General features: G+C 69.5%; 52 protein-coding genes, 1 other RNA gene and 7 pseudogenes (1 of these 60 cut by a window edge). 28 read left to right on the plus strand and 32 right to left on the minus strand.

The annotated features are described in order from the left end of the window. Positions 1-621 precede the first annotated feature (621 nt). Positions 622-891 (plus strand): transposase domain-containing protein, encoded by a 270-nt coding sequence (locus AC5P09_RS31805; protein ID WP_493877192.1) that lies wholly within the window; start codon positions 622-624, stop codon positions 889-891. Between the two features lie 151 nt (positions 892-1042). Here the strand turns inward: AC5P09_RS31805 and kdgD are convergent, their stop codons facing one another. Next, complete coding sequence (gene kdgD / locus AC5P09_RS31810) at positions 1043-1966, minus strand: 5-dehydro-4-deoxyglucarate dehydratase (RefSeq protein ID WP_493877193.1); 924 nt, start codon at positions 1964-1966, stop codon at positions 1043-1045. A 42-nt stretch (positions 1967-2008) separates the two neighbouring features. Then, complete coding sequence (locus tag AC5P09_RS31815; RefSeq protein ID WP_493877194.1) at positions 2009-2974, minus strand: LysR family transcriptional regulator; 966 nt, start codon at positions 2972-2974, stop codon at positions 2009-2011. Between the two features lie 125 nt (positions 2975-3099). Here AC5P09_RS31815 and AC5P09_RS31820 point away from each other — a divergent pair, with 125 nt between their 5' ends. From AC5P09_RS31820 to AC5P09_RS31840, 5 genes and pseudogenes are all read left to right on the plus strand, one after another. Then, positions 3100-4125, plus strand: coding sequence for a tripartite tricarboxylate transporter substrate binding protein (locus AC5P09_RS31820; RefSeq protein ID WP_493877195.1), 1026 nt, complete (start codon positions 3100-3102; stop codon positions 4123-4125). Between the two features lie 5 nt (positions 4126-4130). Further along, complete coding sequence (locus AC5P09_RS31825; protein ID WP_493877196.1) at positions 4131-4625, plus strand: tripartite tricarboxylate transporter TctB family protein; 495 nt, start codon at positions 4131-4133, stop codon at positions 4623-4625. A 45-nt stretch (positions 4626-4670) separates the two neighbouring features. After that, on the plus strand, positions 4671-6167 hold the full coding sequence (locus AC5P09_RS31830) for a tripartite tricarboxylate transporter permease (protein WP_493877253.1): 1497 nt from the start codon (positions 4671-4673) through the stop codon (positions 6165-6167). Then, positions 6161-6756 (plus strand): annotated as a pseudogene (locus tag AC5P09_RS31835) (HARBI1 family protein); the annotation flags it as partial. The gene AC5P09_RS31830 and the pseudogene AC5P09_RS31835, both read left to right, overlap by 7 nt. Next, a complete protein-coding gene (locus AC5P09_RS31840; RefSeq protein ID WP_493877197.1) occupies positions 6753-6959 on the plus strand; it encodes a winged helix-turn-helix transcriptional regulator in 207 nt (68 codons plus the stop codon). The pseudogene AC5P09_RS31835 and the gene AC5P09_RS31840, both read left to right, overlap by 4 nt. Positions 6960-6983: 24 nt before the next feature. On the opposite strand, the gene AC5P09_RS31845 is transcribed toward AC5P09_RS31840, so the two are convergent. The 9 genes and pseudogenes from AC5P09_RS31845 to AC5P09_RS31885 form a co-directional block, all read right to left on the minus strand. Then, complete coding sequence (locus tag AC5P09_RS31845; RefSeq protein ID WP_493877198.1) at positions 6984-8120, minus strand: NmrA family NAD(P)-binding protein; 1137 nt, start codon at positions 8118-8120, stop codon at positions 6984-6986. Between the two features lie 569 nt (positions 8121-8689). Next, positions 8690-8850: RNase P RNA component class A (rnpB, locus tag AC5P09_RS31850), an RNA gene on the minus strand. A 29-nt stretch (positions 8851-8879) separates the two neighbouring features. Then, positions 8880-9095 carry a hypothetical protein gene (locus AC5P09_RS31855; protein WP_493877199.1) on the minus strand — a complete coding sequence of 72 codons (216 nt, stop codon included), beginning with the start codon at positions 9093-9095 and terminating at the stop codon, positions 8880-8882. Between the two features lie 119 nt (positions 9096-9214). Continuing rightward, positions 9215-10055: pseudogene (locus tag AC5P09_RS31860) on the minus strand (DUF4118 domain-containing protein); the annotation flags it as partial. A gap of 137 nt (positions 10056-10192) precedes the next feature. Beyond that, a complete protein-coding gene (locus AC5P09_RS31865) occupies positions 10193-10861 on the minus strand; it encodes a potassium-transporting ATPase subunit C (protein WP_493877200.1) in 669 nt (222 codons plus the stop codon). Positions 10862-10866: 5 nt separating this feature from the next. Further along, a complete protein-coding gene (kdpB, locus tag AC5P09_RS31870; RefSeq protein WP_493877201.1) occupies positions 10867-12993 on the minus strand; it encodes a potassium-transporting ATPase subunit KdpB in 2127 nt (708 codons plus the stop codon). Then, the gene (gene kdpA / locus AC5P09_RS31875) at positions 12990-14654 is read right to left on the minus strand and encodes a potassium-transporting ATPase subunit KdpA (protein WP_493877202.1); all 1665 of its coding nucleotides are present in this window, start codon (positions 14652-14654) and stop codon (positions 12990-12992) included. The genes kdpB and kdpA overlap by 4 nt, the downstream gene beginning before the upstream one ends. A gap of 8 nt (positions 14655-14662) precedes the next feature. Further along, positions 14663-14740: a K(+)-transporting ATPase subunit F gene (gene kdpF, locus AC5P09_RS31880; RefSeq protein WP_493877254.1), complete on the minus strand. Its 78-nt coding sequence runs from the start codon at positions 14738-14740 to the stop codon at positions 14663-14665. Positions 14741-15064: 324 nt separating this feature from the next. After that, positions 15065-15571: pseudogene (locus tag AC5P09_RS31885) on the minus strand (amino acid permease); the annotation flags it as partial. Positions 15572-15874: 303 nt separating this feature from the next. Here AC5P09_RS31885 and AC5P09_RS31890 point away from each other — a divergent pair. After that, positions 15875-16780, plus strand: coding sequence for an FG-GAP and VCBS repeat-containing protein (locus AC5P09_RS31890; protein WP_493877203.1), 906 nt, complete (start codon positions 15875-15877; stop codon positions 16778-16780). Positions 16781-17027: 247 nt separating this feature from the next. Here AC5P09_RS31890 and AC5P09_RS31895 read toward each other — a convergent pair whose 3' ends face one another. Further along, on the minus strand, positions 17028-17843 hold the full coding sequence (locus AC5P09_RS31895; RefSeq protein WP_493877204.1) for a sulfite exporter TauE/SafE family protein: 816 nt from the start codon (positions 17841-17843) through the stop codon (positions 17028-17030). A 338-nt stretch (positions 17844-18181) separates the two neighbouring features. Between AC5P09_RS31895 and AC5P09_RS31900 the strand changes: the two genes are divergently transcribed. After that, positions 18182-18655: a hypothetical protein gene (locus AC5P09_RS31900; protein WP_493877205.1), complete on the plus strand. Its 474-nt coding sequence runs from the start codon at positions 18182-18184 to the stop codon at positions 18653-18655. Between the two features lie 378 nt (positions 18656-19033). Here the strand turns inward: AC5P09_RS31900 and AC5P09_RS31905 are convergent, their stop codons facing one another. Then, positions 19034-19396, minus strand: coding sequence for a hypothetical protein (locus AC5P09_RS31905; protein ID WP_493877206.1), 363 nt, complete (start codon positions 19394-19396; stop codon positions 19034-19036). Between the two features lie 529 nt (positions 19397-19925). Here AC5P09_RS31905 and AC5P09_RS31910 point away from each other — a divergent pair. After that, positions 19926-20660: a dienelactone hydrolase family protein gene (locus AC5P09_RS31910; RefSeq protein WP_493877207.1), complete on the plus strand. Its 735-nt coding sequence runs from the start codon at positions 19926-19928 to the stop codon at positions 20658-20660. Between the two features lie 45 nt (positions 20661-20705). On the opposite strand, the gene AC5P09_RS31915 is transcribed toward AC5P09_RS31910, so the two are convergent. Continuing rightward, entirely contained in the window at positions 20706-21143 is a 438-nt protein-coding gene (locus AC5P09_RS31915; RefSeq protein WP_493877208.1) for a hypothetical protein, read from the minus strand. A gap of 4 nt (positions 21144-21147) precedes the next feature. On the opposite strand from AC5P09_RS31915, the gene AC5P09_RS31920 reads away from it, so the two are divergent. From AC5P09_RS31920 to AC5P09_RS31930, 3 genes are all read left to right on the plus strand, one after another. After that, a complete protein-coding gene (locus AC5P09_RS31920; RefSeq protein WP_493877209.1) occupies positions 21148-21384 on the plus strand; it encodes a hypothetical protein in 237 nt (78 codons plus the stop codon). Positions 21385-21421: 37 nt separating this feature from the next. After that, on the plus strand, positions 21422-21823 hold the full coding sequence (locus AC5P09_RS31925; protein WP_493877210.1) for an AMP-binding protein: 402 nt from the start codon (positions 21422-21424) through the stop codon (positions 21821-21823). Positions 21824-22070: 247 nt separating this feature from the next. Next, entirely contained in the window at positions 22071-23324 is a 1254-nt protein-coding gene (locus AC5P09_RS31930) for an MFS transporter (RefSeq protein WP_493877211.1), read from the plus strand. A gap of 63 nt (positions 23325-23387) precedes the next feature. On the opposite strand, the pseudogene AC5P09_RS31935 reads toward AC5P09_RS31930, so the two are convergent. Beyond that, a pseudogene (locus AC5P09_RS31935) lies at positions 23388-23564 on the minus strand (hypothetical protein); the annotation flags it as partial. Positions 23565-23608: 44 nt separating this feature from the next. Here AC5P09_RS31935 and AC5P09_RS31940 point away from each other — a divergent pair. Further along, entirely contained in the window at positions 23609-23773 is a 165-nt protein-coding gene (locus AC5P09_RS31940; protein WP_493877212.1) for a hypothetical protein, read from the plus strand. A 37-nt stretch (positions 23774-23810) separates the two neighbouring features. Here AC5P09_RS31940 and AC5P09_RS31945 read toward each other — a convergent pair whose 3' ends face one another. From AC5P09_RS31945 to AC5P09_RS31975, 7 genes and pseudogenes are all read right to left on the minus strand, one after another. Beyond that, positions 23811-24056: a hypothetical protein gene (locus AC5P09_RS31945; protein ID WP_493877213.1), complete on the minus strand. Its 246-nt coding sequence runs from the start codon at positions 24054-24056 to the stop codon at positions 23811-23813. Between the two features lie 333 nt (positions 24057-24389). Continuing rightward, positions 24390-25241, minus strand: a complete 852-nt coding sequence (locus tag AC5P09_RS31950; protein WP_493877214.1) for an arylamine N-acetyltransferase family protein — start codon at positions 25239-25241, stop codon at positions 24390-24392. 32 nt (positions 25242-25273) lie between these two features. After that, positions 25274-25645, minus strand: coding sequence for a nuclear transport factor 2 family protein (locus tag AC5P09_RS31955; protein ID WP_493877215.1), 372 nt, complete (start codon positions 25643-25645; stop codon positions 25274-25276). A gap of 22 nt (positions 25646-25667) precedes the next feature. Further along, positions 25668-26249: pseudogene (locus AC5P09_RS31960) on the minus strand (SDR family NAD(P)-dependent oxidoreductase); the annotation flags it as partial. Next, the gene (locus AC5P09_RS31965; RefSeq protein ID WP_493877216.1) at positions 26153-26896 is read right to left on the minus strand and encodes an IS5 family transposase; all 744 of its coding nucleotides are present in this window, start codon (positions 26894-26896) and stop codon (positions 26153-26155) included. The pseudogene AC5P09_RS31960 and the gene AC5P09_RS31965, both read right to left, overlap by 97 nt. 174 nt (positions 26897-27070) lie before the next feature. After that, positions 27071-27922 carry an MBL fold metallo-hydrolase gene (locus AC5P09_RS31970; protein WP_493877217.1) on the minus strand — a complete coding sequence of 284 codons (852 nt, stop codon included), beginning with the start codon at positions 27920-27922 and terminating at the stop codon, positions 27071-27073. A 438-nt stretch (positions 27923-28360) separates the two neighbouring features. Next, complete coding sequence (locus AC5P09_RS31975; RefSeq protein ID WP_493877218.1) at positions 28361-28711, minus strand: hypothetical protein; 351 nt, start codon at positions 28709-28711, stop codon at positions 28361-28363. Positions 28712-28977: 266 nt separating this feature from the next. On the opposite strand from AC5P09_RS31975, the pseudogene AC5P09_RS31980 reads away from it, so the two are divergent. Further along, positions 28978-29062 (plus strand): annotated as a pseudogene (locus AC5P09_RS31980) (MarR family transcriptional regulator); the annotation flags it as partial. Positions 29063-29172: 110 nt separating this feature from the next. Further along, the gene (locus tag AC5P09_RS31985) at positions 29173-29820 is read left to right on the plus strand and encodes a hypothetical protein (RefSeq protein WP_493877256.1); all 648 of its coding nucleotides are present in this window, start codon (positions 29173-29175) and stop codon (positions 29818-29820) included. A gap of 500 nt (positions 29821-30320) precedes the next feature. Here the strand turns inward: AC5P09_RS31985 and AC5P09_RS31990 are convergent, their stop codons facing one another. Continuing rightward, positions 30321-30719 carry a maleylpyruvate isomerase N-terminal domain-containing protein gene (locus AC5P09_RS31990; RefSeq protein WP_493877219.1) on the minus strand — a complete coding sequence of 133 codons (399 nt, stop codon included), beginning with the start codon at positions 30717-30719 and terminating at the stop codon, positions 30321-30323. A 247-nt stretch (positions 30720-30966) separates the two neighbouring features. Between AC5P09_RS31990 and AC5P09_RS31995 the strand changes: the two genes are divergently transcribed. Then, positions 30967-32424 carry a DUF1996 domain-containing protein gene (locus AC5P09_RS31995; protein ID WP_493877220.1) on the plus strand — a complete coding sequence of 486 codons (1458 nt, stop codon included), beginning with the start codon at positions 30967-30969 and terminating at the stop codon, positions 32422-32424. Positions 32425-32782: 358 nt separating this feature from the next. Here the strand turns inward: AC5P09_RS31995 and AC5P09_RS32000 are convergent, their stop codons facing one another. Then, entirely contained in the window at positions 32783-33388 is a 606-nt protein-coding gene (locus AC5P09_RS32000; RefSeq protein WP_493877221.1) for a polysaccharide lyase family 7 protein, read from the minus strand. Positions 33389-33612: 224 nt separating this feature from the next. On the opposite strand from AC5P09_RS32000, the gene AC5P09_RS32005 reads away from it, so the two are divergent. Next, positions 33613-35547 (plus strand): serine/threonine-protein kinase, encoded by a 1935-nt coding sequence (locus AC5P09_RS32005; RefSeq protein WP_493877222.1) that lies wholly within the window; start codon positions 33613-33615, stop codon positions 35545-35547. 22 nt (positions 35548-35569) lie between these two features. On the opposite strand, the gene AC5P09_RS32010 is transcribed toward AC5P09_RS32005, so the two are convergent. The 3 genes from AC5P09_RS32010 to AC5P09_RS32020 all read right to left on the minus strand — a co-directional run bounded on the left by AC5P09_RS32010 (position 35570) and on the right by AC5P09_RS32020 (position 40026). Further along, the gene (locus AC5P09_RS32010; protein WP_493877223.1) at positions 35570-36358 is read right to left on the minus strand and encodes an FHA domain-containing protein; all 789 of its coding nucleotides are present in this window, start codon (positions 36356-36358) and stop codon (positions 35570-35572) included. Positions 36359-36517: 159 nt separating this feature from the next. Then, the gene (locus AC5P09_RS32015) at positions 36518-38470 is read right to left on the minus strand and encodes a serine/threonine-protein kinase (RefSeq protein WP_493877224.1); all 1953 of its coding nucleotides are present in this window, start codon (positions 38468-38470) and stop codon (positions 36518-36520) included. A gap of 134 nt (positions 38471-38604) precedes the next feature. Beyond that, positions 38605-40026: a tetratricopeptide repeat protein gene (locus AC5P09_RS32020; RefSeq protein ID WP_493877225.1), complete on the minus strand. Its 1422-nt coding sequence runs from the start codon at positions 40024-40026 to the stop codon at positions 38605-38607. A gap of 161 nt (positions 40027-40187) precedes the next feature. Between AC5P09_RS32020 and AC5P09_RS32025 the strand changes: the two genes are divergently transcribed. From AC5P09_RS32025 to AC5P09_RS32075, 11 genes are all read left to right on the plus strand, one after another. Beyond that, complete coding sequence (locus AC5P09_RS32025; RefSeq protein WP_493877226.1) at positions 40188-40391, plus strand: DUF2997 domain-containing protein; 204 nt, start codon at positions 40188-40190, stop codon at positions 40389-40391. After that, complete coding sequence (locus AC5P09_RS32030; protein WP_493877227.1) at positions 40379-40993, plus strand: 4Fe-4S cluster-binding domain-containing protein; 615 nt, start codon at positions 40379-40381, stop codon at positions 40991-40993. The genes AC5P09_RS32025 and AC5P09_RS32030 overlap by 13 nt, the downstream gene beginning before the upstream one ends. Then, on the plus strand, positions 40971-42524 hold the full coding sequence (locus AC5P09_RS32035) for an AAA family ATPase (protein ID WP_493877228.1): 1554 nt from the start codon (positions 40971-40973) through the stop codon (positions 42522-42524). Before AC5P09_RS32030 ends, AC5P09_RS32035 begins: the two co-directional genes overlap by 23 nt. Before the next feature lie 4 nt (positions 42525-42528). Further along, complete coding sequence (locus AC5P09_RS32040) at positions 42529-44391, plus strand: hypothetical protein (protein WP_493877229.1); 1863 nt, start codon at positions 42529-42531, stop codon at positions 44389-44391. 5 nt (positions 44392-44396) lie between these two features. Then, the gene (locus tag AC5P09_RS32045; protein ID WP_493877230.1) at positions 44397-46724 is read left to right on the plus strand and encodes a hypothetical protein; all 2328 of its coding nucleotides are present in this window, start codon (positions 44397-44399) and stop codon (positions 46722-46724) included. A gap of 25 nt (positions 46725-46749) precedes the next feature. Next, positions 46750-48576, plus strand: coding sequence for a hypothetical protein (locus AC5P09_RS32050; protein WP_493877231.1), 1827 nt, complete (start codon positions 46750-46752; stop codon positions 48574-48576). Between the two features lie 5 nt (positions 48577-48581). Next, positions 48582-48785: a hypothetical protein gene (locus tag AC5P09_RS32055; protein WP_493877232.1), complete on the plus strand. Its 204-nt coding sequence runs from the start codon at positions 48582-48584 to the stop codon at positions 48783-48785. A gap of 3 nt (positions 48786-48788) precedes the next feature. Next, positions 48789-50651 (plus strand): hypothetical protein, encoded by a 1863-nt coding sequence (locus AC5P09_RS32060; RefSeq protein ID WP_493877233.1) that lies wholly within the window; start codon positions 48789-48791, stop codon positions 50649-50651. 5 nt (positions 50652-50656) lie between these two features. After that, the gene (locus tag AC5P09_RS32065) at positions 50657-51151 is read left to right on the plus strand and encodes a hypothetical protein (RefSeq protein WP_493877234.1); all 495 of its coding nucleotides are present in this window, start codon (positions 50657-50659) and stop codon (positions 51149-51151) included. Continuing rightward, entirely contained in the window at positions 51148-52758 is a 1611-nt protein-coding gene (locus tag AC5P09_RS32070; RefSeq protein ID WP_493877235.1) for an Hsp70 family protein, read from the plus strand. Before AC5P09_RS32065 ends, AC5P09_RS32070 begins: the two co-directional genes overlap by 4 nt. A 62-nt stretch (positions 52759-52820) precedes the next feature. Continuing rightward, on the plus strand, positions 52821-53228 hold the full coding sequence (locus AC5P09_RS32075; protein WP_493877236.1) for a DUF1257 domain-containing protein: 408 nt from the start codon (positions 52821-52823) through the stop codon (positions 53226-53228). 10 nt (positions 53229-53238) lie between these two features. Here the strand turns inward: AC5P09_RS32075 and AC5P09_RS32080 are convergent. The 5 genes and pseudogenes from AC5P09_RS32080 to AC5P09_RS32100 form a co-directional block, all read right to left on the minus strand. Next, positions 53239-53372, minus strand: a pseudogene (locus tag AC5P09_RS32080) (IS5/IS1182 family transposase); the annotation flags it as partial. A gap of 408 nt (positions 53373-53780) precedes the next feature. Further along, positions 53781-54008: a hypothetical protein gene (locus tag AC5P09_RS32085; RefSeq protein WP_493877237.1), complete on the minus strand. Its 228-nt coding sequence runs from the start codon at positions 54006-54008 to the stop codon at positions 53781-53783. Between the two features lie 140 nt (positions 54009-54148). Continuing rightward, positions 54149-55294, minus strand: coding sequence for an L-dopachrome tautomerase-related protein (locus AC5P09_RS32090; RefSeq protein ID WP_493877238.1), 1146 nt, complete (start codon positions 55292-55294; stop codon positions 54149-54151). A gap of 205 nt (positions 55295-55499) precedes the next feature. Then, positions 55500-56018: a nuclear transport factor 2 family protein gene (locus AC5P09_RS32095; protein ID WP_493877239.1), complete on the minus strand. Its 519-nt coding sequence runs from the start codon at positions 56016-56018 to the stop codon at positions 55500-55502. Positions 56019-56076: 58 nt separating this feature from the next. After that, a protein-coding gene (locus AC5P09_RS32100) for an oxidoreductase (RefSeq protein ID WP_493877255.1) crosses the window boundary here: on the minus strand, positions 56077-56497 show its 3' portion. It continues 392 nt past the right edge of the window; only the last 421 of its 813 coding nucleotides appear in the window; its start codon lies beyond the right edge, outside the window; the stop codon is at positions 56077-56079.

A 56497-nucleotide genomic window follows, 5' to 3' on the forward strand; every position in this document is an offset into this window, starting at 1 on the left:
ACTCGTCCAGACCAGCGTGAAGAAACTCGTCAATAACAACTCGAAGTAACACAATCAGGGTCACGAGACACTAGACGGATCGGTCGAGAGGCCGGGTTGACTCACGATGAACCTCCGCGCATCTCGAGAGGTTCCTCATCTGATCTGAGAACCTCCGGCTAAGGGTGTCGTCACGGTGGCCACGGCGGTCGTCTACGCCCGATTCATGGGCCGGTGAGATGGCTAAAACCGAGAAGCCATGAGAAGACATGGTCTTTGACTCCGAGTTGAGTACGCACGCGATCAGCGCGCGCTGGGCACGGCGCGTTCAGGGCTGATCTCTGCATCAGCTTGGCGATCAACGGCGCCGATCGACTGACGCCGCACCGCCGCCCGTGGGTCATGGGACTTTAGAAACGATCGGCTTCCACCACGGTACACCGATCGGTTTCCGAGCGGCAAGTGTCCGAGTATCCGGATCTTGACAGTTGACCGATGCGGAGGTGTTTGCGGGCGCGGAGTGCGGTCACGCGCCGTGGGCGTCGGTGGTCGGCGTTGCGGAAAACCGAAGGCGGACGCGGTCGACTTGAGGGCCTGTCAGCCCACGCTGAGGGGTCGTCACCGGGTGCACAGAGCGCGGCGGTGTCCTCTCGGGCGGGCGGTCTCACCGTGGGCCCGGGCGCGGTCGACGCGCCGCGGCCGGGCGCCTCCTCGCTCTCGCAGGCCCGCCGCCGCTTGGGCAGCGCCCCGCTGCGCCGCCTGTTCGAGGTCCTGGTCGACCCGGTGACCACCCCGGCACAGCGCGGATCCTTCTACCGGGGACTGCGGGTGGTCGCGGTGGACGGAACCACCCTGAGCGTTCCCGACGAGAAGGCGCTGACCTGGCGTATCCCAAGCACTGCGGGGAGGTGAAGGAGTTCGGTCAACCCCTCCTGCGCCTGGTCGCGCTCGTCGAGTGCAGCACCCGCGCCCTCCTCGGCGCGGTCTTCGGCCCTGACGCCGTCGGCGAACTCGGCTACGCGCGCCGCCGCTTCGACGCGCGCGACGGTGGGTGTCTTCGCGTTCATGACGGCCGATTGATCTTGTCGATCAGTGCGGCGAGTTCCTCGCGCTCCTCGATGGTCAGGTCGGTCAGCGGCGGTCTGACCCGCCCGCCGTCGCGCCCGACGGCGGTGAGGCCGGCTTTGACGATGGAGACCGCGTAGCCTCGGGCGTGGTTGCGGATGTCGATGTAGGGGATGATGAAGTCGTTGATCATCCCGTAGACGGAGTCCTTGTTCTGAGCGCGGACCGCCTCGAAGAACCGCAGGGCGAAATGCGGGACGAAGTTGTAGATCGCCGAGGAGTAAGTGTTCACGCCCAGCTGCAGCAGGGGCAATGCGAAGGTCTCGGCCGTCGGCAGGCCGCCGATGTAGATGAGGCGGTCGCCGACCTTGGCGTACGTGCGGGTCATGCGCTCGATGTCGCCGACGCCGTCCTTCAGGCCGATGAGGTTGGGGTGGCGCTCCGCGAGTTCGGCGACTGTGTCGTCCTCCAGCACCGCGTTGGCCCGGCTGTAGACGATGACGCCGAGGTCGGTCACCTGGCAGACAGCGCTGATGTGCGCGATGAGCCCGGCCTGGCTGGCCTCGGTGAGGTAGGGCGGCATCAGCAGGATGCCGGCCGCGCCGGCGTGCTGCGCGGCGACGGCTTGAGCGGTCGCCTGGGCGGTGCCGCCGGTGGCCGGGGCGATGACCGGCACACGGGATCCGACCTCGTCGACGGCGCTGCGCACGACGTCGTCGATCTCCTGCGAGGTGAGCGAGAAGCCCTCGCCGGTGCCGCCGGCGGCGAACAGCCCGGCGACGTCGAAGTCGGCTTGCCATGCGAGATGGTCGCGATACCTGATCTCGTCGAAGGCGCCCTGGTCATCGAAGTGCGTCACAGGGAAGGAGAGCAGGCCGGCGGTCAATTGGCGGGCGAGTTCAGCAGGGTGAGTCAGCGTCACGCCGCCACGGTAAGAGCGGCCATGATGCTTGTCCAAGAGAGTTTACGCATTGTGTGATGCCGCTTCGGTATCAGTCTTCTCGCCGGCGGGGGGCGAAACCACCGGCCCGCTCGGGTGCTCCCACGGGTCCAGGTCCTCAAGCGCGGCCAGCACCCGCGCGAGGGCGGGATTGCGCGAATGCCGCGGCCACAGCAGATGCAGCTCCACCGGCCGGGGCACATGCGTGGCCAGCGGGATGAACGCGACATGGGGAATGCGGAGCAAGGTGGCGGAGGCGGGCACGAAGGCGACACCCCGCCCGGCGGAGACCAGCCACAGCATGGTGAGGATCTGGCTCACGCTGTGCACCACCCGTTCCTGGGCCAGCGGGACCATGCTGACCATCAGGTCGTAGAAGTACCGCGCCTTGCGCTGCGAGTGGAAGATCAGCGGTTCGCCGGTCAGGTCGTCGGCGCGAGCGGGCCGGGCCAGGCCGGCCAGCCGGTGCCCGGCGGACACCGCCAGCAACAGCGCCTCCTGCTGGATCAGGCGCGAGTCGAAGAGTTCGGAGTCGAACGGCGGGCGGGCGAGCCCGAGGTCGATGTCCTCGCCGGCGAGGGCGTCGATCTGCTCGCGCGTCACCATCTCGAACAGCTCGATGCGGACCTCTGGCAGGCTCTGCTCCAGCCGGTTGAGGATGCGGCCGAGCGTGCCGAAGGTCGACGCGGCGGTGAAGCCGAGCCGCACCACGCCACGGGAACCTGAGTGGATGCGGCGGGCCAGGTCCGGGGCGGCCTCGGCGATCGCCAGGATGCGCCTGGCCTCCACCAAGAACGCCTCACCGGCCGGCGTGAGAGCCACATGCTGCTTGTCCCGCTCGAGGAGTTGCACGTCAACGGCCGCTTCGAGCTTCTGGATCTGACGGCTCAGCGGCGGCTGGGTCATGCGCAGTCGTGCCGCCGCCCGGCCGAAGTGAAGTTCCTCGGCAACAGCGACTAATCCACGCAATTGGTCCAAGGTATACGTCATGCAAGAAAGGTATCACCCCATGCGCTAACGGAGTTGGACAGGCATGACGGGCGGTCATAGGCTGCGCGACACCGTGGAACGAGACGCATATCACATCTCCGCCCAACTTGCTTGAGGAGACGCTCATGCACACCAGGCTTCGGCTTCACCCCAGGCTCCGGCTTCACCGCCGCATAGCCGCGGTCGCTGTGTTCGCCGCCATGATCGCGCTGCCGGGCTGCGGTGGCAACGTCGGGGATGAGGGATCCAAGGACGAAGCCTCGTTCCCAGACAGCGCCATCACCCTGCTCGTCGGGCAGGACCCCGGCGGCAGCACCGACCTCATCGCCCGCGCGGCCGCCGAACCTGCCGGCGCCGACCTCAAAGAGACCATCACGGTTGTCAACAAGCCCGGCGCCAACGGCGCCGTCGCCGCCAAGGAACTGGCCGGCGCCAAGGCCGACGGCCACACCATCATGCTCTTCGTGGGCTCGCTGGCCTACATCACGCCCTTGGCCGTATCCGCCGACGAAGCCGTCGACATCAACAACTACGAAGTCATCACCGGCCTGTCCCAGGACGACTACGTCCTGGTCGCCAGCCCCAAGTCCGGTTTCAAGACGGTCAAGGACATCGTCGACGCCGGCCGCTCGCTCAAGTACGGTACGACCGGCGTCGGCACGGGCAGCCACCTCAGCCAGGCGCTGCTGTTCTCCCAGGCGAAGGTGAAGGCGACCGCCGTGCCCTTCGACGGCGGAGCCCCCACACTCACCGCCGTCTTGGGCGGTCAGGTCGACGTCGCCTCGATCCAGCTCGGTGAGGCCCAGCCCCAGATCAAGGCCGGGAAGATCACCCCGCTCGTCACCTTCGCGGAGAAGCGGCCCACGTACATGGCCGACATCCCCACCGCGGTCGAGGCCGGCTATGACGTCCCGGTGCAGCAGTCGCGTGCCATCGTCGCCCCGAAGGGCACTCCCAAGGAGGTTCTCGACCGGCTGCGGACGGCGTTCCGCAAGGCTTTCGAGGACAAGAAGTACCAGGACTTCAACACTCAGCGGCTGCTCACACCCAACGAGGTCGAGGGCGCCGAGCTGCTCGAGCAGTGGACCGGTTCGCTGGACAAGTACCGTGCCCTCGCCGACGAGTACCAGATCGACATGAGCGGAAGCTGAGGACCATGTCCACCGAGAACCCGTCGACCGCCGACGAACCCTCAGACGACACCCGGCCGCCGGCAGCGGGCACGGTGACCAACCTCGTCACGGCCACAGTCGTCGTGGTTCTCGGTGGCGCGGCGCTCGCCGGGGCATTGAGCCTGGGCATAGGCAGCCCCTCGAAACCCGGACCCGGCACCTGGCCGGCCCTGGTGAGCGCAGCACTGATCATTCTCGGCGTGCTCCTGGCCGCCGCTGCCCGGCGCATGGACGACGCCGAGCAGTTCACCCGCACCAGCATCCTGGTGATCGTGGCGGTCGGGACCATGGTGGCTTACGTAGCGGTCATCGGCGTGATCGGCTTCGAGATCCCCACAGCCCTCCTGGCCTTCTTCTGGCTACGGATCCTGGGCCGGGAGAGCTGGCGGACCTCCATCGTCGTCAGCCTCGCCGCCACCTGCGCGTTCTACGCCCTGTTCGTCGGCGCGCTGAAGGTCACCATCCCGCACCTGTTCTGACCGCACACCACCACACGTTTGGGAGGATCGTTGGACGTGTCCCCCGTGCTCGACGGCTTCGCCGTCGTCCTCGAGCCGACCAACCTCTTGTACTGCCTTGTCGGTGTCGTCATCGGCATGCTGGTTGGTGTCCTGCCCGGTCTGGGACCAGCCGCCACCATCGCCATTCTGCTTCCGATCACCCTGGGCTTCGAACCCGTCACCGCGATCATCATGGTGGCGGGCATCTTCTACGGAGCCCAATACGGCGGCACCATCACCTCCGTACTGCTGCGCCTACCCGGTGAAGCATCCTCCGTCGTCACCGTCTTCGACGGCCACGCCCTCGCCCGCCAAGGCAAAGCCGGCACCGCCCTGGGCATCGCCGCCATCGGCTCCTTCGTCGGCGGCACCCTCGCCATCATCGTACTCAGCCTGGTCGCCCCCCTGGTCGCCGAATTCGCCCTGGACTTCGGCCCACCCGAATACACGATGCTGGCGCTGCTCGGCATCCTGCTGGTAGCCACCGTCTCCAACGGCGGCATGCTCAAAGCCCTCATCGCCGCCTCCCTCGGCCTGCTGCTCGCCACCGTCGGCCGAGACGGCTTCACCAGCGCCGAACGGTTCACCTTCGACAGCCTGTCACTCGCAGACGGCCTGGACTTCGTCCCCATCGCCATGGGCCTCTTCGGCCTGGGCGAGATCCTCTACACCCTGGAAGAACGCCACCGCGCGGTCCACGCCCCCACCAAGGTCGCCAACGTCTGGCCCAGCCGCTCCGACCTGCGCCAGTCCTCCGGCGCGATCGGCAGAGGCGGCGTCATCGGCTTCATCCTCGGCATCCTCCCCGGCGGCGGCGCGGTCCTCGCCTCGCTCGCCGCCTACGCCCTGGAAAAACGCCGATCACGCACCCCGGAGCGCTTCGGCCGCGGCGCCGTCGAAGGTGTCGCCGCACCCGAGACCGCCAACAACGCAGCCGCCACATCCTCGTTCATCCCGCTGCTGTCCCTCGGCATACCCGCCAACGCCACCATGGCGGTCATCTTCGGCGCCCTCCTGATCCAGGGCATCACCCCCGGCCCCCAGCTCGTCACCGAGCACCCCGAGCTCTTCTGGGGCGTGGTGAACTCGATGTACATCGGGAACATCCTTCTGCTCATCATGAGCATCCCGCTCGTAGGACTGTTCGTACGCATCCTGCGCATACGCCCGACCATCCTCGCCCCCGTCACCGTCCTCATCACCCTCATCGGCGCCTACACCGTCAACAACAGCGTCTTCGACATCGGACTCGTGGTCTTCTTCGGCGTCCTCGGATACCTCATGAAGAAACTCGGATTTGACCCCGGCCCACTCGTCCTCGCCTTCGTCCTCGGATCACTCCTGGAAAGCTCACTCCGCCGCTCCCTGCTGCTCTTCGAAGGCAACCCCGGCGGCTTCCTCACCCGCCCGATCTCGGGAACGCTGTTCGCGCTCTTCCTCGCCGTCGCGCTGGTGCCGACCGCCCGGGCGATCTGGCGCAACCGCACAACCGACCCCCAACACAGCAAGGAACCGGTATGACCGTCCTCGTCGGCTACCTGCCCACCCCCGAAGGGAACGCCGCGTTCTCGGCCGCCCTGGAGCGCGCGGCGGCAGCCGGATACACCCACCTCAACCTCGACGGCACTGTGATCCGTACCGACCGCGTGGCCGCCGCCGGCCCCAAGGGCGCTGACCTTTGGCGGTCCGGAAACACAAGCACCACGGAGGGAACGTGCAGGTGATCGCCGCCCCGGACGGCTGGCCACTGTGGGTCTCCCCGGTCTGCCCGGGCCGCGAGCACGACACCACCTGCGCCCGCGCCCACGGCTTGGTCGGTGCCCTGAACCGGCTCGCCGCCACCCTGGGCATCCCAACCCTGACCGACCTGGGCCACGAGAACGCCGGGCCCGGCTTCCGCCACCCGGTCAAGAAGCCCAAAGGAGGCGAACTCACCGAAGAACAAAGGACGTTGAACGCCATCATCCGCGGTGTCCATGGTGTGGCCGAACGCGCCAACGCGCTGCTCAAGGTCAACTTCAAGGCCCTGCGCAGAGTCAGCCTCGACCCGGCAAGCATCGCCCGAGCCGCCCTCGCCCTGCTCCAACTCGAACACGGCCGCACCACTTGAACGAAGATCACAAACCGTCACGAGACGTTACCGAGAAGGGGTTCACTGGGCTGGTCATCCGCACTGCTCACCCGGAGAGCCCACCCCGCGTGGAGTATCAGCTCACCCCGGCCGGCTCACCACTTGAGGTCGTGCTGGCCACGATGGCTGCCCGGGCCGGACAAGACCTCCCCCCGCACCGGCTCGTTCCGCGTCGGAGATAGTGTCCGGCCGTGCGATGGGGCCGTCTACAACTTGCCCGTCCTGAAGTCCGCGCTGCTCTTGAGGACCGCGGAGTCCATGCTCCAGTTCTCCGGCTGGACCCTCTCCCAGAGACTTCCCTTGCCGAGTTCCCTCCCCAACTGGTCCTCGCGACGGAACCACTCCTCAGCACTTCTGATCCTGTTGGGGTGAATTTCGTCGAGCAGAGCGTAGTCCCTGGTGATGATCCCGTGCTTCCACACATTCCAGAAGCCCGTGAAATTGTCACGGAAGCTCATGGTGCTCTTGTCGTTGGGATCTGCGTTGTATCCGGCAGGGTGATCGGCAATCCCCTTCAGGTCCGGGCTGTTCCAATATGTTTCCAGATCGGTGTCGATGTACTGTGCCGGGTGCCCGGTGACCTTCTCGAATGCTGCGGCCATGTCGGCGTAGGTCATGTGCTCGATGGCGACTTCGAGGTCCATGCCATTGGCCCGTTCCGGATGGTCGAAGAGCCAGCGGACATAGAATCCGCAGTCTTCGAGGGCCACCTGCGGAACGGCTCCCTCACCGAGCGGGACGCGCCAAGTGACGACACCGTCCTCGATGCTGGGCGTCATGGGTGTGAGCGGTGAGATCACCATCTCGATGTAGGGACCTGACGTGAAGACCGCCGCTCCCATCCGGTCCCTGTTCTTTTCGTTCTGGAACAGTACCCATTCGGCCATGCGACCCTTGCCGTCATAGTGGCCGGTGCGGAACCTGGAGTCGTAGCCTGACTTCTTGAGGGCGTAGTCGAGGTTTCCGTAGACGAAGAATTTGATACCTTCTTCGATCGCTATCTCATAAGTGCGGATGGCCCAGTAGGTCTCCGTTTTCTCGCCGGTGTTGAACCCGTCGATGTTGATGAAGGCCCCGTCGCAGCCGCGAAATCCTTCGCGCAGTACATCCTCGTCGGCGAATGACCCTTCGAGAATGGAGACGTTGCCGAGCGCGAGGAGAGCCTGGGCCCGGGGGGAGGCGGCATCCCGCGTGAGGACCTTGACGGAGTACTTCTTGTCGGCGACAAGAGCGCGGACAACAGGTATCCCTTGGGCCCCTGTGCCGCCGATGACGAAGATGGTGGAGGTAACGCAGCAGCCGGACGCCGCGGCCACCGGACGCGCGGCCTCGTCACGCGTCACGTAGGGCGCGAGAACGCGCTCGATCGCGTCCTCGATGGCGGCGAGTTCGTCAGCGGAGACGACGACGCGGGTGTTGGCCAGACCCGCAAGCCGCCGTCACACAGAATCGAGCCTGGGTTCGACCTCGGCAGTCCACCGGTTCGGCGGGTCTCCCAAGCGCAGGAACATCTCCCAGGACAGGACCCGCGCGGCCGACCCGCCCTCCTCATCCGTCCGGATCCTTCGGCGCCTCGAACCGGAAGCCCCGCGCCACCGCCTCCCACCGCCGCTGGCGACGATCCGGGCCGGGCTCGGTATCGCGGACCAGCCCGAAGCCCGCCAGATGCCGCATTTTCCTCGCGTTCGGTCAGCACCTGGAACAACCCTCAATGCAGGGCGCTGACCGTATTGGGCGCCACAGGAGACGTGGACCGGCGTGTGGACCAGGACGGCTTTGGAGAACCTGGCGGCCCCAGGCGGGCACGGAGCTTTGGCCGCGGTGCGAGGAGCCGTTGTCGACGATCCACGGATTCGGGCGGACAGCCTTCGAGCGTCCGCGCAGGAGCACCGGGGAACCCCTTTTGCCCTTGCTCCAGGTGGGGTTTACCCCAGCTGCCCAGGTCACCCTGGGCACTGGTGGTCTCATACACCACCGTTTCACCTTTACCGAGGACGAGGTCCCCGGCGGTCCGTTTTCTGTGGCACTGTCCCGCAGGTCACCCCGGGTGGCCGTCATCGACCACTCGGAGCCGTGCCGTCAGGGTTGGTGAGGTCGGTGGCTCACCCCGACGTCGTGGCCGAGGCGGGCAGGTCCGCGGCGCCGCCCGCTATGGCTTCGGTGGCTGAACGCTGGGCCGCACCGGCCCGCCCGATCGCCAGCCCGATGAGGAGCACCACGGGCACGGACAGGATCAGTGAGAGGGCCGTCGCCCCCGACCCGCCCGTCAGCAGGTCGAAGTTCGCCAGCACCAGCACGGCCAGCACGGCGATGAGCACTGCCGCCAGCGTCGGCGCGATCAGCGTGTTCCAGGGCCGGGTGTCGACGCCGGTCCGGCGGAAGGGGCGTCGATCATGAACACCCTGCTGCTCCTGCTGAAGCATCCGGACCAGCTGGCCGAGAGGATCTCCGACTCGGCCCGCAGCCGGGCCGCCCGATGCGTACGACGGTCGGCCAGATCCACCACGGAGGCCACCGACACCGCCACGCCGAAGAAGACCACGAGGGCGACGATGCTCATGGGATCGGCGATGGTGAGGCGGTGCAGGGGCGGGGCGAAGCAGTAGTTCAGCAGCAACGACCCGAAGGCCGCCGAGGCCAGCGCCGGGAGCAGGCCGCCGAGCAGGGCCGCCGCCACGGTCAACGTCAGGAACAGCAGCATGTCGTTGGCGAGACCGAGCTCGGCGTCGACGTTGGTCAGCAGCAGCATGAGCAGCGTCGGGCCGACCACCCCGGCCAGCCAGCCCCAGATGATCCGCGGACGGCCGAGCCGCGCACCTCGCGCCACCAGCAACCCGCGGCCCTTGCCGGCCTCGTCGTGGGTGATGAGGTGGCCGTCGAGGTCGGGGCCCGACTCCCGGGCGACCGTGGCGCCGACACCGGGCCCGAAGACGTACTGCCATCCCCTGCGCCGCGAGACGCCGAGGACTATCTGGGTGGCGTTGACCCCCCGCGCGAAGTCCAGCAGAGCCGACGAGACGTCGTCGCCGATGACATGGTGGAAGGTGCCGCCCAGGTCCTCCACCAGGGTGCGCTCGACGGCCAGTTCCTTGGGCGAGGCGTTGGTCAGTCCGTCGCTGCGGGCGATGTAGACGGCCAGCACCTCGCCCTCGGCGCCCTTCTCGGCGAGCCGGGCGGCGCGGCGGATCAGCGTGCGGCCCTCGGGACCGCCGGTCAGACCGACGACGATCCGCTCACGCGAGCCCCAGATCTTCGACACCCCGGTGTTCGCTGCGGTGCCGCGTGCCATGGTCTCGTTGCGCCTTCCTGTTGCACGGAGAGCCAGAGGATGCGGAAACCATGTCATGGCCGCGGGAGTTGGCGGATCTGGAATGCCTCCGGGCCCGCCAACTCCCGCCCGGGTCGCGTAAGGCCATCAGCTCCTGGCCACGAGTTCCTTGAGCGCGATGTTGAGTTCGAGGACGTTGACAGTGGGCTCGCCCATGAAGCCGAGGATGCGGCCGTCGGTGTGCTCGTCCACGAGTTTCTGGACCCGGGCGACGGACAGGCCGTTCTTATCGGCGATCCGGTGGACCTGGAGGTCGGCGTACTCCGGGGAGATGTCCGGGTCCAGGCCGGAGCCCGAGGAGGTGACCGCGTCGGCGGGCACGTCGGACGGCTTGACCGTGTAGCCGTTCACCGAGTTGTCCTTGATGACCGCCGCCTTGGCGTCCTTGACCCACTTGATCAGCTCGGCGTTGTCACCGGAACGGTTGGTGGCGCCGGACAGGATCAGCTTGTACTGGGTGTTGACGCTGTTGATGCCCAGGCCGTTCTGCGGGCGCCCCTGGAACCACTTCAGGTCGGGCTCGGGTGTCTCCTGGCCCTTCTTGAGCGGCAGGTTGTACGCCTGGCCGATGAGCGAGGAGCCGACGACCTTGCCGTCCGCCTTGATCTCGGAGCCGTTCGCCTTGCCGGGGAAGATCCCCTGGGCGACGCCGGTGATGGCCAGCGGGTAGAGGATGCCCGTCACCACGGTCAGTACGAGGAGGGCGCGTAGCCCTGCCCAGAGCAACCGGGCAGTGTTCGTAACCGAGTTGTTCATGGCGGTCAGCCGATCCCGGGGATGAGAGAGATGAGCAGGTCGATGATCTTGATGCCGATGAAGGGTGCGATCAGCCCGCCCAGGCCGTAGATCCCGAGGTTGCGGCGGAGCATCTTGTCCGCGCTGACCGGCCGGTACTGCACCCCCCGCAGGGCGAGCGGGACCAGCGCGATGATGATCAGCGCGTTGAAGATGACCGCGGACAGGATCGCGGAGTCGGGCGAGGACAGGCTCATGATGTTGAGCTTGTTCAGGCCCGGGTAGACCGCGGCGAACAGCGCCGGGATGATCGCGAAGTACTTGGCGACGTCGTTGGCGATCGAGAACGTCGTCAACGCGCCCCGGGTGATGAGGAGTTGCTTGCCGATCTCGACGATCTCGATGAGTTTGGTCGGGTTGGAGTCGAGGTCGACCATGTTGCCGGCCTCCTTGGCGGCCGACGTACCGGTGTTCATCGCCACGCCGACGTCGGCCTGCGCGAGGGCCGGTGCGTCGTTCGTCCCGTCGCCGGTCATCGCGACGAGCTTGCCGCCCGCCTGCTCGCGCTTGATGAGCGCCATCTTGTCCTCGGGGGTGGCCTCCGCGAGGAAGTCGTCGACACCCGCCTCCTCGGCGATCGCCTTGGCGGTCAGAGGGTTGTCGCCCGTGACCATGACGGTCTTGATGCCCATGCGGCGGAGCTCGTCGAACCGCTCACGCATGCCTTCCTTGACGACGTCCTTGAGATGGATGACGCCCAACACCCGGGCGCCTTCCGTGTCTTCGAGCGCCACGAGCAGCGGGGTGCCGCCCGCCTCGGAGATGGCGACGGCGATCGCGTCGGCGTCTTCGGCAACCGTGCCGCCCTGTTCCTTCACCCATGCGATGACCGAACGGGCCGCACCCTTGCGGATCTTGCGCTCGTCGACGTCCACGCCCGACATACGGGTCTGCGCGGTGAAGGCTATCCACTCGGCCTGCGCCAGCTCGCCTTGGTGACGCTCACGCAGCCCGTACTTCTCCTTCGCCAGTACGACGATGGAGCGGCCCTCGGGCGTCTCGTCGGCCAGCGACGACAGTTGCGCGGCATCCGCCAGCTCGGCCTCGGGCGTTCCGCGTACGGGTACGAACTCGGCGGCCTGCCGGTTGCCGAGCGTGATGGTGCCGGTCTTGTCGAGCAGCAGCGTCGACACGTCGCCGGCGGCCTCGACGGCCCGGCCCGACATGGCCAGGACGTTGCGCTGCACCAGCCGGTCCATGCCCGCGATGCCGATCGCGGACAGCAGCGCGCCGATCGTGGTCGGGATGAGGCAGACCAGCAGCGCCACCAGCACGACCATGGTGAGGTGCGTGCCCGCGTAGTCCGCGAGCGGCGGCAGCGTGGCCACCGCAAGCAGGAAGATGATCGTGAGCGAGGCGAGCAGGATGTTCAGCGCGATCTCGTTCGGTGTCTTTTGCCGGGCGGCGCCCTCGACCAGGTTGATCATGCGGTCGATGAAGGTCTCGCCGGGCTTCGTCGTGATCTTGATGACGATGCGGTCGGAGAGGACCTTCGTACCGCCCGTGACGGCCGAACGGTCACCACCGGACTCCCGGATGACCGGGGCCGACTCACCGGTGATCGCCGACTCGTCCACGGACGCCACGCCCTCGACGACGTCACCGTCGCCGGGGATGATGTCACCCGCCTCGCAGACGACCAGGTCGCCGATGCGCAGCTCGGTGCCGGGCACCTGCTCCTCGCGGTCCCCCACGAGCCGCCGGGCGACGGTGTCGGTCTTGGCCTTGCGCAGGGTGTCGGCCTGCGCCTTGCCGCGCCCTTCGGCCACCGCCTCCGCCAGGTTCGCGAAGATCACGGTGAGCCAGAGCCAGGCGCTGATCGTCCAACCGAACCAGTCACCCGGGTCCTTGAACGAGAACACCGTAGTCAGCACCGACCCGACCAACACCACGAACATCACAGGGGACTTGACCATCATCCGCGGATCGAGCTTGCGGAAGGCGTCCGGCAGCGACCTGAGCAGCTGCTTGGGATCGAACAGTCCCGCGCCGACGCGGCCTTCGCCGGTCTTGTGGCCGGTCGGTGCGTCCTGGTGGGGAGCGAGCGTCGAGGTGGACATCGAGTCCTCTTGATTCGTTACGTCGGTGGTCATGACGCCAACCCCTCGGCCAGCGGCCCCAGCGCAAGGGCAGGGAAGTAGGTCAGACCGGTGATGATCAGGATCGCACCCACCAACAGCCCGGTGAACAGCGGCTTTTCGGTGCGCAGCGTGCCCGCGGTGGCCGGCACCGGCTTCTGCTCGGCGAGCGAGCCCGCCAGCGCCAGCACGAACACCATCGGCAGGAACCGCCCGAGCAGCATCGCGATACCGATCGTGGTGTTGAACCACTGCGTGTCCGCGTTCAGACCGGCGAAGGCCGAGCCGTTGTTGTTGGCGCCCGAGGTGTACGCGTACAGGATCTCGGAGAAACCGTGCGCACCGCTGTTGGTCATCGAGTTGACCGGAGTCGGCAGCGCCATCGCCGCGGCGGTGAAGACGAGCACCAGCGCCGGGGTGATGAGGATGTAGCAGGCCGCCAGCTTGATCTGGCTCGTGCCGATCTTCTTGCCCAGGTACTCGGGCGTGCGGCCGACCATCAGGCCGGCGATGAACACCGCGATTATCGCCATGATCAGCATGCCGTAGAGGCCGGAGCCGACACCGCCGGGCGCGATCTCGCCGAGCTGCATGCCCAGCAGGTTCAGCCCGCCGCCAAGACCCGTGTTGGACGAGTGGAAGGAGTCCACCGCACCGGTGGAGGTGAGCGTCGTGGAGATCGAGAAGATCGACGAGGCGCCGATGCCGAAGCGGGTCTCCTTGCCCTCCATCGCCCCGCCCGCGATCTCGAACGCCGGGCCGTGGTGGGCGAACTCGGTCCACCACATCAGGCAGATGAAGCCGACCCAGATGGTCGCCATCGTCGCGAGGATCGCATAACCCTGCCGCAGCGAGCCGACCATCCGGCCGAAGGTCCGCGTCAGCGCGAACGGGATCAGCAGTATCAGGAAGATCTCGAAGAGGTTGGAGAACGCGTTGGGGTTCTCGAAGGGGTGGGCACTGTTGGCGTTGAAGTAACCGCCGCCGTTGGTGCCGATCTCCTTGATGGCCTCCTGCGAGGCGACCGCGCCGCCGTTCCACTCCTGCGAGCCGCCCATGAACTGGCCGACCGAGTGGATCCCGGAGAAGTTCTGGATCACGCCGCAGGCAACGAGCACGATCGCGGCGATCACCGACATCGGCAGCAGGATGCGTACGACACCGCGCACCATGTCGGCCCAGAAGTTGCCGAGTTCCCCGGTCCGCGAGCGAGCGAAGCCTCGTACGAGCGCCACCGCGACGGCGATGCCGACGGCCGCAGAGAGGAAGTTCTGCACCGCCAGCCCGCCGGTCTGCACGACGTGGCCCATGGCCTGTTCGCCGTAGTACGACTGCCAGTTGGTGTTCGACACGAAGGACGCGGCGGTGTTGAACGCCTGGTCGGGGTCGATCGAGGAGAAGCCCAGCGAGCCGGGCAGGCTGCCCTGCACGCGCTGCAGCAGGTACAGGAAGAGAACACTCACCGCTGAGAAGGCGAGGACACCGCGCAGATAGGCGGGCCAGCGCATCTCGGTGTTCGGGTTGGCGCCGATGCCCTTGTAGATCCACCTCTCGACACGCAGGTGCTTGTCGGAGGAGTAGACCCGGGCCATGTAGTCGCCGAGCGGGCGGTATGCCAGTGCCAGCGCCGCTATCAGCGCGAGCAGCTGGAGCACACCGGCGAGGACGGGGCTCATATCAGGACTCAGAACCTCTCCGGGAACACAAGGGCGAGGACGAGATAGCCCAGCAGGGCGACGGCCACGATCAGGCCGACGCCCATCTCAAAATTGGATGCAGCCTCGGCGGTCACAGCTTCGTCACCCCCTTGGCGACGAGAGCCACCAGCGCGAAGACCGCGATCGTGGTGACGCCGAAGGCCAGGTCGGCCATCGCGAGCTCCTAGATGAGGTTCGGATCGAACGGACGACTAGAGGAAAGCGCCTCACCGACCCGATTGGGCCGCCGTTGACGCCTCCCATACGGCGGCCCGTCCGCTCTTCACGGAACCCATACGCCGGACTTCCCCGCAGGTGCCTTGACCAGCTCCTCCCGGGGAACGCAGATGGCCCACACCCGTGAGGTGCGGGCCGTTCGGGCGCAGCGGTCAGGAGATGCGGAACCGCAGCCGGCAGATCACCGCGTCACCGCGTCCGTGTCCCGTCGTACGGCATGCGCGACGACCGCGCCCCGCTGGTTCTGCAGCAGCCGCTGCCACAGCCGGTCCGGTTCGACCTCGGGGATCAGGACCGTGACGCGGGTGCCGGGCCCGGCGATCCCTCGTACGTACGCGGCGATCGGGCGGCCGAGGGCACGTCGCTCGGAGGCGAGGCGGACCAGCGGCCCGCCCGGGGTTCCACAACGCCCAGTCCCGTTCCAGCCCGGCGGTCTGCGCCCGGTCCTCGGCGTCCGGATGACAGACGGTGACCGCGTACACCTCGTCGCCGAGCGAGGTGGCGGCATTCAGGGCTTCACAGGTCAGCAGAGACAGGTTGGACACCGGGACGATCACAACGGATCGGTCTCGGTGCGGCGGCTCCGGGATGCGGCCCAGGCCGAGCCGCTCGCCGATTCGCGTGCACGCCCGGTGCACCGCCTCGAATACGGCGACCACCTACTGGGTGTTCACGTACAACGCGGCGAACGGCGATGGCTACGTTCGCTTCAGGCGCGGTGATCTGTCGTACGGCGACGACGGAGGCTAGGCGCTGAACTACGCGCGCAATGACAGGGCCGCTTGGTAGGTGAAGCCGTTCGTCTACGGCGTCGAACCGTCCGCCCGTGAAGGACGGCGCAACCGCTTCACAGTGGCGTGGATACCGACGTCGGGTACCCGGTCGGGCCCCTGCCGTGCGGCATTGCGCCGCAGGGAACGTACGGGTTCCGGGGGAAACCAGTACGCGGTGACCGTCGCGCCATGAGCATGCCCCGCGGCGACAGCACCGTCCCGTTCGACCTCACCCCGGGCGGCAAGCCCTCCAAGGACTACTACATCGCCACCCCCTCCGCCGCCGGGGACGTCACCGGGGACGGCCGCGACGACCTCGTCGTCACCTGGTCGCACGTCTACGCCGACGAAGCGCTCACCTCTCGCGCCACCGTCCTGTATCCGGGCACACCCGACGGCCACCTCACCGCGGGCCCACGCCTGAAGGACGCCCAGGGCAAAGACCTCTACGGCCTGGCGCCCGTCACCGCCGACATCGACAAGGACGGCTACGCGGACATCATCATCGGCCTCCCCTGCGACGGCGCCGCCGAGCCCCAGACCCCACAGGGCGGCAGCCAGGTCGCGGTCTCGTACGGCGGCCCCAACGGGCAGAGCACCAGGCTCAAGCCGGTTCGTATCACCGAGAAGGCCGCCCTGCCGGGCTCACCGCAGTTCGTCGTCTGCACCTTCGGCGGCTCCGGGTCCGCCGGTGACACCAACGGCGACGGTTACGCCGACGTCGTCGTCACCGGCACGGTGGGACACGACTACGACGACGGCCGACCCACCGTCATCCTGCTGCTGGGCAGCGCCAAAGGACTGACCACGCACGGCGCCCGGCTCTTCAGCCAGCTCTCACCGGGCATCCCCGGACCGGACGACATCCAGGCCGGCTTCGGCGGCGACACTGCCCTGCTGGACACCAACCGGGACGGCGCGGCAGAACTGGCGATCAGCGGCAGCCAACTGCCGGGCGGCACCGACGCCCCGATCGTCTGGGTGCTGCGTGGCTCCGCCCGTGGCATCACGACCTCGCGCATCATCACCTTCGACCAGGACAGCCTCGGCGTCGCACTCACCGCTGGCCGCGGCTACTACGGCTTCGCCCGGTGAGCCCGCTCACGGCGGTTGGGACCGTCCGCGAGGCCATGCAGCGGCGCGCTCGCCGCCTGTCACGGACGCCCCGGCGAGAAACGCCGGCCAGGGACCCGTGAGGCGCGGCTCACAGCCGGTGATGCCGCCGGCCGAAGCATGTGGGTTTCCGAGAATCCGGGGACCAGCATGCGTCGGAACTCACATGTCATCGGCGCAATTTCAGCGCAGCGCTTAGGACGGAAGTGCCCTGTTTGCCTGGGTGCCGTCAGTCGTGACGGGCGAGTTTGGCTGCGGAAACGAGCAGGATCACGGCCAGTACGGGGATGAGCACCAGGTCTGGGAACACGCCGAGGAGTAGCCCGCCCAGCACCGCGCCGGCGATCGAGCCTGCGGCCATGACCACGGTGAAGCGGAGGTTGGCACCGAGGACGGCGAAGCTGCCGTCGCGGCTGTAGCGGGCGAAGGCCACCAGCATGGTCGGCAGGGAGACCAGCAGGGAGAGACTGCCCGCGGTCTTGATGTCCTCCCCGAACAACAGCACGATCGTCGGGATCAGCAGCTCGCCTCCGGCCACGCCCATGATCGCTGCGACCACCCCGATGCCGAAGCCGGCCACGATTCCGCAGGGCACCTGCGCCCACAGCGGCAGCGAGAGCGAGTCCAGGGTGCTGGTGTGCGTGATCAGGAGGGCCGCGGCCATGAGCACCATCAGAGCCGACAGCACTTTGTAGAGGGTGCTGCTGCGCATCCGCACCGCCCAGGATGCTCCCGCCCAGGCCCCCACAAGGCTGCCGGCCAGCAGATTGACCGCGACCGGCCAACGTGCGGCCACTTCGACGGCCGGGACCGCGGACAGCCGGGCAGGCAGCGCGACCAGGACCACGACCAGGCTCATCGCCTTGTTCAGGATGACCGCCGAAAGCGCGGCGAAGCCGAACAAGCTGATCAGCAGCGGCAGGCGGAACTCCGCACCGCCCAGACCGATCATCCCGCCCAAAACTCCGATGGCTCCTCCCACGCCGAACACCACGGGCAGTGAGCGCGTCGAGCGGAGGGGAACGAGGGTCTGGTCAGTGGTCATGACGGGCATTCTCGCTGGTGGCCGTCCCTGCCTGCTACGGCACGATGCCACCTTCAGGGAAAGGCACCGGGTGCCCATTCAGGATTCCTTCGGACCTCTACTGTAAGCGCCGCAGCGGCGCCAGAGCCGTCTCCGCGTTGACAGCCGAGGTGCCGCCCGTTCTCGCGCTCTGGCCATCATTGTGTGGAGCGGTTGCTCTCCGTCGCAGGATTTCCTCGGACAGGCGCTCAGTCGGTGATCACCGGGTTCGGACGGTCCCCTGGTGCGCCGTGGTCGACGAGGCGCAGGAGCTGTGGGCCTGGCTGGCATGTCGGAAGCGGCCAGTAGCCTCAGGCACCATGGGCATTCAGATCGATGTAGTGGCGGGTTACCTGATCAACGATGAGATGGAGAGGGTGCTCGGGTTGGCCGAGGCGGTCGGCGAGCCCGTCACTGTCACGTTCATGTGGGAGGGGCGTGAAGAGGCGGAACGCGCGGTGCTAGTGCCCGCGGCCACGTTGGCGCTCTGGGAGCATTGGGCCCCCACCGCCTACCCGAAGAGTGGCGCTGGGGACGAGAACCGCGCTGTGGCGGAGGAGCCGGAGCTGGCCCACCCAGCGGAATACGGCGCGTTCACACTCTTTCGTCGTCGCGTGGGAGGGCGCACGGCGGTTGCTCGCAAGGGCGTGGTGGTCGCCGAGCTCCTGGACCCCGACGAGGCGCACTGGCTCCAGGAGCAGGCCCGCAATGTCCGCCAAGGCTTCATGGATCCGAAGCAGAAAGCGGCGTTCGAGGAGTTCCTTGCCCGGCAGCCATCCCTAGATGAGCAGTGAGGCGCCGATACATGCTTCGTGGCTTTGTAATTGATCTTCGGGCTCTGGTCCAGGCAGTGGCTGCGGGGCCAGACACCGCTTGTCGGCCGTAGCTGGCAGCACCTGGCACCGAAGTAGAGCGGACCGAGATGTTGCCCTGAGGAGCCAGCGTCAGCCGGGCATCATCGCATGCGTGCGCCGGGGCGGAGGCACAAGCAACTCCTCCTGCTGCCGGCGGACGAGGCTGACTGGTCCAGCAAGCCGCAGAGTTGGACGTCATCGTCAACACGCTGGTGCGGGGCAGGTGGGCCTTGATACTGCCGGGGCTGGGAGGCACGATCTTCCCCACCCGATCTGGCCGGGGTCGGCTCCTGGTCGGCTTGAGGGTTCCGGGGCCTGTCAGTCGGTCGACGGGCCCTGGAAAACGGGGGGCTCCGCGCGGAACGGAACCTCATACACCACTGATACGACACACCCGTGCACAGGTGCCGTGTCGACGTAGCGCACCTTGTACTCCACCGAACCGTCCCGCGGACGGGAACACCGGCCCCGGGCCACGGCCTCCGGGTGCGCGGCGAGCCGGGCCGGCTTGCGGGCCCGCAACTGTGCTTCGTGCCCAGGTCCGTCGGGCACGGCGAGGCCGAGCTCGACGGGATAGCGGCAGGCCGCGTACACGATGAAATCCCGGAGCCGGACGGTGGCGAAGTGCAGTCGGCGGCCGGCTGGGGGACGCGCCCAGGGGCTCTGGGTTATGGCTGTCATGCGGATAGCCGTCCGATGGCTGGAAAGGCTTGGCCGCCCGGAGCCCAGTGACGACTCGACCGCCACTGGGGAGATGCGACTCGATCGCTGTGCAGGGCAACGTCGGCGAGGCCGTCCGCTGAGCTTCATGAGTGCCTGCTTTCGATCCCTGGCGAGCATTTGCCCAGCTCAGAATTCGAAGATGACCTTCGTAGTGTGGTGAGGGCCGTGCAGACACAAGATCGGCGTCGTTTTCACGGGCAGCGCGTCGACCGGGTTCAGGATCCGAAGTGCGACCAAGAGCATTCTCGCGAACAGCGCTGTGGCCTGGGGAGGGCTGGCATCGATCCTGTCCGGTGGGCTACGTTGTGCGGCGATGACTACCGGGACGGCCTTGCGCCACACACGGATTGGTGACCCGGTGCTCTCCTGAGCGCCGTACGGGCCGACGCCGGCCCGCTGTTGGATCGAGGATCCGGCGCTGCTGCGGGGGCTCCGCCTCCTGTCGTGTTGATCACAGCTCGACACGTCAACCACGACAGGAGAACGCATGCCCACCAAGACGCTGCACATTCCCACCGCGGACGGCCAGGCCGACGCTTTCGCCGCCTTCCCCGACGGCGGCGAGCGGCACCCAGGGGTGCTGATGTACGCGGACGGCTTCGGCATCCGGCCCGTGCTGCGGGAGATGGCCCGCGAACTGGCCGGGCACGGGTACTACGTGCTCGTCCCCAACCTCTTCTACCGGCACGGCCCGGCACCGGTGATCGAACTTCCCGAGCACATCGGAGAAGAGGCCCGGCCCCAGGTCATGGCCCAGCTGATGCCCTTGATCGAGGCGCACACCGCCGAACGTGTCCTGAGCGACGCCGACGCCTACCTCAGGTTCCTCACCACCCAGCCCGAGGTCGACGCCGGACCGTTCGCGGTGACCGGCTACTGCATAGGCGGCCTTCTGGCGATGCGCACCGCCGCGGCGCACCCCGGCCAGGTGGCCGCCGTCGCCGCATTCCACGGTCCCGTGGGCGCCGACGGGCCCGACAGCCTCGCCAAGCTCACGGCCCAGGTCCATCTCGGCCACGCCGAAGGTGACATGACGCCCGTGGCCCTCGGCGAGCTCAACCAGGCCCTGGATGCCGCGGGGGTCGGCTACACCTCCGAGATCTACCCCGGCACCGTCCATGGCTTCACCATGTCCGACACCGACGCTTTCAACCCCGCCGCGTTGCAGCGCCATTGGGACCGCCTGCTGCCCCTCCTCGACCGCAACCTGGCCAACAGGTGAGGCTCCGGCTCGGAAACCAAACCTGAAGTACATGGCTTCGGAGTCCTAGCGATGTTTCGAAGCGCGTGGTGAGGGCGGGCGCAGCCCGCTCTCACAGAGCCTTGGTGGCGTAGAGGGGATCGGGCAGACGACGCAGTCGGACAGCACGGCGCGCGGGTACAGGCCCGCCATGGCCGTCATTTCCGCAGCTTGCGGTGCATTGGCGGCGAGCGCGGCGGCCATCGCCGGGTCGACCTGCTTGTGCTGCTTCATCGCGGCGAGGAAGTGCAGGTCGTCCAGGTCCCGGGGGACGCCGATGTCGGCGAGCGTGTCGACCTGCGCCGTCTCCAGTCGGTCGTGCCACGGGTCCAGGTGGGCGCCGGTCTCGCGGTGCAGGTACGCCTCGATCGGGTGAACGTCGTAGCCGAGTTGCCGGGCGTAGGCGACGGTGTGCGTCTGGTACCAGGACGGGCCGGTCGGGCGGGTGCCGTCCGGGGAACTCATCGGCGTGACTGGCCCCCTCACCGGCCGCATGCTCACCGGTAACGCGGACGGCTTCTCGCCTCCGAACGTCTCCTCGGCCCAGGATTTCCTCTCCTGGTACGAACGCTGGCTGGACCACATGCGGGACGGCAAGGACAACGGCGCTCTGGGGCTCATCTCCCCGGCGACCGTCGCAAGCGCCCCTTGGGGCCCCCGGGCCAGGGTCCGGAAAGCTCTGTGGTCGCAAGCCGCAGAGTGTTGAGGCAACGGGACTCGGAACCGAGATCCTCACAGCGCCCTTGTCTCATGAGCCAAGGCGAAGTCTGGAGAAGGACGGCTTCCGGGCCATCGTCTTCGTCCACGCGGGCCGGGTGGTGCTGCGCGCGAGACGCGGTGACGAGTCGGTCGGCGTCGCCGCCCTCGCCGAACGTCTCGGGATCGCCGTCGGCGGCGGTTCGGCGCTGCCACGCGAGGCGCACCGGGTGCTCCAGGAGCGCTTCGGCGTGACGATCCTCGAGGGCTATGGCCTGTCGGAGACGCCTCCCCCGGTGTCCTTCGCGCTGCTCGGCCAGGAGCCACGGGTAGGTTCTATCGGAGTTCCCATCCCAGGCGTGGAGATGAAGTTGGTCAACGACGACTGGTCGCAGGTCAAGGATGACCCCGAAATGATCAGTCGGGGTGGTTTCAACGTCTCCGCGTGAGATCGAGGCCACCGTCCTCAGGAGGGCCGGTGATCCCACCAGCGAGGCGGCCGAGCTCGCGGCCTGAGTTAGGGAGCGACTCGCCTCGTACAAGTACCCGCGCATCGTCGAGTTCGTCGACGTGCTCCCATGAAGGCGACGGGCAGGATCCTCAAAGGGGAGATCCGTTGACTCGTCGGCGCCTTGGAGGTGTCCCTCGCCCCTCTGGTGGACTTCGCATGCTTCGCTTCCCTGGAGAGTTTCCCTGATGGACCTTGCCACGCGCCGCCGCCGGCGGTCGCTGTTTCTCTTCTTCCTGATACCGGGGCTCTCCATCTCGTCCTGGGTGACTCGGACCCCTGACATCAGGGACCGCCTGGACGCCTCTACCGGGGAGATAGGGCTCATCCTCTTCGGTCTCTCGGTTGGATCCATGATCGGAATCCTCTGCTCGGGGACGCTCGTGTCGAGGTTCGGCACCCGACCAGTCATGGGCCTGGGAACGTCGATGGTGGTCGCGAGCACGCTCCTCATCGGCTTCGGGAGCTTGACCACCTCGTCCGTCACTGTCGCGGGCGGACTCTGTGTCATGGGCGCGGGCATGGGAGCGGGAGAGGTCGCGATAAACGTCGACGGAGCCGACGTCGAGCGACTTACGGGCACCACAGTCCTGCCCACGCTGCACGGGTTCTTCAGCCTCGGGACTGTCGTGGGCGCCGCGCTGGGAATGGGAGCCACCGCAGCCGCTCTTCCGGTGCACTGGCACCTCGCCGTGATCACTCTGATGTGCGTTTCCCTGTGCGCGTATGCCCTTCGGGCCGTGCCCGATGGGACAGGACGCAGGCGGCAGGATGACGCCGTCGATGAGGCGAAGGCCGGCACCAGGCCGAAGGTCTGGAAGGACCGACGGCTGGCGCTGATCGGTGCGATCGTCCTGGCGATGGCGCTGGCGGAAGGCGCGGCCAATGACTGGCTGCCCCTTTTGATGGTGGACGGCCACGGACTCGACGCGACGATGGGGTCCGTCGTCTACGTGGGTTTCGCCTCGGCGATGGCCATCGGGCGCTTCAGCGGCGGCTTTCTCCTCGAGCGTTTCAGTCGCCCGGCTGTCGTTCGTGCCAGCGCGGCATCCGCGGCCGTGGGCCTGAGCCTGGTGATCTTCTCTGACAGTCCTCTGCTGGCCGGCATCTCAGTGCTCTTCTGGGGACTCGGTTCCTCACTCGGCTTTCCCCTTACGCTCTCGGCCGCGGGAGACTCCGGGCCGGAATCGGCGGCACGAGTCGGCTTCGCGGCGACCATCGGATACATCGCCTTCCTGGTCGGCCCGCCCGGACTGGGGTTCATCGGCGATCACTACGGTCTGCGGTCGGCCATGCTCGTCGTGCTGGCCTGCGTGGCGGCGAGCTTCTTCATCGCTCCTGCCGTGAAAAGGCCAGCAAACCGCCCCCTCGTGGTTGCAGCCGTCAACTCCACAGACGAGGCGCAGCAGACAGGCAAGGGCACGGAAGACGTATCGCCTTGAGGTTGCTGGTCACGAGGCGGGCCAGGCACCGTCGCGACCATTACGGCCTTCTCGATGCACGCGTCATGACCCGATGATGCCGACGTGTTCGTACGAATCCATCGACCGGAGAAGGCCGACTCCCTTGCGGTGCCTGCCCGCGCCAGCGCAGGACTTCCGGAACGGCGCCCACGTTCGGAGTGTGCTGTTCCAAGGGGCGGGGCAGCAGGCCTCCGCCTCGGCGAGGCGGCGCAGGAGCGTTTTGCGGTGGACGTAGAGGCGTTCCGCTGCGCGGGTTGCGTTGCATGTTCACGGATGAAGGCGAGTACGGCGATGGTGACGTCGGAGCCGGCGGCCTCCAGGTCGCCGAGGGTGCGTTTGACGAAACGGTGCGCACGCTCGGGGTCCTGAGTGAGGAGCGAGACGGCATGGCCGCGGTCGTGGTGCGCAGTTCGTCGGTGTCGGGGTGATCATGCGTCCATACCCCTCGTGTGGCGGCGCTGGCCATCACGGCGAGGGGCGCATGCGCCGCCTCACGTGTGCCAGTTCCTCCGTGACGCGGTCGAGTTCACCCGGGTCCGAGTCAGGGGCGGCGTTCCAGACCACTGCGGTGGTGTGGGGGCCGTCGAGCCGGTAGCCCAGGCGCAGTTGGGCGCGCTGCCGGGTGATCGGCGCGCCGTCGAGGTTGAGTGTCACCGCCTCGCGGCGCTCGGCATGGGTGCCATGGGTCAGCTCGTCGCGTTCGCGCTGCATCTGCGCGGCCGCGTTGACGCGGATGCCACAGTTTTCGCAGTTCGTCGGGGTCTGTCCTGAGGGAGAAGACGATCCTCATCCACCTGTCCCAGGCGACGGCCTGCCCCGCCCGGTAGGAGCCCAGGGCGGACTCGTGCAGGCCTCGGCGTGCCAAGTCACGCGCCTGGGCGAGTTCTTCCGCCTCCAGGTTCGCGGGCACTCGCGCCCCAGGATCCCGGACGTTGGCTGCGGCCCAGCGCAGCAGAGTGGACCCGTTCCTGGGGATCCAGCATGCGCCGGATCGTAGAAGACAGCCCGGTTACAGCGGCAGGAACCGGTGAGCCGACCGTCCCGTCAGAGCGTGGGTTCACTCTGTCCCGCGGCCTCCCACTCCTGGTGGGCGGTGTGGACGCGGTGCCACAGCGCCGCCCGCGCGGGGGCGGTGACGTCGGTCAGGTTCAGATGGAACACGTCGGCGAGTACGTCGTACCAGTCGTCGGCCGAGTCGATGGTCCGCTCGTACGCGCCTTCGGCGTCGATCCGGCGCAGCACACAGCCGCGCAGCATGTCCACGCCCTTGGCGTCACGGAGCTGGGCTTGGAGGACCCGGACGAATCCGGACTCGGGGGAAGTGGACAACCGGTGGTGCTCCGCGGCGAAGGAGGACAGTTCCACGGGCTCCGGCGCGAAGACCATCGCCGTGAAGGCGCCGCGGGGGTCATGGGTGAACCGCCAGCCGCCGGGCACCACCACCGACGGGGCCATCGCGTAGGTGAACGGCCCCTGGGTGTAGGTGCCTTCGCGCAGTGGCAGTGGCTCGTACATTGCGCCGGCGAGCCCGGTGTCGACCAGCCACCGTTCGCCGTCGAGGCCCACGGTGAGCGCGAGATGGTCGCCGCCCGGGCCCTCGGGGTCCTCGACCTCGTCCTGCACCCCGGCCCGGTGCAGGGTCACGTCGTAGCCGAGGGCCGTCAGCAGCGCGGCGAAGGCACCGTTGAGGTGGAAGCAGTAGCCGCCGCGCCCGCGCAGGATCCGGGCCACGGATTCCGCGGCGCCGATGCCCGTAGGCCGTCCCAGTTGGTTGTCGAGGGTCTCGTAGGCGACCCGTTCCACCTGCGCCCGGTGCAGTGCCCACAGCGCTTCGGCCGTCGGGGTCGCCGGCCGGGCCACCCCCAGCACGGCCAGATATCCGTCGACGTCGATCATGCTCCCCCTCACCGTTCGAACGGATGATCAGCCTAGTCGAGACGGGAGACTTGATAGTGGCCGATCAGCCAGCCGTGCTCCACCCGCTGCACCAGGACGGAGAGCTTGACGCCCAGGGTGGGGCGGTCGGTGAAGGAGAAGCCGACGTCCAGATAGCCGAGTACGAGGTCGCCCGCGTACCGTCTGGTCTCGAGGATGCGGTAGTCGGCGGTCAGGCCGAGGGGTTGGGAGCCGTAGTAGTCGGCGCTGCCCTTCCGTCCGACGCTGTAGGGGTGCAGCCCCTGGAAGATCGCGTCCTCGGTGAAGAGGGAGGCGACCCGCTCCGGGGCGTGGGCGTCGACGGCCGCCTTCCACTGGTCGAGGACGCCGCGCAGGACCGTCTGGTCGTCGGTGGTGCCGTTCATGGTGTTCCTCCCGTCGGGCGTTTCAGTGACCCGCGCTCATGCCGCCGTCGACGTGCAGGATCTCGCCGGTGACGAAGAGGGCCGTCTCCAGGTACAGCACGGCGTCGACGATGTCGCTCACCTCGCCCATCCGCCCGACCGGGTGCAGGGCGGCGAGGAACGCGTGGGTCTGGTCTCCTCCGTGTGCATGGCGAGGGACTTCGTGGCGGACTGCAGACCGCCCTTGGTCAGCGAGGCCGGGACGGACGGGACGTTGGAGTCCGCGTTGTCGACCAGGCTGGTGGTGATGCTGACGATGTGGCCGCCGCCCTGGTCGAGCAGATGCGGCACGGCCAGCTGGGTGAGGTGGAAGAAGCCCGAGAGGTTGATGCCGGTCACGGTGGCATAGTCGTCCGCCGTGTAGTCGGTGAAGGGCTTGGCGACGAAGACGCCCGCGTTGTTGACCACGGTGTCGATGCGACCGAACCGCTCGACGGCGGCCGACACGTTCGGCCGTGGCGGGGTCGGCTATGTCGCCCTGGACGGTGACGACGTCGGCGTCGTCCGCCGGCGCGATGGCCCGCGAGGTGGCGACGACGGCGTGACCGAGCTTGCGGTAGCCGTCGCTCCCCGGCGTCTGCGGTGGTCGGCCTGATCGGCCGGTTCCGGAATCGTGCAGCGGATTCCCCGGCGACGCAGATACGCGCGGTTCGCGCGTGCCGAGTACGCCTTGTCGCCACGGACCCGCAGGGGCCGGATGCGGGGCCGGCCCAGCCCGAGGCGAGGAACCCGGATGGCTTCCAGAACGGCCGTGAACTGCGGGCTGTATCCCCGCTGCCCGGCTGTGACCAGCAGCGATAACGGCTTCTGCCCTTGTTCGCAGACCAGCTGAACCTTCGTGGTCCAGCCTCCGCGGGACCTGCCCAGGCCGTGCTCATCGGGTTCGGCCTGGCTGCCGCCCGGCGGCTCCTTCTGGGCCTGCCCGTCACGCCGGGCACCGGCCGCGTGCTGATGAGCCCGGCAGATCGTGGAGTCGACGTTGACCTCCCAGGTGATCAGCCCGGCCGCGTCCGCCCGAGCCTGCAGCCCGGTCAACACCAATGCCCACGTCCTGTCGCGCCGCCATCGGCGGAAGAGCCCGTAGACCGTCTGCCACGGACCGTACTCCGCAGGCAGATCCCGCCACGGAGCACCGGTTGTCACACACCAGCGGATCCCGTCGATCAACCGCCGCCGACATACCGACGGCCTGCCCAACACCGCGACCGGCACCAACGGCCCCAACCGCCCACTGGGTCATCTGAAAGATCCCCTCGCCCCACACCGAGATCATCACGGCACAAGGCGAGACACGGACCCCGGTTCTCAGCACGGCCTAGCCGAACGGCAGGTTCTGGTCGTAGGCGCCGGAGTGCAGCAGATCCCAACGCCGCGCGGCAGCGCCGCTCACGTCCCCGACGGCCGCGGCTGCTCCGGCGGAACCGAGCTCTCGGCAACCGCCATCCACTGGTCCAGGTCGGACTGGGTGAACTCTGCCCACGGTGGGATTCCGGGGAGCTGGCGGAGGAGGTCGTAGGCCTCGGGGATCTGGGCTCCGCGCAGGACCGGGCAGTGGCAGCCGGCGATGACCTCGGCGTTCAGGTGTTGGAAGTCGGTGACGACCGCCCCGAACTTTTGGGCGTCCAGCAGGGCGACCCAGGGGGAGACCAGGCTTCCGCCGAAGAACTGGCCGTCGCGGAATTCGTCTGGCGACAGCGCCGCCATTTCGGGCATAGGGGTCGGCACGTTCGTGGCGAAGGTGTCTACGGCCCACAGGACGTTGGCCTTCGGGTCGAAGAGGGCGCGGGTTGTGGGGTTGTCGAACAGGGGCGGTCGCTTGGCGACCAGGGTGCGATCGCCCGCGTCGATCGTGTCGCCGTCGGTCATGAAGCGGCACCGGTTGATGGGAGTCTCCCACTCCTCGGCCATGCGGCCGATGGAGAACCATGTCGTCAACAGGGTCGCGTTCGGGCATTCCGCGAGGACCGCCAGGAGGTTGCCGGCGTGGTCGCGGTCATCGTGGGTGAGGAAGATCCACCGTACGTCCAGGGGATCCACGACGGACCAGGCTGCCTCCAGCCACTGGGAGCGCACTGCGGGCGCCCCGGTGTCCACGAGGACCGGTTCGGTTCCGCGGATCACCATCGAGTTCATCGGGAAGTGGCCGACCGGCGGGGCCTCAAGGGCCCACGGGATGACGAACGTCTCCTCGGCGATCTTGTACGGCTGCAGAAGGTTGAAACTCTCCATGGTTGTCATCGCTGCTCTCCCTAGGACGGAGTCGCCGCAGCGTCCATGAATCCAGTGCAACCCCGTGCCGGGCTGTCGTCAAACGCAGAACTCGTGACGGTCGGCTTCGGTGAGCGACGAGGGGTGCGCGGTCGGCGCCGGCCGGTCCCGGGCCGTGCTTGGGCGGGCGGCCGTTAACGCCCGTGGGTGCTGTGCGGGACTGTCAAAACACCCCTAGCTGGCTTAGCTAGTACTACGGCATCACGACCGGCTGACACCGCCAGTACCTCCGGCCGGAGAGAGCCCCGGTCGCCTCGGTGGAGGGGCGTGGTTGTTCCCCTACGCCGCGCCATCCCTGCGGGCAGACATGGGCGCCGACGCCGCGGCCGCAGACGGCCCGCTCCCCTGCTGCTTGCCGCGGCGGTCGCCCCCGCTCGCCACCGCCACCCGCCGTGCACGCCGGGTGGCTTACGAAGGTGTGATCCCCGCCTGCCGCTGCTGCCGCACACGCCGCGTCATGACCGCACCGGGGATGGCGACCGCGAGCAGGACTGGGATCGCGGCGGCGATCCCGAACCAGAGGAAGATGGCGAGGTAACCGTCGGCAGCGTTCCCCACGTCCGCGTCCGCCTGTGCAAGGAGGACAAGGCTCACCGCGAACGCAACCACCATGAGGGCCGCGATGATGACTGCGAGCCAGATGAGAATGCCGGCCCATCGTCGGTAGCCGGCGCTGACCCCCCGGGCTTGCAGTGGCGCGTACGCCCAGGGCGCACCGGGCGTCTGGGCCGGGTGAGGGGCTGGCTGCTGGTCAGACATGGGGCCCAGTTCTACTGTGCCCGGCCCCGAAACACCACCCTCACCGCCGCAGTGCGCGCCGCGCCAGGCGTTCCGCAGCCAGTACTCGGCCCATCCGGCCAGTCGGAGCGCTCGACGGTCTCGCGTGAACGGCCGCACTCCACCGGCGTGGAGTCCACGATCCACGAAGCTCCAGGCCAGTTCGTCGTAGACCCTGTGCTCCGCGGACCGGGTATCTGGGCGGGGCGCCTGTGCGGTCGGGTTCATTCGCATCCCCGGAGTTGAGTGCGGTGCGTTACCTCGCCCAGGTCCACCTGATCTCCCGCGAGCGCGAGCCCTGTTCCCGGCGGGAGCGGTACCGGGTGACCGGCACAGGGCCTTCTGCAGCGGTTGATGACGCGGATTGCGTCCCCTGTCGCCCTCCGGGCGCAGGCCCTACACTCCGACGTGACTTCCAACTCCCTTTCCAGACAGGGGGATTCGTGCCCGACAGCACATCCGCCGGAGCCGCGCAGGGTGCCGCCGGCGACGCACGGCTGCTCGCGCTGCGCGCCGAAGTCGAGAAGATCGTCACCGAGGCCCAGATCGGTGCGCGGCGGGCGCAGCGCCGCGCCAAGCTCTGGCACGCGGCCTATCTCAGCCTGGGGTTCCCCGCGGCGGTCCTCGCCGGCATCTCGGGCGCGGCGGGTCTGGCCTCCGCCGGGGCGCGGGTGACCGCGGCCGTCCTGGCTCTCCTGGCCGCCGGGTTCTCGGCCGGGTCGACCTTCCTGCGGGCGGACGCCCGCCACATGACGAACCTTCGCAGACGCTATGCCTGGCAGAATCTGGAGACGCGCGCCAGGCTCGTCCTGGCCTACGACGCCTACGAAGGCGCCGAGCATCTGCACAACGCCCTCCTGGGCCTGCACGAACTGCGCACCGCCGTCCCGTCCAGCGCCCTGGTCCTGGCCGAGCAGCAGGCGCCGTCGTATCAGGCGCCTGTGGGCGTCCCGGCGCCGACGATCCCGACGCAGACGCTTCCGCTGTCCGCGGTCCTGCCGCCGACGGCCACGGCACCGGCGGCACAGCCGCCCGCGCTCCCCCAGCCGTCACCCGTCCCCTCGCCGGAGCCGACCGACCCGGTCGGCTGACGCGCACCCGCCCGGTCCCGAAACCGGTGCCGATCCGGCCGGCCGCCTGGACGTCTTCGGCAGCGTGGACACCCGCCATGCCGGGAGCATCGATGTTCTCGGTCGGAATCTGACCGACCATGGGCCATGTCGTTGCGGGCACTTCAGCGCAGGCAACAACGTGACCTGGAGGCGGTCCGGCAGCACCCTGGTGACGGCTCGGTGAGCACGACCAGGGCGTCGACCTCGACCCGGAACCCGGCGTTGCACTCGTCCGGCTCCCAGGCCTGAAGCAGGTCGAAGAGACGTCGGTCGCCGTCGACCGGCCATGCCCTGGAGGGAGGCACCGGCCGCGTCCGGGTCCTCGTCGGCAGCATTGGCGGGCATTGTGCCGGGTGTGGGCAGGCGGGCGGCCCGTGCGCCGTCGGCGGAGAGCATGAGGCGCCAGGAGCGGCCCTCGGTGGCGGGGAAGTCGACGGCAGCGGGCTTGTGCAGCCAGGCGCTCGTCGTCGCGCAGCAGGTCAACAGGAACTCGTCGACACCGTCGAGGGCCACCTCGTCCGGCAGCGGCTGCGGGCCACCCACGGCGATCTGGGCGTCGTGGTCTGTGGTGTGCACCGCGATCTCCTGGAGCTGGTGGCGACGGCACCGCAGGTCTGCGGCGACTGCGACGTACCCCACCACGTACGGCAACCGCGATCCGGGCCGGCCTCGCGCAGTGCGTCCAGTGGCTGCCGCGTCGATGCGGCCAACCAGGCCGCCAGGGCTTCGCGCTCCGGAGGCGCAGCGTGGGGCGCCCTGCGGCGCGGACTTGGCCGAGGCGGTAGGCCCCGCGGCGAGGTTGCGGTCCAGGAGCGGCGCCCCTCGCCCGGGTACTGGACCAGATCGAACTGGGCGACCTGCTGCCCGCCCTCGGCCATCCCCGAGACCACCCGAACTTCCGGCCGTGGGCGTGGCGAAGACAGTCAGTCAGTCCGTCAGTGCACTGGTCATAGCAATTCCTGGAAGCTGTGGCCCGGATTGGGCGCTCATGCCCTGTTTACGGATTGGAGGAACCTACGAACCTGAGAATTCGCTGAGCATTCGGCGCGCACATTCGTATCTGAGGATGCGCTGCACCCATGCCGGAAGTCCTGCCGACTCCGGAGATGTCCTTGAGAGGGCCTGATGAGACGCAACACGCGAAAAAGATCGAAGACTGCCCGCCGGGCGGTAGGCGCGGCGGCCGCACTGGCCATAGGGGCCGGTGGCCTGGTGGCGGTCAACATCTACGCCTCGGCCGACGAGACGAGCGCGTCCAAGGGCTCTGCCCAGAACCAGGTGCTCGCGGCCGGCACCTCCACCATTGACTGCCCCGACGTCGGCCAGCAGTTGACATCAGTGCCCGCCCAGGCGAAGGCCCAGGTCGACAAGGAACTGGCACTCCTGGACAAGCAGATATCCGAGGCATACCAGCGCCTTTCCACCTCCCAGAAGGCGATTCAGCAGGACCCCAACTTCGCCCAGAACGCGATCGTGGGTCCGCTGAAGGACAAGCGGAAGGCGACGATCGACCGGATCGCCACCGCCATCGGCCGTGTGGCAGCCAAGCCGCAGGGCCTTGACGCTTTGGCGGCCTGCACGCTGCGCGCCACCGGCAACCAGCCCACCCCCGGTCAGGGCGGCAACAACAACCAGGGTGGCAACAACACCAATGCCGGAGGGACCGGCAACGGCCCCGTCGCCGCCGACTTCGTGGACATCACCAAGGTGAAGTCCAATGTGCGAACGCCCGCCAAGTCGGCGAAGGCTTCCAAGGGTGTCTTCGTCAGCAAGTGCGGGGTGAACGCCAACAAGCTCTACAACAGCGACAACGTCATCGTCGCGCCCGGTGTCACCAACGGCGCACACCACGTGCACGATTACGTCGGCAACCAGGACAACGACGCCTTCTCGAGCGACCAGGACTTCGCCAAGGCCGGAACCAGCTGCCAGAACAAGGGCGACAAGTCGTCCTACTACTGGCCGGTGCTGCGCCTGCAGGACGGCACCAAGGAGTTCGACGCCGACAAGCAGGGCGGCGGCGCCGAAGGCAACACGGGCCGGATTCTGACGGCCAAGAAGGCCACCTTGGACTTCGTGGGCAGCCCCCGCGGCAAGGTCGTGGCGATGCCCAAGTTCCTGCGCATCATCACCGGTGACGCCAAGGCGTTCGTCAACGGCACGGCCAACGCCAACGCCTCCTGGAGCTGCACCGGCTTCGAGAACAAGGTGCAGTTGAAGGACAAGTACCCCCTCTGCCCGTCAGGCAGCGACGTGGTGCGCACCTTCAAGTTCCAGAGCTGCTGGGACGGCAGGAACATCGACAGCGCCAACCACCGTACGCACGTGGCCTTCGCTGACGCAGGCGGCAACTGCCCGGCCGGCTTCAAGGCCATTCCGCAGTTGGTGCAGCGTCTCGTGTACGACGTTGACGCGCCCAGCGTCAAGGACAACGGCAAGACCCGTCCGTTCTTCTCGTTGGACAGCTTCCCCGAACAGCAGCACAAGCCGGTCACCGACCACGGTGACTTCATCAACGTCTTCGACGCGAAGCTGATGAACAAGGCGGTCCAGTGCATCAACACCGGACGTAAGTGCAGCTGAGTCCGAGTACCGAGCGGTGGGCGTCGTGCTGACGACGCCCACCGCCCTGAACGGAACACTGTTGGTGATCTTCATCCGCCCGCGGTGAGAACGTGCTGGACCTGGGTCCTCGCCGTCCGCGGTAGCGGCAGTGAGCAGGCCGTGGGGGCGGAACACTGCAGCCGCGCATCCGGGCGGACATGGCCTGCCCGGCCTGGTGCCAAGCACATGGCGTCGCTCCCAGAGCTTGCATCACCCATCGCCGTTGAAGAGCTCCAGTGTCTGCTGACCGAATTGGTGCCTGCACCCGGTACACCTCGGCGAAGGTGCCCTCCCCAGCCTGCGTCATCCGGCGTGTGTCCCGGACGTCACGCTCCGGTCAGGAGTGGCTGACCTCGATGTCGAAGATGCGGACCTCGCCGTAGTTGTCGTCGGCGCACGGCTCGGAGTTGGTGCAGTTGGCCTGCGTGTAGGCGCCTGTCTTGAAGTAGTTGGTGTCGCCGTCGTGGGAGATCGTGGTCTGCAGCCGACCGTTGTAGTACGCCTTGATCTTCCCGTCCTCGGCCACGAGCCTCGCCTCGAACTCGGTGCCCAGCTCGTAGTCGTCGGTGACGAGGTGGTGGTGGCGGTCGTCGCCGTCGGTGACGTAGAGGCTGCTGCCTTCCAGGCGGAAGACGGTGACGTCGTCGTCCCCACCGTGGACCTGCGCGCCGACCAGCCACGGCCGCTCCTCGGGCAACGCCGTGAACGCCTCCCTGACCACGAGGGTGTGGGTGCCGTCCGTGGTGGACCATTCGGCCTCGTCCTCGCCGGTGGGCAGGGTCAGTTTCCAGTTCGTCAGGTCGAGGACCTCGGAGGGGTACGTGCATGCGGCGGCCGCCGGCTTGTGCGCGGCGGAGGTGTCCGCGTGGGCGGGCAACATGAGCGCGGCGGCCGAGACAGCCGCGGTGATGCCGGCCAGTACGACGGTCCGAGTGCTTGGCATGGAGGGTCCCTCCCGGTCGGGGTGTTCGGTGGGTGCCGATGCGTACCGTAGGCGCCTTTGCCGGGAGGGGTCCCGGGACCCTGGCTGCTGCGCATGAGTGCGACTGATGAAGGCTCTGGGTAGACACTGCGTACGGTCCGCCGTACGCAGTACGGTTCGACACATGCGCGCGGCCCTTGGACCATGGCCGTCTGCGTTCGGGACTCGACCGAGGGGGAAGATCCGTGCGTTCCGGGGAGGAGTTCGCCGACCGCTATGTCCTCAAGGAGGTCATCGGCGCGGGGCGCGGCGGGGATGTGTGGCTGGCCCACGACACGGTGGTGGGACAGGACGTCGCGCTGAAACCGGAACGGACGGACGGCGGGGGCGAGACCGCGGTGCGGCGGCTGCTGGGCGAGCCGCGCGCCATGGCCAAGTTCCGGGGTCATCCCCACGTCGTGACCCTGTTCGACATCGTGACCGTGCCGTCGGCCCAGGGCGGGGACGGGGACGGAACAGACACGTACTGGTTCGTCATGGAGTACGTGCCCGGTGGCGGTCTGGACCGGCAGCCGACGGTCTCTCCCGCGCGGGCGGCCCGTATCGGTGCCCAGCTCGCCGACGCGCTGGCCGCTCTGCACGAGGAAGGCATCGTCCACTGCGACGTCAAGCCCGCCAACATCGGCCTCACCCGGCGCGGTGACGCGAAGTTACTGGACTTCGGCGCCGCCTACCGTGCCGGCGGCAGCGAGACCATCACGGTCAACGGCCCGTACAGCTACACCCCGGACTACGCCGCCCCGGAACTGGCCCGGGGTAACGTCCCCCAGCCGGCCTCGGACGTGTTCTGCCTGGCCGCCACCCTGCACGCCCTGGTCACCGGTGTGCCGCCGCGTGGCAGCGAGCCTGTGGAGAACGACGGCCACCCGGAGGAGCCGGACTCCTGGGAGAGCGCCGAGCGGCTGAGGCACTGGCAGGCCGAGCAGGGCGCCGTCGAGATGGACGCCGACGCCGTGGGACCGCTGCACCCCGTGCTCGCCGCCATGCTCCGGCGCGACCCCCGGCAACGCCCCGACGCCACCGAGGTCAAGCGGCTGCTGGAGGACGTCGCCGGAGCCGGTCCGAAAGCCCATCAGGACACCACCACCCCCGACACCGTCACCGTGCGCCGACGCCGGCGCCGGCCACTGGTCGCGGCCGCCCTCGGCGTCGGCGCCGTACTGGCTCTGGGGCTGGTCGTCATCCCCGGCCATGGCGACAGCGACGACGGGAAGGCGGCCACCCCCACACCCGGCCAGAGCCGGCAGGAGGAGACGCAGGCCCTGGTAGGCGATCCGCACACGGCCGACGTGTGCGCCCTGGCCGACCCCGCCGCTCTCGACACGTTCGGCGACGGCGATGTCCGCAAGGACGTGGACTACGGGAACTTCGACCGCTGCGACGTGCTCGTGGGCATCGACGACAAGACCCGCATCGATGTGTCGATCCGGGTCCTCAAGGGCTCGCCGCCCGAGGGGTCCAAGCCCTCCCGCACCGTCGGGCGGATCGGCATCCGCGAGGACGAGGCGGAGAGCGACGAGTGCAAACTGCTGCTGACCGCGGGCGGCGACACCGAGGACACCCTGGTGGAGATCCGCGCCAACATGGGCAAGGGCTCGGTGGTCGGCGGCAAGGCGACGCTGTGCACGGTCGCCAACGAGGCCGCCACGAGCGCGGCCGAGGTCCTCGACCGGGGTCCGGTCCCCCGCCGTTCACCGGCCTACCCACGCAGGTCGCTCGCCTGGGCGAACGCCTGCAAGCTCCTCGACGCCAAGGCGCTGTCCGTCGTTCCCGGCCTCAAGGTCGACGTGCCGGACGTCGGCATCGCGAACTGGAGCTGCGAGTGGTCGAGCGACGTCGACGAACTGGATGCGGAGGTGGGCTTCTTCCGCGACCAGCCCAAGTCGGCTCAGGACGGCACGGCCCTCACGCTCAGCGGATACCGCACCGTCGTCGAACCGAACGACGACGGTGACACCTGCACGGCCTTCGTCGAGGACCACAGGTACAGCGGTCAGGGCGCCGAGACCGCCGCCGAGATGGTGCGCCTCGAAGTCGGCGGTGGGCGGCCCGCGGAGGAGCTCTGCGCGATGGCCAGGAGTCTGGCGGCCTCCGCCGCCACCGAACTCCGCGCGCGATGACACAGGAGGCGTTCGCGCCTCCTCACGGCGCGGAGTCCGGCCAGGCGGTGTCGTCCTCCATCCGGTCCAGATCCGGTGGTACGAGCGTCGTCGACTCCACCAGTCCCTTGATCAGGTTGTGCAGCAGGCGGTTGTCGCCGGGGCGGCCCTCGGACTTGTCGTGCAACAGCGGGTACCTGAAGCCGTCGCGGTCCAGACGGCGGCGTACGGCTTCGACCCGGTGCTCGATCCTGCGCTCGGTCCAGCGCGCGTCCGGGCGGAGGTAGGCGAGCTGCTTGGCAGCGGTGGCGTACGCCAGAGGGCGCGGTTCCTCCTCGTACAGCAGATACCGCTGGCCCAGGACGACCAGCAGCAGCCGTTCGTCGTCGTCGAGGGCCCAGATCTTCGGCGACACGGTCTTGGCGGTGCGTCGCGACACCGGCCCCTGGTCGTCGTGGCCCGAGACGTACAGCTCGACCAGGTGCTCGCGGTAGCCGGAGCCCTTCACGAACAGCGGGGTGTAACCGGTGTCGAGGGGAATCGCCTCCGTGCTGAGGTGCATCATCCCGCCGCGCGGCAGCCGGACGAGCTGCTGCCCGGTGTTGCGCAGCCACCACAGCCCCTGGCGGTACGACAGCTCGCCGTGCTGTCGGCTCACCCCCAGGTCGTCCACACCGACTCCCAGGTCCACGTCCGGCTCCTCACCGCGCCCGAAGCGGAGGGTCAGACCCGGCCTGGGCGGGGCAGTGAGCTCACCGGTGACCGTGCGGGCATGCAGGGTCCCGGGGATGGTGGGCGTGACACCGCGCGCGAGGCTGGCGGAGTAGGGCATCGCTGGTTCCTCGGTTTCTGGGATCGTCGGTGTGTGGGCTTCTCGGCACGCACACGGCGCTCTGACCAGTGTCCGCACCCGCTGCGGGACCCCTCCCCAATCCTGGCCCGTCTTAAAGAGGTTGAGGGGTTGACCCAGCTGGTTCGGCGCCGGCCATGGTCAGTACGCCGGTTTCAGCGCTCCTGCGGGGAGTTTCTTCTCGTCCTCCCGGGCCACGGTGCACAGCACGTGGCGGAACCCTGCTTCCCACTCCTCGTCGGAGGAGGACCAGGCCCACATCTCGTGTCCCTTGCCGCGAGCCCAGTTGACGCCGTACTTCTCGTCGCACAGGTCCGCCGTGTCCACGCTGTCCGACGAGCCGTCGCCCGAGGCCCAGGTCCAGCCGACGACCTGCGTGTGGTGCGGCTCGTCGCAGCTCACCAGGGTCTTGGTGTACGAGCCGTCCTCGTCCTCCTCTTCGTCGAAGCAGTCACCCGGGCCCAGCTGTGTGACGTACACCTCGTCGCCGAACTTCCGGTAGTCGCCGAGCGGGCCGCCGAGGGTGGCGTTCTTCAGGAAGAGCAGGCAGGCCGAGGCGGGCGGCTCGCTCTGCCCCGTCTCGGGTGTGAGGACGGACAGCACCGGGGCGGCCATGGTTGCGCGCAGCTTGGCGGTGCGCCGGGCGCATTCGCTCCGTACGGCCTCAGTGCCGGATGCCGATGCGGTGCTGTCGGCGGCCACGGTCGCGATGACCTGTCCCTCGGGGTCGTCGTCGTGGCAGTCGACGAGCTTCAGGCCGGGCCGCCCCTCGAACTCCCCGTCCTTCCAGTCGGCTTCGACGCACTGGCCCGGTGTGAGCGCCTCGCGCAGCCCCACCTGCCTGCCGTACGGGTACGCGCTGCGGGTCACGGTCGGGGAGGGAGTCGGGGAGGAGGTCGGGGCGGCCTTCGCCCGGACCTCCGAGCCCTGTGCCGCGGCCCCTTCGTCGTGGTAGGCGACGGCCCCCAGCGCGAACCCGCCACCCCCGACCAGCACGGCGGCGAGCGCCAGCAGCGCGGCCGCCAGCCGGCCCGGCACCCGGCGCGCATCGTCCGAGGGGCCACGGCCGGCACCGGCGGCGCCGGAGTCCGTCGCGGCTTCGGCGCCGGCCGAGCCGTCGGGCCGGTCCGCGCGCCCGGGCTCGTCGGAGCCCCGGGTGTGCCCCGATCCCGGTCCGTCGCTCGCCGAGCCGTGCCCCGGTCCGCCGGCCGTGGCGTCTGCCCCGGCCGAGGCAGCGGGAGCACCACGGGTGGTGGCTGCCGCTGCCTCGGCGAGGAGTTCGCGCGCCTGCGCCGCCTGCATGCGCTCCGCGGGATCCTTGGCCAGCAGCCCCATGATCGCCCGGCAGAGTGGGTCGCTCGCCCGTTGCGGCACGTCTGGTTGCGAAGTCAGCGCCGCCATGAGGGCGGCGTCGAGCGTGTCCCGCTCGAAGGGGGCGGTGCCCTCGACGGCGAAGTAGAGGGTGACCCCGAGTGAGAAGAGGTCGGTCGCGGGTGTCGCCTCGCCGCCGGACAGCCGCTCCGGCGCCACGAAGCCCGGGGTGCCGACCACCATGCCGCTCTGGGTGACGCGGGTCTCCCGGGGCCACAGCGAGATGCCGTAGTCCGTGAGCAGGACCCGGCGGTCGGCGGCGCCCGAACGGTCCGGCGCCAGCAGGATGTTGGAGGGCTTCACGTCCCGGTGGATGATGCCGAGCCGGTGCCCGGCGCAGAGCGCGTCGAGCGCGGCCGCGCCGATCCCGGCCACCTCGCCGCTGGGCAGCGGGCCGTGCTCCGTCACCACGGCGCGCAGGTCCCGCGTACCCGGCAGGTACTCCATCACGATCCACGGGCGGTCGTCGTCCTCGACCACGTCGTACACCGTGATCACGTTCGGGTGCTCGCGCAGCTGTGCCGCCTTCAGCGCCTCCTTGTGCCCCCGGGCGGCGGGGTCGCCGCCGGACGGGTCCGGCTCCCGCGGTACGTCGATCTCCTTGACCGCGACCTGGACCCGGAGTTGCTCGTCCTCGGCCAGCCAGACGTCTCCTCCGCCGCCGGACCCCAGCCGCTGCCGCAGCCGGTACCGCCCGGCGACGACCCGTTCATCGCGTGGCACCAACGTCCCCTTCCCTGCCGCGTTTGCGGACCGGCCGCCCAAGGCTCCTTGCGGCCGCCGGCCTCATGCTCACTCGCCTCGCCCGGGAGCCGTCCCGGACCGCTCATCCGCTGAAGGCACGGTCCGCGCCACGCTCACCGGACGACCAGCGGCTTGAACGCGGACCGCACGTCGGACTTGGATTCCGATACGTACTCGCTTGTCGAGTCCGCGGAGGCGAAGATGGACGACGGGCAGCCCGTGCCGTTGATCTGGATCGTGCGGTTGGCGACGAGCTTGCCCGTGCGCAACTCGTACACCTTCACCGGGATCGCGATCTTGTGGAAGGTCACGTCCGAGGCGGCGCCGGAGGACCCGCTCTTGTAGTACGAGCAGGTCTCGACGGAGTTTCCGTAGGTCTGCTCGCCCGCGCAGACCACCAGGACGGCATCGGCGGCGTCGCCCGCCTTCCAGGAGCCGGGGAGCTGCTTGGAGAAGTCGGTGTTGTACTCGTCGTAGGCGTAGAACAGCGCGCGGTTGGTGCCCTTGCCCATGGGCTTGGCGCCGCTGTATTTCGCCGGGCTGGAGCAGTACTCGGGCTGGGAGCCGGACCCGCCCGCGAGCAGACTGCGGACGTCGGCCAGCTCGATGCTCAGCGTGGCCTTCCTGGCGCCCTTGCGGGCCTCGTCCGCGAGAGTGCCGTCGGGGTACCGGTTGAGCAGGCTCTCGTAGTGCTTGCGGGCCGCATCCCAGCTGTCCTCCGCCATGAGATCGTCACCGCAAGCGACGAGCGCGGCGGGCTCGGTCCGTGCAACCGTGTCGGAGGTCCGGTCCAGGACGTCGTTGCTGTGCTTGCGGTCGCGGAGCCAGTCGGTGACGGTGACGGTGTCGCAGGGATCCTTGGCGGGCAGGTCGCGGAGGAATCCGTTCAGGGTCGTCTCGACCGTCTTCTCGTTGCCGGGCTCCGCGAGCACCGAGGCGAGCGTGCCGAAGCCGTCCTCCAGGGCTTCGGTGTCCCCGCCCAGCGCGGTGATCAGCTCGGCCCGGGCCGTCTGGAGTCGCTCGCAGGCCCGTACGGCTTCGTCGCCGCGGGCGGCGAGCGGCGCGTCGGCGATGCGGTGCCCGAACCACACCTCGTCCTGGGCGCTCGACACCCCTGCGCAGTCGCCGCGTTCGCGGGCGTCGGTGACGCTCTGCCCGATGCTGGAGGCGTCGAACCGCAGGAGCCCCGCGGTCAGCAGCACCGGCAGCGTGACGCCGAGCGCGACCAGGCGCTGACGGCGTACCGCGACCCGCTCGCCGCCTCTGCCGGCCAGGTACCACCCGTGGATGATGACGGCCGCCCACCACAGGAGCATGGCGATCTCGTACGACGTCTCTTCGGTCGAGAGGAGCCGGGAGACGAGCACGACGGTGACGGCCACGGAGGCGACGGCGAGTCTCCACCGGCGCATCAGCAGGTAGCCGACGCCGAGCAGGGAGGCGTTGCCCAGGGCGACGGCCAGTGGGTCGTTCGCCCGGCCCCCGTCGGGTGCGGGCACCGGCACGACGGGCTCGGCATACGTCGGGTTGCTCATCCTGATCTCCCCCGGTCGCGAATCGGTTGGGTACCCGGATGGTGCGGCCCCGCTTCCGGGACGGGTCCCGGAAGCGCACCGCCGGCTTCCCTCGGGACCCCTCCCGAGTCCCGCCCGGCACAGTGGACGGAGTCATTTCCCCGCGGGCGAAGGGCGAGTTGATGGCGGAGGAGAGCGTCGAGGTCGTGATCTCGGCGGACGGCACCGTGGAGGTGCATGTCCAAGGGGTCTCGGGCACACGGTGTCTGCAGGACACCGACGAGTTGGTCCGGCTGCTCGGCGGGGATGTGCAGCACCAGGTGCTCACCGAGGAGGCCTACCAGCAGAACGCGGCCGAGGAGCAGGACCGTCTGTGGCAGGGGTGAGCGGCCCGGGCACGCCGTGGCGGCTGCATGCCGTCGTGCCCCGAAGCGCCGCCAACGGTCCGGGGGTTCGGTACGTCGTCTGGAGCCAGGGGTGCGCTCTGGGCTGCCCGGGGTGCTTCAATCCCGAGACCCACTCGGCGGCGGGCTCCGCTCTGGTGCGCACGGCCGGCGAGGTGGCCGAGGAGGCGCTGGCCGACGCGGCGCACCTCGAGGGCGTCACCCTGACCGGCGGCGAGCCGCTGGAGCAGCCTGCCGCGGTCGCCGCGTTCTGCGCCGAACTACGGGCCCGCAGCGGGCTGTCGGTGATCGTGCTGACCGGGTTCACCCGCGCCGAGATCGAGACGGACCCGGCACGGTCGGCGGCCGTCGCCGACGCCGATCTGGTGATCGCCGGACGCTACAACGCGCGGCTGCGGCTGGCCCGGGGGCTGCGCGGCTCGTCGAACAAGGAGTACTGGACGCGCACCGGGCGCTACACGGCTAACGACCTGGCCGCCGTACCGGAGTTGGAGATCACCGTCGCGGACGACGCGACGCTCACATTCACCGGCATGGCCGCGCCGGGAGGGGAGTTCTTCGGTGGGCACCACGGGCATCGCTGACGAGATCCGGCTGTATCTGCGCGCCCGGGTGGCGCTGATCGTGCTGGTCACGGTCGAGGAGCAGCGCGCCCTGGACGTACTGGACCAGGTACGGCGGGACCGGGACCCCTCGTCCGACCTGGTCACCTGGGACATCGCCGACGGCATGCAGTCCGCGGCGGGGCGGCAGCTGCCCGAGGTCAAGCAGGGCAACCCCGTGGACGCGCTGACGAAGATCCAGGAGCTGGCGCAGAAGGAGCCGCGCCGCCGCGACCTGTATGTGCTCAAGGACTTCCACGCCTTCTGGGAGCGCGACCCGGCGGTACGCCGGCGCCTGCGCAACCTCGCCCACAAGCTCGTCTTCACCGGCTCCTCCCTGATCGTGACCACCCCGGTGCGCACCCTCCCCGTGGAGCTGGGCGACGACGCCGTGGTGGTGGAGATGCCGCTGCCCGAGGCCGACGCCCTGCGCCGCGAACTCGACCACCTCATCGACAGCACCAAGGGCGTGAAGTCCACGCTCACCCCGGCGGGCCGCAGCCGCCTGGCGCAGGCCGCCCTGGGTCTGACCGCCGCCCAGGCCCGCCGGGCCTTCGCCAAGGCCATCGTGCGCGACGAGGTGCTCGACGACCGCGACATCGAGGCCGTGCTGGCAGAGAAGAAGGCCGTCATCCGGGAGAACGAGGCCCTGGAGTTCTACGGCGCCGAGGAGAGCCCCGACGACCTGGGCGGCCTTGACGTGCTCAAGGAGTGGCTGCGGCTGCGCGAGCGAGCCTTCGGCGACGCCGCCCGCGAGTTCCGCCTGCCGGCGCCCAAGGGCATCGCGCTCATCGGCATCCCCGGCACCGGCAAGAGCCTCACCGCGAAGATGATCGGCGGACTGTGGCGGCTGCCGCTGCTGCGCCTGGACGTCGGCGCGCTGTTCGGCTCGCTGGTCGGCGAGTCGGAGGAACGGGTACGGCGGGCGCTGCGGCTGGCGGAGACCGTCTCCCCGTGTGTGCTGTGGATCGACGAGGTGGAAAAGGCGCTGGCGTCCGGCGGCCACGACGGGGGCACCTCGCAGCGCGTGTTCGGCACGGTCCTGACCTGGATGCAGGAGAAGACCGCTCCGGTGTTCGTGGTGGCCACCGCCAACGACGTCAGCGCGCTGCCCCCGGAGACGCTGCGCCGCGGCCGGTTCGACGAGGTGTTCTTCCTCGACCTGCCCACCGAGGAGGAACGCCGCGAGATCATCACCGTCCATCTGCGCAAGCGCGGCCGCAAGCCGGAGATGTTCGACGTGCACCAACTGGCCCGGGACTGCGATGGGTTCGTCGGCGCCGAGCTGGAACAGGTCGTCGTGGACGCGATGTACGAGGCATTCGCCGAGGAACGCGACATCGCCACCGACGACATCGCCCGCGCCACCGCCCGTACCGTGCCGCTGAGCCGCTCCCAGCGCGAGGTCATCGAGGACCTGCGCGCCTGGCTGCGCGAGGGCCGCGCCCAGTCGGCCTCCTTCGCGGGGGCGGCGCAGGCGGCCGAGCACCAGGTGCCGGTGCTGGAGGTGTAGCGGGGTGGCACGGCTGACGGAGGACGACGCGGCCCGGCTGCTGCGGCGGGCCGTGCGGCGGCGGGCGGACGGCTCTCAGGGGATGCGGGCCCGGCGGGCATGGCGGCGGCTGGGACGGGCGTGCGCCGCCGGGGACGCGGCGGCCCAGGAGGCCGTACGAACAGCGGAGTTGACGGACCCGGAGGTGCTGGAGCTGCTGGCGGCGGCACCGGCGGAGCCCGCCGACCGGGCGGCCTGGCTGACGTTGCTCGGGCAGCGGGAGCAACGGCAGGCCCTGGACCCGGACGGGACGCTGCTGGGGCTGGCGTACTGGGCGGCGACGGTGGAGACCCGCGGACGGCTGCGCGCGGTCCTGGCCGCCGAGGGGGACGGGGAGGCCGTACGCGCCGTCGTCGGCGCGGAACAACGCGACCGCGTCGCCGCCATGTCGTACGAGGAGCTGGACCACCTCGGACGCCGGCTCGCCGAGCACGGCCGCTACGACGAACTGCGCCGGCTCGCCCTCGACCTGCCTCTGGCCAAGGCCGTCGCCACGGCCCGGCTGCTGCCGGCGGGCGAGCGCGCCGAGGACTCGGGCAGCGGCCTCGCCGCGCTCGCCGCCTGCTCACCGCAGCAGCTGCGCGCCGCACAGGCGAGGCTGCCGCACCGGACGGTGATCCGCCACCGCAAGGGATCGGCGCAGGTCTCCTTCTCACCCGACCAGGCCGAACTCGCGATCAGCACCACGGAACTGCCGCCCGAGACGGTGATCCCCAGGGTCCTGACGGAGACGGTCCAGCTCGTGGCCGGCGAAACCGCCCTCCGCCATCGATCGCAGGGGCGGACTCCGGTGCACGTCCACTCGATCCTGCATCTGGGCGACGAGATCCTCCGCATGGAGTCGCCGTTGGCGTATCCGGGCGACGCCGTCAGCCGCGTCTGGCCCCGGCACGAGAGCATTCCCGTCCAAGGGCCGGAGATCCTCTCGGAGTTGGGACGCGCGAGCACGGGCGCCGTCGCGGTGACCGTGTCCGGGCTCGTCTTCGTCGACCGGGAAGCCGTCCGGCGGCGCCATGTGACGGTTCCCCGGATCACCGAGGTGATCGACACGTACGTCGCACGTCACGGGCCCCGTGACAGGGACATGTGGTGCGACCTCTCGACGCTGCCGGAGCACGGTCTGCTGGCCGTCAGCCTCGCGGACCACGTCCTCGTCCTGGACGAGGCCGGAACCGTGCTCCATGTCGAGCAGCGGGAGGTGTACGTGTCGACCTTTCTCGCACCGGACCGCCTGGCGGTCATCCCCGAGGTCCCGTACCCGCAGGAGCAGCGCTATGAGATCTGGCCCCTCGGGGAGTCCGGTCCGGCTCGGCGCGAGAAGGGAAGTCCCAGGAGCTGGGCGGCACTTGACGAGCTGCGGGGGTTCGTGCTGGACGCCGAATTCGCCTACTGGATCGTGGGGCCCGGCTACGAGGCCCTGCGCGACGGCGCAGCACCGGAGTCGCTGAGGAACGGGGACAGGACGCTGCTCGGGGTATCCCCCTACGGGGACATGTTCGTCACCTCGCGGCTCGAGAAGCCCCTGCCCCTTCGCCGCTACGAGGGCGACCGCCGGTCCCGGTGCTGGGGACGACTCGAAGTGCACAGCCCGTATCTGCCCGCCGCGCGCGAAGCCCTCGAACAGCCGTTGCTGCACGCCACTCCGCGGCAGTGGCACCACGTACGGCAGCTGCGTACGAAGATCGGCGATCCCGCGGTGCGGCAGGCGCTCGCTCTGCTGGAGCACACGCTCGCCGACCGGTTCGGCGCGGACATCGCCCTCGGCGACGGCCCCGCGGTCACGGCCGGCCCGCACGACCTCGCCCTCGACCCGGACCGGACGGAGTGAGGCCCGTGCGGGTACGGACCGCCGTTCTGGTGCTGCGGCTGCCGCTTGGGCAGCACTCCCGACGGCGTCGCGAGGCGCTGGTGACCGTGTTGCGCGCGGCCGACGCCGGTACCCCGGCGGCCCTGCGCGCCGTCGCCCGCGCTCTGCAGTCCCTGAGCCCCGAGACGGTGTGGCGGACGTGGGCCGAGTCACCCCGGCGCCAGTGGGCCTCCCCGCTCGCGGCCGAGCTGCTGGACGAGGATGCGGCGCGGGTTCCCGACGTGCTCGTGGACGCCGGCTGGCACGACTGGCTCGACGCCCACCAGGACGAGCTGTGGTCGTTGCTGAAGCGGTGGAACCGTGCCGCGACGGCCGCCGCCAAGCCCCGGGTGCGCGCGCTCAGCCGTCTGGCGCTCGACGACGGCGACAGCCGCGACGGGGCCGTCGACGCGCGGGTGCTGGCCGACGCCGCCGCACGCTTCGGCCATCCCCTCGGTGAGCGGGCCCGTGCCCGCCTCCTGGCGCTGAGCGACTCCACGGCCGTCGACCTGTTCTGCCGTACGGCACTGAAGTCGCCGGAGGCCACGGCCTTCTGCGTCGAACACCACCTGGCGCCCACCGGTGACGTGGAACGGGCGGTGTTCTTCGTCCGGACCCGTCAGCGCGAACAGTTCCGGGCGCTGGATCCCGACGGGTCGCTGCTGGCGCTCGGTTACCGGGGTGCGTCGGCCGAGGCGCGCGCGGCGCTGCGGGCCAAGATGACGGACATGGGCGACGTGGATGTGCTCCGGGTGCTGGCGGGGCAGCGTGTCGCGCAGGACGACTTCGGCCGCCTCACCAAGCGGGAACGTGCCTATCTGGTGGGGCAGTTCACCGACCGGAGTGACTGGGACCGCCTGTGGAGCTGCACCCTGCTGATGCCGCTCACCGAGGCGGTGAAGGCGGTCCGCGGCTGCGGCGACGACTGGCGGCCCTTGGACGAGGACGAGCGCGGCGTCTTCGAGGCCTTGCGTGGAGCGGATCCGCGGGCTGTGGCCGGCTGTGTGAAGACCCTGTCCGAAGGGTCCGCGTCGGCGCCCGCCCCGCACGTCCGGATCCAGCTCGTCGGCCTCCACCAGCGGCTGGGTGCCGTCACCGACCTCGACTTCTCACCGGACGGCACCCAGCTCGCCCTGGTCGGCGCGCTCCGCGTGCGGAGGGCGCTCGACAGCCCCGACCCGTTGCACGAGCCGGTCGCCTGGGCCGGGGTCGTGGATCTCGGCAGCAGAACGCTGTCCCAGTTGCGCTGCGACTTCCCACGGCTTCTGGAGCGCGTCGCGCATCTCGGCTCCGACACCGTCGTCGCCGCGGAGAAGCTGACGTACGACACGGCGGGCGAACGCCTCCACAAGCTGAAGATCCACTACATGGACCGCGACGGTGTGCGGGCGCTCGGCCCGGAAGCCGACATGATTCTCGGCCTGAAGCGCACCGCCGGAGACCGTGCCTTCGTCGTGACCGCATGTGACGTCGAAACGTCCGACCGCAGGCAGAGGTTGCTGGTCGGCGTTCCCGACGGGTTCCTCGTCCCCGCGGGGCTTCTCGACGGCCTGGACCGTCTGGACGACTTCGAGCCCGTGATCGCCGCGGTGGATCCCGACGGCCGGCTGATCGCCCTGGTCGACGAGCTGGAGGATGCCGTGGTCGTCGACCTCACCGGTTCCGTGGTGAACAGGCTCGACGACGGCTCGGGAACACTGGAGAACGTCCCCACGAGGACCGCCGCCCTGTCGCCTTCCACCCTGATCTGCTGCACCGGCACGGGTGTCCTCAAAGCGTGGCACGAGCCGCTCACCGCCAAGAAACCGACGGCGACGATTCCCGCCTGGTCCCCGGCGACCCGTCCGGACGCCCTGGCCTGGTCGCCCGCACTGAACCGATTCGTCGGGGTCCACCTCGTGCGCCGGCCGCGCCTGGAACTCCTGGAGGTGCCACCGACCCGTGACGCCCCGGTGCCGGACACACTCGTGTCCGCGTCGATCGCACTCGCGAGCGCCACCCACCTGGCACCCGTCGCCCGGCTGTCACCGAAGGGCGACACGCTGGCCGTGGCACACGCGAGCACACTCGACCTCTACCGCCTGACCACCCTCTCCCTGCGCCCGTTCATCGCCCGGCCCATGGCCCTGATGGCCCCCGAGAACCTGGCACAGGTGGTCAGGGTGCTGGGGGACCCGGACCTCGACGAGGGGACCCGAACGACGCTGACGCTGCTGCGGGCATGCCTGGAGCGCCGGCTCAACGACGACATCGGGATCGGCCACGCCCGCCACGGGGCGGTCGCGGGGAGCCACGAGATCGAGCTGGGCGGGTGAGGGTGTCGTGAGGGCGAAGGGCGTCGTGAGGGCGATCCACGCACAGGAGGCCGCCCGGCTGGCCGGGCGCGCGGGTCTGCGGCGGGACGACGGCTCCCGCGGGTGGCGCGCCCGGCGCGCCTGGCGGCGGCTGGTGAGCGCGTGCGCGGCCGGGAACGTGGCGGCCCAGGAGGCCGTACGGACAGCGGAGTTGACGGACCCGGACGTGCTGGAGCTGCTCGCGGTGGCACCGGCCGCGCCCGCCGACCGCGCCGCCTACCTCGTCCTGATCGGTCAGGGCACCCAGCACCAGGCCCTGGATCCCGACGGCTCCTTGCTGGCCCTGGCCTACCGGGCGGCCGTGCCCGAGACGCGTGAACGGCTGCGTACGCTCCTGGCCGCCGAGGGCGCCACCGAGGTGATCCGGGTGGTGGTCACCGGCGAACAGCGCGACCGGCTCGCCGAGATGTCGTACGACGAAATCGACTACCTCGGACACCATCTGGCCGAGCGACAGAGCTGGGACGAGCTGCGCCGCCTCGTCCGCGATCTCCCGTTGGCCAAGGCGGCCGCGGCGGCGCTGCTGCTGCCGGACGGGGTCTCGACGGCGTCCGTGCCGTCGCTGGGGCAACTGCGGGCGGTCGTCGAGCGGTTGCCGCGACGGCGACTGGTCAGGCATGACGTCACCACGTCGTTCGAGGGCGCGTCGTTCTCTCCGGACGCCTCCGAACTGGCCTTGCGCTACCGGCCGTTGAAGCGGCCCAGGATCAGGGAGCTCAACGTGGACATCCTCCGGATCGACACCGGAACGGTCACCCGCGCTTTCCACGGAGACGTCCTGACCGACAGGGACATCGGCGATTCGGTCCTGCACCTCGGCGACGAGATCCTCGTCAGGCTGAAGACGAGGAAGGACCTTCACCGGATCATCCGCGTCTCTCCCGACTACGAGGCCGTCGGCCCGCCGGCCCCCTTGTCGGTCATGCGAAGGTCGAGCGGTGGTGCGGTGATGATCTGTCCCGAAGGGCTCACCTTCGTCGACCGCGCCGCCCCGGATCTGAGGTTCCGGCCCATGACGCAGTTCGGCGGGCGCGGGGGGCACCGCCGACTCGACCACAGCGAACTTTCGGGCGGTCTCACCACCCTGCCCGCGGACCGTCTCGTCGCGTTCTGCTCGGATAATCAGGTCTTCGTGGCCAACGAGGACGGCGACCTGATGCACGTGATGCCGATTCCTTGGGAATACCCCCGGTTCGGGCCCGCGCTGTCCTTCCTGTCCCCGAATTCGCTGGCGGTGCATCACAGAAGCAGCCAGCACGATGAACAGCCGACCCACGTCTGGGAGTTCGGGCCGCACGGCGCCCCACACCTCATCGGCAAGCACCGGGGCCCGATCCGGAAGCGGTGGCCCCTTGAGGAGTGGCACGGGTTCGTCCTGGACGATGCCTTCGCCGCCCGCGTCCATTCGGCCGAGGGGCGCTGGCTCGACCGTGACGTGCCCTGGCTGCAAGCCGACCCCAAGGACCCCCTCCAGTTCACGCGGTTGCGCCGGCTCCTCGCCCTGTCCCCGGGACAGGACGTGTTCGTCACGAGTCTCATCGCCAGAGGCCGCGGCTTCGAAGTGCACAGCCCCCACCTCCCCGCCGCCCGCGAACTCCTGGAGCGCCCCCTGCTGCACGCCACACCCGCGGACCTCCAGCGGATCCGGGAACTGCGGAGCAAGATCGGCGCCCCCGAGGTCCAGCAGGCCCTCGACCTGCTCTCGGCCTGTCTCACCGCCCGCTTCGGGGGCGACATCGCCCTCGGCACCACGGGCTCCGCCCCCTTCGGCGGGCCGCACGACATCACCCTCGGCGAGGACGGGAAGCGGTGAGCCCGATGCGCACACGCACCGCCGCGCTGCTGCTGCGGCTGCCCCTGGGCCATGGCCCGCTGCGGAGACGGGCCCTCGACACCGTGTGGCAGGCCTGGCTCGGCGCACATGATCAAGTGCTGTGGGCCCTGCTGGAGAGACGGGGATGCGCGGCGAGCGGATCCGAACCCTTGGCGCACGCCCTCAGCCGGCTGGCGCTCGGCGACTAGGACGTGCAACTCGGCCCGGGGCTGCCGGCCGGGACCGCCGCCCGCTTCGACCACCCGATCGGTGAGCGGGCCCGCGCCCGGCTGATCGCGGTGAACGATGCCGAGGCCGTCAACATGTTGTGCCGTACGGCACTCACGTCGCCCGAGACCACGGCCTTCTGCGTCACGCACCACCTGGCCCCCGCCGACGAGGTGGAACGCGCCGTCTTCTTCCTGCGGACCGGGCAGCACGAGCAGTACCAGGCGCTCGACCCCGACGGGGCCCTGCTGGCGCTCGGCTACCACGGCGCGCCGTCCGAGGAGCGCAAGGCCCTGCTGGAGACGGTGACCGAGGCGGGCGGCGTCGATCTGCTGCGGGTGCTGGCGGGCCGGCACTCCGGACCCGACGGCTTCGCCGCGCTCGGCGAAACGGAACGCAGACGGCTGCTGGACCAGTTCGCGGCCCGGCGTGACTGGGACCACTGGTGGCCGCTGGTCCAGCTGATGCCCCTGCTCGACGCCGTGCGGGCGGTCAAGGATGTCGACGCGGCCTGGCGGCCTTCGGAGGAGGACGACCTGCGGGTGTTCGAGGCGTTGTGGGGCGTCGGAGCCGCTGCCCTGGAGGCGTGGACGCGTGACGGTCCCGGTGACGGGTCGTCCGGGCTCGTTCCGGCCCGGATCACCATCCCCGGCCTCGACGGGCCGGACACCTTCGTCCGCGACATGGATTTCGCGCCGGACGGCACTCAACTCGCCTTCGCCGGACACGCAGGGGGCCGCGGCCGCGCCGGGATCATCGACCTGGACAGCGGGCGGCTGTCGCGCCGGTATCCCGACGCCGCGCGCCCGCTGGCCCGGGTGGCGCACCTGGGCGCCGACACCCTCGTCGTCGTCGACGCGGAAGAAGCCGGCGACATGAACCGTCCCAAGCACATCCACCGCTTCGCCCCGGACGGCGTACGCCCGACAGGTTTCTCGGCCACCGTGGTCAGCGCCCTGCAACGCGCCACCGCCGAGGGCGCCTTCCTCGTGTGCTCCAGACACATAGACGGGTATCGCTGGCACGCGAGGGTGTCCGTGGGCGACCGCGACGGCTCCCTCACCGACAGCGGAATCCTCGACGGGCTGCCCGACGTCTCCCCGCGGGGCGTCACCGTGGGTCCCGGCGGCCGTCGGATCGCCGTGGTCAACGGCGACACCGTCGTGGTCGCCGACCACGGGGGAACCGTCGTGAACGTTCTGGACAACGGCCCCAGGAAGATCACCGGATCGACGCCGCTCAGCGCCATGTCGGACTCCGTCCTCGTCCGCGCCGATGCCCTGGGCGGCCTGGACATATGGCATGAACCGCTCGTGTCCGACCAGGCACCGGTGTCGAGAACCGTCTGGTTGAACACGACGTCCTTGTACGGCCTCGCCTGGTCACCCGCGCTGAACCGGTTCCTGGCTGTCGGGAGACAGCACTCCCGATCGATGACCCTGTGGGTCCTCGACATACCCGATACCCGCGACAGTCCCCTGCCCGACGACCTCGTGGCCCGTCAGATCCGCCTTCCCGGCCACCCGCATCGCGTGCGGCTGTCTCCGAAGGGGGACGTCCTGGCCTCGCTGAACTCCATAAGCCGGCCCCCGGCCGTCGACCTCTACTACCTCCCCCTCCTTGCCCTTCGGTCACGCGTCGCAGGACCCATGGGTCTGATGAGTCACCAGGATCTGGCCGAGGTGACCGCGGCGGTGAAGAGCCCCGCCCTGGACCACAAGTCCCGGCCGATTCTGCACGCGTTGCGCAGCTGCCTGGAACACCGGTTCCGGCACGACATGGGTATCGGGCGGACGGCAGGTGCGGCGGACGCGGGCGACTTCGAGATCGAGCTGGGCGAGGTGTAGGGACGATGGCGCTCAGCACGGAAGACGCCGCCCGGTTGGTGCGGCAGGCCATGCGACGGCGGGCCGACGGCTCCCGCGGGATGCGCGCCCGGTGGGCCTGGCGGCCGCTGCTACGGGCGTGCACGCAGGGCGACCCGGTGGCGCAGGAGGCGCTACGGACCGCCGAACTGCCCACTCCCGATGTCCTCGACCTGCTGGCGGCGGCCCCCGAGGAGCCCACCTACCAGGCCGCCGACCTGACCTTGATCGGACAGCACGCCCAGCGCCAGTGCTGCGGCGGCCGCCGGCGCACGCCGATCCGCAACAGCTGCGGCGGGTCCGGGAGTTGCTGCCGAAGATCGGTGACCCGACGGTGCGGGACGCCCTATGTGCTGCGGCGCTGTCCTGAGGAGCGGTTCGGGCATGACATCGCGCTGGGGCCCGCCGGTCCCGTGCCGGCGGGCGGCCCCACCGGCATCGCCCTCGCCCGCCACCCCGACCAACACCAGGGAGACGCGTGACCACCCGGATCGGCGTCGACTTCGGAACCGCCAACACCGTCGTGGCGGGCTGGGACCACGAGACGGGTCGCGGCGTCCCCATCCCGCTGCCCGGCGTCGACGTACTGCGCGAGGCCGGCCCCGGCCCCACCCAGCGGGTGGTGCCCTCCCTCATCGCCTACACCCACGACGGCGGACCCCGCCGCCTCGGCGCCCAGGTCACCCCCGAGATGGACGACGACCCCGGCCACACTGTTTTCGCCTCCACCAAGAGCAACGTCGCCGGACACGCCTACGACGCAGCCCGCGCCGTCGGCGACCGCAGGATCACCGGCCGGGAGGCGGCCACCCAGTTCCTCGGCGACATCATGGCGCTGGCCGTGCTCGCCATTGAGGACGACGACCTGGAGATCGTCGCCACAGCGCCCGTGGAGTCCTTCGACGGCTACCGCGACTGGCTGGTGCGCGAGGTCCGCGACGGCCTGCCCACCGCCCGGCTGCGGGTCGTGGACGAGGCCACCGCGGCAGCCGTCGGCTACAGCGCCCGGCTCAACCCGGGTGACGCCTTCGCCGTGATCGACTTCGGGGCCGGCACTCTCGACGTCTCGGTCGTCCGAGTCCAGGAACCGGACGAGGCGGGCTCCGGCGCCGGGGTGCGCACGATCGCCAAGCGGGGCCTGGACCTGGGGGGCAACACCATCGACGCGCTCCTCGCCGAACACGCCATTGACCGCCTCTCTCTCCCGCACGGCGATCAGATCGGCCGCAACCAGGTCTTCCGCCGCCTCCTGGCCTCGGCCGAACGGGCCAAGCGGGAACTCGCCACCGCCGAACAGGCCGTCATCCGCGCCGCTGACGCCCGTACCGACCGTGCGCACCAGGTTGCCGTCACCCGCGGCGAGTTCGACGCGCTGCTGCGCGACAAGGGGGTGCTGCGCCGGATCAACCAGGCCCTGCGCTCCTGCCTCGACCTGGCCGGCACCCGCGGCTTCGGCACCCAGGACATCCGGGAGGTCTTCCTCGTCGGCGGCAGCTGCCTCATTCCCGCCGTGCAGGACCTGGTGCATCTGCACTTCGACCCCGACGTGGTGCGCCTGGACCGGCCGCTGGAGGCGGTCGCGGCCGGCGCCGCCTCAATCGCCGGCGGCAGCGAGCTGTTCGACCACATCCAGCACGACTACGCCATCCGCCACGTCGATCACGACACCGGCGCCTACGAGTTCGAGACCTTGGTCGAAGCCGGCACCCCCTATCCCACCGAGGAGCCGGTCAGGACGCTCACCGTCAGGGCAGTGCACGAAAAACAGCGCAAGCTGGGCCTGGCCGTCTACGAACTGGCCCACGCCACCTACCGTGACGCCGGCGCCGAACTGGAGATCGCCTTCGACGCCGGCGGCGGCGCCCGCGCCGTGACCGTCACCCCGCAACAACGCCAGCAGCGGTCCATGCTCTGGCTCAACGAGGACAGCCCCACCTTCCTGGAGGCCGACCCTCCCGCCACCGCCGGAGAGGACCGCTTCCGCCTGGAATTCCGCGTCGACGCCCACAAACGTCTGACCGTCACCGCATACGACCTGCGCCGCCACACGCTGGTCCTGGACCGGCAACCGGTCGTCCGCCTGGCGTGACCAGCCGGCGCTGCCTCTCCCGTCACGACATCCGATCCCGTCACGACATCCGAGGAGTCCTCATGTCCCACTTCACCCGTGTCCGCACCGCGTTGCGCGACCCCGACCTGCTCGTCCAGGCCCTCGCCACGCTCGGCTTCACCACCGTCGAGAGCCACGACACCCCACAGGCCCTCTACGGCTACCAGGGCGACGCCCGCCCCGAACGCGCCGAAGTGATCATCCGCCGCCGCCACATCGGCCGCCACAGCAACGACATCGGCTTCCGCCGCCGCACCGACGGCACCTTCGAAGCCGTCATCAGCGAGTACGACAGGTCCGGCTACGACCAGCCATGGCTGACTGAACTCGCCCGCGCCTACGGCCACACCGCCGCCCTGCGCTACGCGGAGGACAACGGCTACGAGGTGGACTCCGACGTACTCGAGGAGAACGGCCAACGCCGCCTCGTCCTGCGCCGCTACACCTGAAGCAACACGTTCGCCAGGTGGGTGTGGTCTCGCCGGTTATGCGCTTGGCGAGGTTGTCGACCGAGGCGATGTGGATCATTGCTTCGGAGCCGGCGGGGAGGGTCTTGCAGTAGCGGCCAGGCGTCGGCGGAGCGTGATCCGTCCCGTCGCCGGGGCGGATACCTCATCCGATGCTCGCTACTGCCACGACAGCGACGCCCTGTAGAGCACCGCGGTTCAGCCGCCGGCCGATACAGCCCACACGGTCACCGCCACGACGGAGGTACGGCGCGCGTGTTGATCTCGGACTCCACTGCGCGGCCGGGACTACGCGTTCGATACCAGGCTTCGGGCGTGTGGCATGGTCCTGCGCCGCCTCCGGCAGACGATCCATGGGCTACCGGCATCTCCACCGGCGGCTGTCTCTGGCGGGAGGAGTCGGCGGCTCACGATGATCGACCTCGACGTTCACCGTCGCCGTGACCGGACGCAAGGATTGATCCCGACAGGGTCAGCCGACGGCGCGCTCTGCCTTCTGCGTCGGCTGTGCAGGTCGCGCAGTCGGTGAGCCGCTCAAGGGATCAGAGCGGCGATCAACAGGGAGAGGGGCAGGAAAATCAAGGGAGTTGCCATCAGCCAGCCCATGCGCGAGGAAGTTTTCGCACCGACAAGGATGCAGAAGGGTGCCATGAGGAGCACGTAGAAGAAGAACACTGCCCAGATGATGAAGCCTGCGCCCGACCCCACGATGCCCTCCTGGCGGTACCTGCCGCGTGCTCGCGCCAGCTGCTGCACGGTCACCCGCACAGCAGCTATTTGAACACGTTCAACTCGATCTCGCCAGGATGTCCGGGCATTTCGAGGCCGCGTTCGCGCCGAACGCCGGTGAGGACCTGGATTCTGTGGAAGACCATGCGGCCGCCCGACGCGAGCCGGAGAGGTCACACGAGCCTGACCGGCCCGGCGTCGATCGGCAGGCGGACCAGGAGATAGGGCTTGCGACGCAGGTCCTTGCCCTCATGGAAGGGCGACAGCCGGTTGAGCTGGTTGGCGATGGCGTACAGGTGCCGGTCCGAGGCGACGGACAGGGTGTCGACCCAGAGCAGGTCGCTCCCCTGGGCCAGGGGCCGGTAGGTGCCGTTCGGGCTCCTGCGCCAGAGGGAGTTGTGTTCCAGGTCGCCGCCGTAGAGCCGCCCCTTGTCGTCGCTCTCCAGGCCGTCGGCCATCGGCTTGAACCCGAGGTCCTCGACCGTCGCCGCCACTTCGGCGTCCGTGGCGTCCGGGTCGGCGAGGGCGTCGGTGGACACGCTGTGCAGCCGGCGGCTGGACAGCGGGCAGTAGTAGAGGCGCGTACCGTCGGCGCTGAGAGCGATGCCGTCGGAACCTGTCTCGTAGTACGTGGGCTCGCCGCCCGCGGGGCGGACCATGAAGGGCTCGCCCTCGATGACCGGAAGGAACTGCTCGTCCGCGAGCGCCGAGGGATGCCCGGCCAGTCGCCGCCAGGAGCGGCCCGTGGCGAGGTCGACCACGATCACGCCGTTCGAGCCGCCCGAGTCGGTGATGAACGCCATGCCTTCAGCGCCGCGCCGCAGGTCGAAGCGCACGTCGTTGAGGTAGCTGTTCGCCGGCACCACCTCGGGCGGGAAGAGGATCTTCCGTACGATCCGGTCGGTGCGCAGGTCGACCGCCACGAGCTTCGGACCGCCGTAGGAGGACCCGGCGAACAGCGGGCTTCCGGTGTCGAGGATCCACAGCCGTTCGGCCGGGTCGACGACGACGCTCTGCACCGACTGGAAGTGCCCGGCCAGGTCGGAGGCGTCCTCGCGGTTCACGTCGGCGTCGGGGTAGGCCACCGGCTTCCCGCCCCGCAGTTCGGCGACGGTGAACGGGACGTCGTCGCCCCAGCGGGGAAAGTTGACGAAGACCCGGCCGCGGCGCGAGACGGTGACACCCGTCGGCATCGCGCCCCAGAAGCGGGCAACGACCCCGTACTCTCCGGCTGTTGAACCGGAGGCGTAGGCGGGCCCGGCGAGTTGAGTGGCGGCCAGCGACTCGGTGGTCGCCGTAAGGAACGTACGTCGCTTCATGCGAGCGTCTCCTGCTGGGTCAATTCGCCGGAGGGCGAGGCGAGTTACCGCATCACCTCGGCGCGTGGGGGGGATCGGCCGGACGCTGCCGCGGCTGGTGGAGGCCGCCGCCTTCAGCAGCGCTGTCCGCCGAGGACATCGCCTGCGGCTACCGCCAACTCCTGGAATGGGAACGGGGGCCAACTGCCCAGTTGACCTGGTTCTCTCAGGGCCGCCGGGCTGCCGGCCGGGTCAGCGGGACCACGCGGCGGTCCCCGAAGGTGACCATCGCGTGCACGGGCGCGGCGCTGGCGCGCATGAGCGCCGCGACGCCCCGGTGGCCCTGCCGGTGGGCGAGCTGCGACCCCGCGCTGATCATCAGCGCGGTGAGGGCCGGCATCGGACGCCCGAAGAGCGTGATCTCCTTGATGCGTGACTCGTCGTCGAGCCGCAGCAGTTGCGCCTCCTCGAACGGCTGGGATCCCACCCGCGCCCGGTAGAACAGCGCGTACGCGTCGCCCTCGCCGGTCTGAGTGTGGAAGCGGATGTCCTGGACCGCCGTGAACGCCGAGGTCAGAAAGGAGCGCAGTTGGTCAGGTCCCTCGAAGCGGAACTGCTCGGTGAGCGGCGAGCTGAGCACGACGTCCCGGCTCAGGCCCGCGACCGCGGCGTCGACGTCACCGCGTTCTGAGGCGGCGCGCCAGCTCGCGACGGTATCGGCGGCGGAGTGCAGGGTCTCGGACACGGGTCTCTCCCGGTATCAACGGCGCGAACGGGTCTGCGGGTGGCGGGGGTGGGGGGTGTCAGCCGGCCAGCTTGTTCATCGTGCGGATCTGCTTGTCCAAGACCCAGGCAGGAACAAAGCGGAGGAGGCGCGCACGTCCGGCCATGGGGCCGGCGGCGTAACGCAGCTTCGGCTTCGCGTCGGTCGCTGCCGCGACGATCGCCCTGGCGACAACGGCGGGGTCGTCGCCGTCCTTGATCGCCTCCCTCATCAGACGGTCGAAGACACGCCGCTGATCCGCGTAGGCATGCAGGGGCGTGTCGGGCTTCGCGCTGTTGGCCTCGAATCCGGTCCTGGTGTAGGCGGGTTCGACGAGAAGCGACCGGACGCCGTATTCCCGGACCTCGTGGTCCAGGGACTGGGAGTAGCCCTCGATCGCGTGCTTGGACGCGCCGTAGACGGCCATGTAGGGAGCGGGGATGAACCCCTGCACTGACGAG

Source organism: Streptomyces sp. a15 (assembly GCF_059026085.1).

Bases quoted from the DNA above. Each gene is read 5' to 3' on its own strand.
- AC5P09_RS32000 (WP_493877221.1), bottom strand. From the start codon at position 33,388: ATGCCAAGCACTCGGACCGTCGTACTGGCCGGCATCACCGCGGCTGTC.
- AC5P09_RS31890 (WP_493877203.1), top strand. From the start codon at position 15,875: ATGAGCATGCCCCGCGGCGACAGCACCGTCCCGTTCGACCTCACCCCG.
- AC5P09_RS31815 (WP_493877194.1), bottom strand. From the start codon at position 2,974: ATGACGTATACCTTGGACCAATTGCGTGGATTAGTCGCTGTTGCCGAG.
- AC5P09_RS31970 (WP_493877217.1), bottom strand. From the start codon at position 27,922: ATGACAACCATGGAGAGTTTCAACCTTCTGCAGCCGTACAAGATCGCC.
- AC5P09_RS31915 (WP_493877208.1), bottom strand. From the start codon at position 21,143: ATGAGTTCCCCGGACGGCACCCGCCCGACCGGCCCGTCCTGGTACCAG.
- AC5P09_RS31945 (WP_493877213.1), bottom strand. From the start codon at position 24,056: ATGCAGCGCGAACGCGACGAGCTGACCCATGGCACCCATGCCGAGCGC.
- AC5P09_RS31825 (WP_493877196.1), top strand. From the start codon at position 4,131: ATGTCCACCGAGAACCCGTCGACCGCCGACGAACCCTCAGACGACACC.
- kdpF (WP_493877254.1), bottom strand. From the start codon at position 14,740: ATGGGCGTCGGCCTGATCGTGGCCGTCGCCCTGCTGGGCTATCTCGTC.
- AC5P09_RS31950 (WP_493877214.1), bottom strand. From the start codon at position 25,241: ATGATCGACGTCGACGGATATCTGGCCGTGCTGGGGGTGGCCCGGCCG.
- AC5P09_RS31975 (WP_493877218.1), bottom strand. From the start codon at position 28,711: ATGTCTGACCAGCAGCCAGCCCCTCACCCGGCCCAGACGCCCGGTGCG.
- AC5P09_RS31990 (WP_493877219.1), bottom strand. From the start codon at position 30,719: ATGGCCGAGGGCGGGCAGCAGGTCGCCCAGTTCGATCTGGTCCAGTAC.
- AC5P09_RS32020 (WP_493877225.1), bottom strand. From the start codon at position 40,026: ATGAGCAACCCGACGTATGCCGAGCCCGTCGTGCCGGTGCCCGCACCC.
- AC5P09_RS31940 (WP_493877212.1), top strand. From the start codon at position 23,609: ATGTTCACGGATGAAGGCGAGTACGGCGATGGTGACGTCGGAGCCGGC.
- AC5P09_RS31865 (WP_493877200.1), bottom strand. From the start codon at position 10,861: ATGAACAACTCGGTTACGAACACTGCCCGGTTGCTCTGGGCAGGGCTA.
- AC5P09_RS32055 (WP_493877232.1), top strand. From the start codon at position 48,582: ATGCGCACACGCACCGCCGCGCTGCTGCTGCGGCTGCCCCTGGGCCAT.
- kdpA (WP_493877202.1), bottom strand. From the start codon at position 14,654: ATGAGCCCCGTCCTCGCCGGTGTGCTCCAGCTGCTCGCGCTGATAGCG.
- AC5P09_RS32065 (WP_493877234.1), top strand. From the start codon at position 50,657: ATGGCGCTCAGCACGGAAGACGCCGCCCGGTTGGTGCGGCAGGCCATG.
- AC5P09_RS31930 (WP_493877211.1), top strand. From the start codon at position 22,071: ATGGACCTTGCCACGCGCCGCCGCCGGCGGTCGCTGTTTCTCTTCTTC.
- AC5P09_RS31900 (WP_493877205.1), top strand. From the start codon at position 18,182: ATGGGCATTCAGATCGATGTAGTGGCGGGTTACCTGATCAACGATGAG.
- AC5P09_RS31955 (WP_493877215.1), bottom strand. From the start codon at position 25,645: ATGAACGGCACCACCGACGACCAGACGGTCCTGCGCGGCGTCCTCGAC.
- AC5P09_RS31910 (WP_493877207.1), top strand. From the start codon at position 19,926: ATGCCCACCAAGACGCTGCACATTCCCACCGCGGACGGCCAGGCCGAC.
- AC5P09_RS32090 (WP_493877238.1), bottom strand. From the start codon at position 55,294: ATGAAGCGACGTACGTTCCTTACGGCGACCACCGAGTCGCTGGCCGCC.
- AC5P09_RS32025 (WP_493877226.1), top strand. From the start codon at position 40,188: ATGGCGGAGGAGAGCGTCGAGGTCGTGATCTCGGCGGACGGCACCGTG.
- AC5P09_RS31895 (WP_493877204.1), bottom strand. From the start codon at position 17,843: ATGACCACTGACCAGACCCTCGTTCCCCTCCGCTCGACGCGCTCACTG.
- AC5P09_RS31820 (WP_493877195.1), top strand. From the start codon at position 3,100: ATGCACACCAGGCTTCGGCTTCACCCCAGGCTCCGGCTTCACCGCCGC.
- AC5P09_RS32010 (WP_493877223.1), bottom strand. From the start codon at position 36,358: ATGCCCTACTCCGCCAGCCTCGCGCGCGGTGTCACGCCCACCATCCCC.
- AC5P09_RS31905 (WP_493877206.1), bottom strand. From the start codon at position 19,396: ATGACAGCCATAACCCAGAGCCCCTGGGCGCGTCCCCCAGCCGGCCGC.
- AC5P09_RS31995 (WP_493877220.1), top strand. From the start codon at position 30,967: ATGAGACGCAACACGCGAAAAAGATCGAAGACTGCCCGCCGGGCGGTA.
- kdpB (WP_493877201.1), bottom strand. From the start codon at position 12,993: ATGACCACCGACGTAACGAATCAAGAGGACTCGATGTCCACCTCGACG.
- AC5P09_RS32075 (WP_493877236.1), top strand. From the start codon at position 52,821: ATGTCCCACTTCACCCGTGTCCGCACCGCGTTGCGCGACCCCGACCTG.